We start from the raw sequence: 55,930 nt of genomic DNA on the forward strand, positions 1-55,930 counted from the left end.
CAGTGCGGCTTCACCCACGATACCGTTCAAGACGCCAATCGACGTGATGCCGATCTGGATCGTAGAGAGAAAACGCGTGGGGTCTTCGCCCAGCTTCACGGCAGCGGCGGCACCGCTATCGCCCTCATCAATCAGCTTTTGCAGCCGCACCTTGCGGGCCGTGACCAGAGCGATTTCTGACATGGCAAACAGGCCGTTGAGACAGATGAGAGCGAACAGTATTGCTATTTCCATACAAAGGGCGCCTTGCACGCCCTTGGGTGTTGAGTTGCAAGGGATTGTACGGAAGGGGCGGTGTGCCCTGGTTCCCCTTGAAATTTGGGGGGGTCAGCCGCCTTCGGTGGGCAGTCCTGTGGCATCCCACTCGGGCAGGCCCCCGCGCAGCCAGTACACCGACTTGAAGCCTTTGGCGGCCGCCACCTTGGCGGCCTTGTAGGACTTCCAGCATTCGGCGCCGTTGCAGGCAAAAATCACGGGCTTGGTCTTGTCGAGGTTCTGGAGTTTGTCGAGAGCCTGGAAGTCATCCTGTGCGGCATTGAAGGCCACGTCCTTGAGGCTCTTTTCCACGTAGGCGGCGAACACGGCGCCCCGAATGCGTTTGGTCTTGAACTCCTTCTCGGTGCGGGTGTCCACCAGCGTGGCGCCCTGTGCCTGCAGGGTCTGCGCTTCGCGCGCGGTGATGCGGTTCACCCCGGGCAGGCTGGTGGGGGTAAAGAGGCCCAGTTCCGCCACCCGGCGGTACTCGATGGTCTCTGGCCGCACGATGGCGGGCGGCAGGCCACTGGCATACGACGAAACGCTGAACCACTGCGACAGTCGGCTGCGGACATCGGCAGGTAGATCCTTCTTCACCACGATAGAAAACCCGCCGGGGACGGGCAGCGAGGTGGCCAGCACACGTGCGGCGTTGGGATGCGCGGCAGACCATTCCGCCCAGTCTTCCTCACGCACCACGGTGGCGTCGGCCGTGCCCAGGGTCAGCGCCGTGAGGCCAGCCTGGGGAAACTTCTCGTATTGCACGGCGCGCAGGTCCTGGAACGACAGCCCGGCTTCGTTGAGCAGGCCGCGTGCCATGTAGGTGTAGATCGAATCCTGCTGGGGCAGATAGAGCCTGCGCCCCTTCATGGCGGGTACTGCGTCGATCTGCGCCAGCCCTACCAGCAGGTATTTCTCGGATTTTTGTGTGGCGCCCACCAGCTCGTAGCCACGCTGCAGGGCCGAGGCTGCCACCTGGGCCGGGCCTATGAAGATGTCGTGGCCCGCGCTGCGCGTTGCTCGCATCACATCGGCCATGTCGTCGCTGGTGGTCAGTGCCACTGTCTGGCCTGAGGCCTTGGACAGACCCGTTTCAGCGGTGGTGCGCAAGATGGAATGGGCGGCTTTGCGCGCCGTGGGCTCCACAGCGACCATGGCGGTGAGTTGGGCCAGCACTGTGCCGCAGGCCATGCACCCGCCAAGCAACACCCACAGCATGCGGCCCAGGGATCTTGTGCATGTGTTCATCGCTTCTCCCTTTCACTCCAAGAATGGCCGAATATGCCCACGCCTCCCGACATGCGTTCAGATGTTTCTGATGTTTTGTATTTGTTACTTCTGTTAACGCAATGTTGCGAACGATGTGAAAGGGCTGCCGCACAGAATGCGGGCTGGCCTCGGCTGCCTGCCCATTCCCATCCATCCCTACTTTCGGAGACGTTCCCATGAAAGATTCATCGACCTTGCCGCGCCGTCACATGCTGGCCGGAAGTGCTGCTGCCTTGAGCGCGCTGGGCCTGGCCGGATGGGGGGGGGGTGCCCGCGCGCAACCGGTGGCCACCGTTGCCAAACCGTTGCCTGCCTATGCGGGTTGGAAGTCCCCCGATGCACTGATCGTGCACAGCAGCAGCACGCTGGAAACCCGGCGCTCCGCGTTTGGCACCAGCGTCATCACGCCTTCCAACCAACTGTATGTGCGCAACAACCTGCCCGCGCCCGATGTGGCTATCTTGGACAACCGCGATGCCTGGATGGTTTCCATCGAAGGGGTGAAAAGCCCGCGCAGCCTCACGCTGGCCGAGCTCAAGACCCTGGGTGTAGAAACCGTCGCCACCGTGCTGCAGTGCTCGGGCAACGGGCGCGGATTTTTCCCCAGCAAACCCAGCGGCACGCCGTGGTCAGTGGGCGCTGCGGGCTGTGTGGTCTGGAGCGGCGTGCCGTTGCGCAATGTGGTGGCGGCGCTGGGCGGCTTGGTCGACGGCGCGGCCTACCTCACCGGCACAGGCGGCGAGAAGTTGCCCGAGGGCGTGGACCCGCTCACCGTGTTGGTGGAGCGCTCTGTGCCCGTGAAGGCGCTGGATGATGCGTTGCTGGCCTGGGAGATGAATGGCGAGCCGCTGTCGCTGGCCCATGGCGGGCCGCTGCGGCTGGTGGTGCCGGGCTACCAGGGCGTGAACAATATCAAGTACGTCAAGCGCGTGGCCTTTGGTGGCGCACAGTCACAGGCACGCATCATGTCGCACGGCTACCGTATGTCGCCCCCCGGCTCCAAGGCCAGCCCCGACCAGCCTTCGGTGTGGGAGATGGGCGTCAAATCGTGGATCAATGGCCCGCTGCCCGACAAGGGCGCACCCAAGCCCGGTCAGGTGCAGGTGCATGGCGTGGCCTTTGGCGGTACGCGTGGCGTCAAGGGTGTCGAGGTCTCGGTCGATGGCGGCAAGACCTGGCAGACGGCCAAACTCATCGGCCCGGACCTGGGCCCCTTCGCGTGGCGGCAGTTTGCGTTGCCGGTGCGCCTGGAAGCGGGCACGCATGTGCTGGCCAGCCGCGCTACCGACACGGCGGGCAATGTGCAGGCCGAACAGCGCGAAGAAAACCTGGGCGGCTACAACAACGTGAGCTGGCGCGACCACGCCGTCACGCTGACCGTGGCATGACCTTGCTCCCCCCTGGGGCGCATTGCGCCCTCCCCTCCGATGGGGGACGCCACGCGTGGCCTTGGACCGCCAGTTCCACGGTGGCACTGGCGCGGGAGCGTGCCGGTATCGGGCGGCTGCGGATCTGTGGTGCACTGCAGGCCCGCGGGCTGCTTCGCACCATGAGCCGTGGCCTCGCGCTGGCGTTGCTGTTGTGGACGGGGGCCTGCTGGGCTGCGGATACCGCCGAGCTGGCGCGCGGCAAGGAGCTGTTCACCAAGATCCAGCCGGCGTGCGCGGTGTGCCACACGCTACAGGCGGCGGGCGCCGAGGGGCAGGTGGGCCCGGTACTGGATGAACTCAAGCCCGATGCCGACCGGGTGCTGCGTGCGCTGAAGACGGGCATTGGCGTCATGCCGTCGTATGCCGAGCGCCTGAGCGAGAAGGACATGCTGGCCGTGGCGCGTTTTGTGGCACATGCCACGGGCGCAGCCAAGTAACGCCGAGCGCTGCGCGCCGGTCCTATCCACGGGTGTTCCTTCGACAAGAACCGTTCGTGCTGTGCGTGAACGATTCTCTTCGTTGGGAAGTGTTTTTCTCGTATCAGGCAGCGGTGCGCGATGGCACCAGCGCAGCGCTTGGCGCGCGCCCCCGCAAACCCTGGAAGGCAAAGTCCACCTCGGGGATCCGGCCGCTCACGATGTCGGCCAGCGCCTTGCCCGAGCCGCAGGCGTGTGTCCAGCCCAGCGTGCCGTGGCCGGTGTTGAGGAACAGGTTGGCCACCTTGGTGTTGCCGATCAGCGGCAGATTGCTGGGTGTGGCGGGGCGCAGGCCGGTCCAGAACTGCGCCTGGCTGGCGTCCCCCGCACCCGGGAAGAGCTGCTCCACGCGCCGCACGATGGCGTCGCAGCGCATCGGGTTCAGGTCGCGGTTGTAGCCGTTCAGCTCGGCCGTGCCGGCAATGCGCAAACGATCACCGCCGCGTTCGCTGGTGTAGCGCGAGAAAACGAGCTTGAACTCATCGTCCGTCAGGCTCACCTGGTGCGCCTTGGTGGCATCCTTGACCGGCATGGTCACTGAATAGCCCTTGGCCGGGTAGATCGGCAGGTGGATGCCCAGCGGCTGCGCCAGCAGCGGGCTGAACGAGCCCATGGCCAGCACGAAGGCGTCGCCGTGCACACGCTCGAAGCGGCCTTCGGCATTGGTCACTTCCGCATGGCCAATGCGCCCGCGCGCCTCGCGCAGCGCCGTGATGTGGTGGCCCATGCGGAACTGCACGCCCGCTGCCTCGCAGAGCTTGGCCAGTTCACGCGTGAACTGGTTCGCGTCGCCCGATTCATCCTCGGCCGTGAACGTGGCGCCCGCCAGTTGTGGGCGGATGTGGGCCAGTGCGGGTTCGATGCGCACGGCCTCGTCGGCGCTGATGACCTGGCGCTCGCAGCCCAAGGCCCGCATCTGCTCGGCCGGTGCCAGGGCGCCGTCGAATTCCTTTTGGTTGGTATAGAAATGCAAGATGCCCTGCGTGCGTTGGTCGTACTGGATGCCGGTGGTCGCGCGCAGCTGCTGCAGTGTGTCGCGGCTGTAGGTGCCCAGGCGCACGATCTGCTCGATGTTGTGGCGCGTGCGCGCCGGCGTGCAGTTGCGCAAAAAGGACAGTCCCCACAGCCATTGGCGCATGTCAGCGCGCAGGCGAAAGAGCAAGGGGGCGTCTTCTTTGCCCAGCCACTGCAGCACCTTCAGCGGCGCGCTGGGGTTGGCCCAGGGTTCGGCGTGGCTCACCGAGATCTGCCCGCCGTTGGCAAAACTGGTCTCGGCACCGGGCGCGCCCTGGCGGTCGATGACGGTCACTTCGTGGCCAAGTTGTTGCAGAAAATAAGCCGAAGTCACGCCGAGCAAGCCGGCGCCCAAAACGATCACGCGCATTTTGAAGCCTTTTAAGGGTTCAGCGCTTGATGGACGTGCGTTAGCAGCTATTGATTAAATAGCAAGCAGCTGGCGCGCGTCCGCCAAGCTGCCGCTCCCCCTGTCCTTGGTACCTGAGAGATTCACCGCACGGCCCACATGGCGCGCGGTTTGCTCCTTCGGTGCGCCACGGTGTGTGGTGGCGGCTCTCCAGACGGCTTTGATAAAAGATGCAGTACGGGACCTGAGCGTGTATGGGAGTTTGCGCCTTCGGTGCAGTGGGCATTGCCGCTGACTCTCCTGCGAGGCCGATTCTAGGCGGCACTGCGGCGCGAAAACCGGCGCCTGCGCGCTAATGCATGGCAATCGTTGCTGATGTTGGCGGCGGCTGCGGGTCGCCATAATCCGCCGATAGAACCGATCCCAGAACCACCCCAGGATGTTTCCCCATGCCCGACACCGCTTTTGATCCCCAGGCCTGCGCAGCCGTGCTCACCATGGCGCGCCAGGGGCGCACGCCCCGGCCACTGGATTTGCCTGCGGGGCTGCGCCCTAGCGATGCAGCCGAGGCCTACGCGGTGCAGGACATCGTGGTGCGCGAGCGGGGCACGATGGCAGGCTGGAAGGTGGGCGCTGCGTCGCCCCACGCCCTGCCTGCGCGTGCTGCGCTCACCCGCGATTCCGTGTTTGTGGCGCAAGAAGGTGTGGCGGTGCACTTGCCCGCAGCCGGTTTTGCCGTGATGGGTGTGGAGGCAGAGCTGGTGTACGAACTGGGCGCCGACCTGCCTTCGCGCGCCACGCCCTACAGCGCGGCCGAGGTGCTGGCGGCCGTGGTGTCGGTGCGTGCCGCCATTGAGGTGTGCGACACCCGGTTTGCAGCATGGGCCCAGCAGGGCGAGTGGAGTCGCTTGGCCGACCAGGCTTGCCATGGCGCCTTGATTGTCGGCGCTGGCACTGAGGATGTGGCGGCAGTGCGGCCCCTGGCGCAAGGGGTCCGGCTGTTGATCAATGGGTCTGTGGCTGTGCAGCACGCAGCCTGGGGGAACTCTGCGGGCGACCCGTTGCCGCTGCTGCAGTGGCTGGCCAACGACGGTGCGCGCAGCCTGGGCGGGCTGCGCGCGGGGCAGTGGGTCACCACGGGCTCATGCACCGGTACTGTGCTGGTGGCGCCCGGCACCGTGGTGGTGGCGGACTTCCCGAGCCTGGGGCGGGCTGAGCTGCACATCGCCTGAACCCGGCGCGGCCTGCGGGTGCATGCCGTTGGCCGGTTGCCGCACGGGATCAGTAGCGGCGCGGGTTGTCGGGCTGGTTGTCACGGCGGTTGGGCACGCCATCGCCGTCGCGGTCCCGGTCATTGCGGTTGGCGATGCCATCACCGTCACGGTCCCAGCCGCCGCGCCGCATTTCCCAGCGGCCTTCGCGCTCTACCCACTGTGGCTGGCGGTACTGGTAGCCATTGCGCGCCTGAACCCAATGGCCCTGGACCCAGCGATGGCGGTTGCCACGCCACTCCCAGTGGCCTTCTTCCCACACCTGGCCACGGCGAGGACGGGGCACGGCTTCATGGCGCGGAGGTGGCGGCGCCGGGATCACCTGGTAGGCGGGCGCTGCCTGGTAGGTGCGCTCGGGCTGGCCAGACTGGATGATGACAGTGCCCTGGGTTGCGGCCTGCGCCGACGCCTGGGTGAACAATGCCAACAGGGCGATGGCGGCAGCGGCAGATGTTGTGCGAATCATGGTCGTCTCCTGATTGTTCCTTGCGGAAGGGGTTACTGCATGGTGGTGGCCGGGGGCGCTGCGCCACGTAGGCGCAGGGCGGGGGTGCGCGTAGGCGAAACCGGTCACCGGCGGCACCAGCTCCCGTTTTGTCAACGGCGGTAAGGGTTGTCGGGGTTTCGGTCATGGCGATTGGGCACGCCGTCGCCGTCACGGTCGCGGTCATGCCGGTTGGCAATGCCGTCGCCATCGCGGTCCCAGCCGCCGCCCTGCATGTTCCAGCGGCCACCGTGTTCAACCCAGCGGGGTTCGCGATAGTGGTAGCCGGGGCGGGCCTTCACCCAGTACCCCTGCATCCAGACATGGCGGTGGCCCCGCCATTCCCAGTGTCCAGGCACCCAGGCCATGCCCCGGCGAGGGTGGGGCGCTGCTTCATGGCGGGGTGGCGGTGGCGCTTGGTACTGCACCCTCACGGGCGCAGGGCCTTGGTAGTGGGGTGAGCCTGTCTGGACGACAACAGTGGCATGGGTCTGTGCCTTCGCCAGCGTAGCGGCGCCCAGCGACAGCAGTGCGAGGGAAACGGCGGCGAGTGCATTGCGGGCCATGGTGATCTCCTCAGAAATGATTCCTTGCGGAACCGGAGACTTCATGGTGCGAGCACTGCGTCAAGCCGGTGTAGGCGAATTGCGAAGTCTTGTGAAGTTGTGTTTCCTGTCGCTGTGAGTCGCAGGTTCTCGTGATTTATTTCACGCTGTGTGCTGGGATGTCTTGCGGTGGATGTGTCAGCGCCACCACACCAAAGCCGCCACCACCCACAGGGCCGCCCATGCGGGGTGCCGGCCGTCGGTGGCATAAAACACCAGCAGCCCGCTGGCCAGCGTGGCGACCCCTGCCACATCGGCCACCCAGCCTCCCAGGTGGGTGTCCACAGGCACCGTCCCCAGGCGCCACAGCAGGGCGCTCAGGGCCCAGCCCAGCACGCTGGCCAGGTGCCAGGTTCCCCACAGGATGCGCACCTGTTGCTCGCGCAGCACGGGCCGTCCGCCGGTGGGCACGATGCCCTGCGTGCGCAAGGTGCGAAACACCAGGACTTCACCCAGCACCGAGTGCGCAACACCCACCAGGGCCAGGCCCCCGGCTGCCAGTACCAGCGCAGTATTCATGGACAGTTTTCCAGTCAATCAGGATGGCTGTGGACGGCGCAGACGCGGCGCATTGGCCCGTCTTTGGCGCCTTTAGCGCTTGGGGGTCCAGCACAGGGCCAGCGCGGGCGGCAGCACCAGCCAGAAGCCCGAGGTGGGCATGAGCACAATGCCCAGCAGCGTGAGTGCCAGCAACCCGGCACCCAGCCCGCGCAAGGGGACGGGTGCCAGGGCTGCGTGGCGTTCGGCCAGCAGGATGGCCCAGCCCAGCAACGCGAAGAGTCCGCCGAACAGCACAAACCAGACCACAGCGCCCACCACAGGATCTTTGTGCACGCTGTTGAAAACGCCGCGCCGTACGATCTCGTGCAACTGGGGTTGGAATACGGCGGCCGCAAAAAGGGTGTGCACCGCCGCCACGACCAGCAGCCACAGGCCCTTCCAGGTGGTGCGAAGCGGCGTGAATGTGCGGCGAAGGGATGGGGTGGTCAGGGTGGTCATGTTGGGAGGTCCCGGGGAGTGCTGCCGTGAAGAGAAAGTGCGGGACAGTGCGTGCGCACGCGCGCGCCCAGCCCTGTGAGCAGGTGCATGAGGCCCATCCACATGCGCTCGAACGCGGGCATTTCGCCGGGCACCTGCACCAACTGGTCGCCCAGCACACGCTGGTGGCGTCCTGCGGTGATGGGGGGCGGCGTCTTGGCGCCAAAGTCGAAAACCGGCTGCGTGAAAGGTTCGATCTGCCAGGCCTGCATGTCGGCCAGCGCGGGGGCCAGTTCGGCGGTGTAGGCCTCGGCGGCGAGGTCAGGCCGCAGAAGCCCCAACGCCTGGTAGGCCCTCAGCACCAGCACATCGCGCTGGGGGTCGGCAGTGGGGCGCAGCAGGGCGGACCACGCCTGCGCCACGTGCGACCGAAAATCGCCCGACAGACTGCGCGTACAGCCAAAGTCCAGCACACCGACGCGGCCGTCCGCAGCAAAGAGGAAGTTTCCCGGGTGCGGATCGGCATGCACCCGGCCCAGCACAAAGATGCAGTGCATGAACCAGTCCCACAGGTGCTGTCCGGCCCGATCGCGTTGTGCCTGCGTGGGCTGGGTGGCCAGCCAGGCCTGCAGGTGCTGGCCCGGCAAAAACTGCTGTGTAAGCACCTGGGCCCGCGTGTGCGATGCGATGGGCTGCGCCATTGCCACCCCGGGCATGGCCGCGTGCTGCGCAAACCACTGCAGTTGCTCGGCCTCCTGCAGGTAGTCCACCTCGCGCAGCAGCGTGGCCTCGATCTCGGCCATCACGCTGTCCACCACCGTGTGGGCGGGCAGGGGCATATCAGTGTGGGCCAGCGCGCGCAGTGCGGTGCGCATCAGCTGCATGTCGCTGGCAATGGTGGCGGCAATGCCGGGGTACTGCACCTTGACGGCCACCGTGCCGTGGCCTGCCAGCTGTGCGCGGTGCACCTGGCCCAGGCTGGCGGCGGCAAAGGCAGCGGGCTCGAAATGCTCGAAGATCGATTCGGGCTCCTGGCCGAACGCCTGGCGGAACACGCGGCCCACCAGCGCGCGGTTGAGCGGTGGCGCCTGGTGGTGGGCGCGCGCCAGCTCTTGTCGTACGCCATCGGGCAGCAGGCCGGGGTGCATGCTGAGCAGTTGCGACACCTTGAGCGCCGAGCCCCTCAACTGCCCCAAAGCGCCAAACAGAATGCGGCCCAGCGCGGCTTCGTGATCGGCCTGTGCCTGGGCTGACGGTGCACGCACGCGGTGCCCCAGCTGGGCCATGCCAATGCGCGCCGCCGCCAGGCCGGTGATGGTGCCGCGCGCCAGGCGGCCTGTGCGGGGGGCGTCGCCCTTAGCCATGGTTTGACGTGACCAGTCGCTTCAACATCACCTGCACGATGCGGCGATGAAACGGCGCGATGATGGCCATGTAGACATGGCCCAGCGTGTTGTGGATGTGCACCACGGTGCTGACCACGACAGTGGCAGGGCCGTTGGCCTGGGGGTGTTTGGTCAGCGACACCTGGACATCCAGGTGCTTGTCGTCCTGACCCATCACCACTTCGGTGTCGCTCAAATGGCGGATCAGGAAGATGCCCACCGGGTCTCCGACACGGTAGCTGCTTGGATCGCTCGCAGATCCACCGCTGGCGAGCGGATGCACGTCGCCCAATTGCCCTACGCCTTTGAGCCCCACCAGCTGCACCAACGTGTTGCGTACCGCCAGGAGCTGCTGCGTCCAGCGCGGCGTGCGGGCCACCACGTTGAGCCAGGTCTGCAGCGCGCTGGTGCCTGGCTGCGGATCGGCCACGGTGTAGGCATCAAAGAAGTGAGCGCCATGCAACGTCGCGTGGATCGCCGTGCCCGCAGGCACCGTGGTTTCGCGCACGGCTGCTTGTGCTGCGGGGCTCATGGCGCTTTCCTCTTGCTGGGGGCCTTGGTGGAGGCGGTAGTTGCCGGGCTGGGGGCGCGGGGTTTGCGCGGCGCGCGCGGCGGTTTTGGGGGCTGGGGGGGCACAGGCGACGCGGGCGCGGCGTTTGCTGAAGGCGCCGGTGCGCTGCCCATCGCTTGTTTGGCCAGGTGCAGCATGCCCAGCAGGCCGCTGCTGTGCTGGGCCATGCGGGCCATCTGGCTGCGCAGCACAAAGCCGCCCAGTTGCAGCACGCGGTTGACCAGCCCGCCGCGCAGGGCCTGCACCAGCACCCCGAGCGACAGGTCCACCAGCTGGGTGGTGTCGGCAAACTCGTCCGACGTGTCGGCCAGCCAATACGTGACCACACCGGCCAGGTAGTCGGTGTAGAACCCGCCCGCCATGCCCTTGAAGTCGCAGGGCTCGATCTCGCCACTGGCTTCGGCTGCTTCCAGAAAACTGCTGACCGCCTCGCGCAGGCTTTGCCGCGCCGCCAGGGGCTCGGCCAGCATCGACAGTGGCGAGCGCCGCGCCAGGCTGCGCACCTGGGCCACAAACTCGCGGTCGGCCAGCAGGCGTTCCACCACGGCGTCGGTCAGGCGCTGCAGTTTTTCCTGCAGGTTGTAGCCGGTGAAGCCAGGTGTCTGCAGCGTGTCCGCCAGCGCCTGGTGGGCCACATCGTCCAGATAGCCCAGCACGATGCGGTCCTTGGTGGGGAAGTATTTGTAGATCGTCGCATCGCCAATGCCCGCAGCGCGGGCGATGTCCTTCATCGTCGTGCCATCAAAGCCGTGGCGGGTCATGAGGTCCACCGCGCTGGCCACGATCTGGCGGCGCGTGGCGTCTTGCTGTTGGCGGGTGGTTTTCATTTAACTATCTTTAAATTAACAAAATTTTTTATTTAAAGAATAGTGTTTTCTGATTGTGGCGTCAAGCGGTCGCAGCCACGGACACCGAGTTTGAGCCGGTGGTACTGGTGTTTTTATGGCCTTTTTAGCCTCTAGCGCTTGATGGTAAAGCGCTGGAAGCTATCAAAAATGTAGTATGGGCGCCCCTCCCGCTTTGGGAGGGCCATCTGCCACCCGGACGGCCCGCAGGGGCCGCCCCGCCGCGAAGGCCGCCGTTCCCCTGGGGGAGGGCGCCGCAGGCGGCTCAGGGGCTACTTCCTCATCGCCGCAAACGCCTCAAACTCCCAGCTGCGCATCGCCAGCAGCAGCGTGTAGCCCTCGCGCTCGCGGTCGGGCAGCTTCTGGTCGGCCAGGTGTTGTTGTGCAAAGTCTTGCGCCACGCGCTGCATGCGCTCCATGAAGGCGGGCGCCAGGCTGCGGCTGATGGCGCCGTGCACCAGCAGCACGCCTTCGCCGGGGCCATCAAAGCCGCCGGAAAAGTAGTCGAGGAGTGCGTGATCGCGAAAGTAGTTCATCACCGGGCCATGGGGGCGCCAGCGGAATGTTTTGGCGAGTTTGAGCCGGTAGCGGTTCAGCGGCCGCAGCTCGATGATGCCGATGCGATCGAGCTGCGCGAGGTACTTGATGCCCTCGGCCTCAGTCAGCCGGTAGTTGGTGGTGACCTGCTCCAGCGTCCACTGGCTGAGCACGCAAATCGCCATGAGCAGCAGTTTCTTGTCGCCCACCACGGCTTTTTCCTGCTCCTGCGTCAGCTCTTTCAGCAGGGGCTGTTCGTCGGCCACGCGCCGCGCTAGGTCGGCAAAGTCCAGCGCCAGCGCACGGCAGATGGCGTCGATGCGCGACAGCGGCATGTCGCCCTTGGCCAGCATGCGTTTGACGCTGGACTCGGCCATGCCCAGCGCCTGTGCCAGGTCGGCGTAGGTCATCTGCGCAGTCTTGAGTTCCTTTTTGAGGGCGAGAACGAGGTCGGCAGTGGTGCTCATGGGTATCGATTATCAATACCTGTGGTGTCTTGGGTAGCCCTCTGAGCGACTTTTTGGGCGATGAATGTGCCCGCACTCCCCACACTGCGCGGCATCGATCACTTTCGGATGCGACGACCATGACCTTTGCTGTATTTCCTTGCCCCCCACGCCACAAGGTGTTGTCCCGCGCTGAAGCCGGCTTGTTGCTGGCGGTGGCCGCGCTGCTGGCGTTGGCCTTGTTCGGGCCAGTGCTGCCTGCCAGCGAGCACCAGCATGCGTTTGCCGATCAACGGGCGCTGTGGGGCGTTCCCTGTGCACTCGATGTGTGGAGCAACCTGCCCTTTGCCATCGCGGGCCTGTGGGGCCTGGTGGTGCTGCGGCGCCTGGACCTGGGAGGGCTGGACGCTACGTCCCGCGCCCTGGCCAGCCTCTTTTTTGTGGGCCTGCTGTGCACGGCCGCAGGCTCCGCGCTCTATCACTGGCAGCCCAACAACGGTGGCCTGATGTGGGACCGCCTGGGCATGGTGTTGCCCTTCGCGGGACTGTTGGGGCTGTCGGCTGCCAGCCGCGTGAGCGACCGTGCGGGTGCAGCGGCCGCAGCTGCGGTATTGCTGGCCGGGTCACTGGCCGTGGTGTGGTGGTCGCACAGTGGGAATCTGCTGCCCTGGGCTGTGGTGCAGCTGGGCGGCATGTTGGTGGTGCTGGCCCTGGCCTGTCTGCCCCGCCGTCAGGAGGCGCTGGCATTGCATCTGGGTGCCGTGATCGCTTGGTACGCACTGGCCAAGCTCTTTGAGGCGGCAGACCACCCGGTGTTCGAGGCCACCGCGCAGTGGGTGTCTGGCCACACCCTCAAGCATGTGCTGGCGGCAGGTGCCGCCTGGCCGGTGCTGTCAGCCTTGGCGGCATTGCGCCACAGCGTCGCGCAGGGCGCGCCACATGTCACGCCATCCGGGCAGAATGGCGCCCACACCGTGGGTGGCGCCCGCAGGTCCCGCGCTGGATGCGTGGGAGCCGCAAAGACCAACAGTAACTAAAGCCAACCCATTGGAAACGAGGAGAAACGCATGCACACCCCAGCCCCCTCTGCCAGCGTGGCGCCCACGCACGAGGACCCGAACCAGTTTGCCCTGCTGCGCCAGCGGCGGTTTGCGCCGTTTTTCTGGACGCAGTTTTCGGGCGCGGCCAACGACAACCTGTTCAAGTTCGCGTTCACCGTGATGGTGACTTACCAGCTCAGCGTGTCGTGGCTGCCACCGGCCATGGCGGGGCTGGTGATTGGGGCGCTGTTCATCCTGCCGTTTTTGCTGTTCTCGGCCACGTCTGGCCAACTGACCGACAAGTACGACAAGACGAAGATGATCCGCTTCGTTAAGAACCTGGAGATCGCCATCATGCTGGTGGCGGCGGGCGGGTTCATTGCGGGCAATGTGCCGACCCTGCTGCTGTGCACCTTTTTGATGGGCGTGCACTCCACGTTGTTTGGCCCCGTCAAGTTTGCCTACATGCCCCAGGTGCTCAGCGAGCGCGAGCTTACCGGCGGCAACGGCATGGTCGAGATGGGCACCTTTGTGGCCATTTTGCTGGGCAACGTGGCGGGGGGGCTGTTGGTGGCACTGCCTGGCATCGGTCACACCACGGTGGCGGTGGCCTGTGTGGTGGCGGCATTGATCGGGCGTGCCGTGGCGCAGTTCATCCCTTCGGTGCCCGCCACCGACCCGGGGCTCACCATCAACTGGAACCCCTTCACGGAAACCTGGCGCAATCTCAAGCTCGCGCACGGCAACGTGGTGGTGTTCCGCTCGCTCTTGGGTATCAGCTGGATGTGGTTCTTCGGCGCGGTATTCCTGTCGCAGTTCCCCAGCCTGGCCAAGGAAGTGCTGCACGGCAACGAGCAGGTCGCCTCGTTGCTGCTGGTGGTGTTCTCCATCGGCATCGGTATCGGCTCGCTGCTGTGCGAGGTGCTCTCGCGCCGCCATGTCGAGATCGGTCTGGTGCCACTGGGTGCCATTGGCATGAGCGTGTTTGCCATCGATCTGTACTTTGCCTCGCGCAGCCTGCCGCCGGCAGATATCATGGGGCTGGCCGCCTTCATGGCCCAGGGCGCGCACTGGCGCGTGATGCTGGACCTGGCGCTGCTCAGCCTGTTTGCCGGCCTGTACAGCGTGCCCATGTACGCGCTGATCCAGATGCGCAGCCAGCCCACGCACCGCGCGCGCATCATCGCGGCCAACAACATCCTGAACGCGCTGTTCATGATTGCGAGTTCTTTGATGGCGGGCGCACTGCTGGGCGCGGGGTTCACGGTGCCGCAGATCTTCTTGTTCACCGGCATCGCCAACGCCGTGGTGGCGTTTTACATCTTCATGCTGGTGCCCGAATACATGCTGCGTTTTGTGGCTTGGGTTTCCTCGCGTTTTGTCTACCGCTTCAAGGTGCAGGGCGACGAGAACCTGCCGTCCACCGGCGCGGCCATCCTGGCATGCAACCACGTGAGCTTTGTGGATGCCGTGCTGCTCATGGCCGCCAGCCCGCGCCCCATCTACTTCGTGATGGACCACCGCATCTTCCGCGTGCCGGTGCTGGGCTGGTTGTTTCGCCTGGCCAAGGCGATTCCCATTGCACCGTACAAGGAAGACCCCAAGACCTACGAGGCCGCCTTCGATCGCGCCGCGCAGGTGCTGCGCGAAGGTGACTTGCTGGCCATCTTCCCCGAAGGCGGCATCACCAAGGATGGCCAATTGCAGGAGTTCAAGGGCGGCATCATGAAGATCATCGAGCGCGCGCGCGACGAGGGCATCGAGGCGCCTGTGATTCCCATGGCGCTGACCAACCTGTGGGGCTCGTACTTCAGCCGCATCGAGCAGGGAGGCGCCATGGTGCGGCCGTTCCGCAGAGGGTTTTACAGCCGGGTGGGACTCAATGTGGGCCAGCCGCTGTCAGCGCGCGAGGTGCAGCCAGCGGCGCTGCGCGAGCGGGTGGCGCGGTTGCTGGCCTGACGTTCCGGTGTGGCCTGCGTTACAGCCGCCTTGGGGCGGTGTGCAACGCTCACTCTGCCCGGATGTTTGCGCGCTGCGCAATGGCCCGCATGCGCGGAAGTTCGTCTTCGATCTGCGCGAGCACGGCACCCGCAGGCTGGTAGGCCGGTTCCAGGCCGCTGGCGATGAGCTTGCTGCGTATCTCGGTATCCGCCATGGTGTCCGCCAGCGCCTTGTGCAGCTTGGCCCTGGCATCGGCAGGCAAGCCGCGTGGGGCCACGACCGCCAGCCACGAATCGGCGGCAAAACCTGCAAAGCCGCTCTCGGCCACCGTGGGCACATCCGGCAACTGTGTGGCACGCGTGGCACCCGTGACTGCAATGGCCTTGATCTTGCCCGCCTTGAGCTGCGGCAGCGCTGCTGCCACCGTGTCGATGGTGAAGGGGATCTGCCCGCCCATGAGGTCGCTCATGGCGGGCGCGCTCCCCCGGTAAGGCACGTGCATCAGCTTGATGCCGGTGGCAGACCAGGTCAGCTCGGCCGCAAAGTGGCCCGTCGTGCCACTGCCGAAAGAACCGTAAGAAAATTTGTCGGGAGCACGGCTCACTGCCGTGATCAACTGCTTCAGATTGCTGACCGGAACATCGCGATGGGCTAGCAAGATCAGCGGCACGCGCGCCACCATGCCAACGGGCTCGTAGCTCTTGACCGGGTCGTACGGCAGCTTGTTGTTGAGCGCCGGGTTCACGGTGAAGGTGGAGCCTGAGCTGATCAAGAGCGTGTAGCCGTCGGCCGGTGCGTTGGCCACATACGAGGCGCCCACGATGGTGCCAGCCCCGGCCTTGTTATCGATCACCACGGGCTGGCCCAGATGGTCGCCCAGCTTCTTGCTGATCAGTCGCCCCACGATGTCGACCGCCCCGCCCGGGGGGAACGGAACAACGAGCTGGATCGGTTTGGCGGGATAGCCATCGGCGTGTGCCAGGGCTCCCCAACCCAACCCCCCTCCAGCCATGGCGACGAGGAGCGTGGCGACACCTGCGCGTCTTGTAGGCTGTATGCACTTCATGTGGCGATCCTTCGGTGAAGGGCTGGTCACCCAGCGTGGCAACGGCGAACAGGGGGCGCCAGTCTTCGTCTCGCTCTGGCCTGGCCTGTCGCTACTGCGGAAGTTTGCTCAGTCGCCACGGCTGGGAGGCACAGCCTTGGCAGAGAGAACCCAGACCCGACAGCTTGGACCGGGCTGGTGGGGCAGGGCGGGTGTATGTTCACCCTTCTCAGATCAGGGAAAGCCCGGCCAGCCGGCACAGCTGTTGTTGCTCGGTTTCGCCGGGCGGCGCGTCAGCCGTTGCGAAAAAGAAAGCTGTAGGCGTTGAGCGCCGGCACCCCTCCCAGGTGCGCGTACAGCACGCGGGAGCCTTCTGGGAATTCGCCCTTGCGCACCATGTCGATCATTCCGTGCATGGATTTGCCTTCGTACACGGGATCGGTCAGCATGCCCTCCTGGCGCGCGCACAGGCGGATGGCCTCCAGCGTGCCCTCGTTGGGCAGGCCGTACTCGGGGCCACCGTAGCGGGTGTCCAAAATGACGTCCTCGGCCGCGATCTCCTGCCCCAGTTCCACGAGTTGGGCGGTGTTCTGGGCGATGCGCAGAATTTGGGCATGCGTCTGCTCGGGTTTGGCCGACGCGTCGATACCAATCACCTTGCGCGCCCGGCCGTCCGCAGCGAAGCCCACGACCATGCCTGCCTGTGTGCTGCCCGTGACCGAGCAGACGACGATGTAGTCGAACTGGAAGCCCAGCTCTTTTTCTTGCTGGCGCACTTCATCGGCAAAACCCACAAAGCCCAGGCCGCCGTAGGGGTGCTCGGAGCAGCCCGCCGGGATGGGGAAGGGCTTGCCACCGGCCTTCTTCACGTCGTCCATCGCCTGCTCCCAGCTGGGGCGAATTCCGATGTCAAAGCCCGCCGCGTCCAGGCGCACATCGGCGCCCATGATGCGGCTCATCTCGATGTTGCCCACGCGGTCGTACACCGCGTCGGAGTAGTTGACCCAGTTCTCCTGCACCAGCACGCACTTCATGCCCAGGTGTGCAGCCACGGCGGCCACCTGGCGCGTCTGGTTGGACTGGATGCCGCCGATGGACACCAGCGTGTCGTAGCCGCCCGCGATCGCCTCGGGGATGAGGTATTCGAGTTTGCGGGTCTTGTTGCCGCCGAAGGCGAGGCCCGAGTTGCAGTCCTCGCGCTTGGCATACAGGTGCACCTTGCCGCCCAAGTGGGCCGAGAGGCGCGGCAGGGGGGTGATGGGCGAGGGGCCAAAGGTGAGCGCGTGGCGAGGGAATTTCTGCAGGTTCATGGCGGTTTCCGGTCGATCAAAGGAGGGGTGCAAGGGAGGGGCTTGCAGTGCCTTCATCGTAGAAAAACACGCGCGTCAAGTGGTTGCGAATATTGGATGAATTTCAGAGTTTTTCTTTTGTGAATAAGAATATCAATGCTAAATATTTCCCGAATGCCAATATGTGTGCAACAAAAGTTCGTTCCAAGAATGTACTAACTGCTGATGTCTCGGCCGAGCTGGATCGCACCGACAAAGCCATCCTGCGCCAGCTGCAGCGAGATGCCTCGTTGTCGAATGTGGCGCTGGCCGAGAAGGTGCACATGAGCGCTCCCGCCTGTCTGCGCCGGGTGGAGCGGCTCAAGCGTCTGGGCCTCATCGACAGGGTGGTCGCGCTGCTCAACCCTCAGGCCGTGGGCGCAGGCATGCTGGTGATGATCGGCGTGGTGCTGGACCGCTCCACACCCGACTCGTTTGCCGAGTTTGAAAAGGCGGCGGCCAAGGTGTCGGGCTGCATGGAATGCCATGTGGTCACGGGCGAGTTTGACTATTTCATGCTGGTGCGCACGCGCGACAGCGAGAGCTTCAACCGCTTGCATGCGGAGCAGTTGCTTTATCTGCCGGGTGTGCGTCAGGTGCGCTCGTTCATGGTGTTGCGCAACGTGCTCTCGACCACTGAGTTGCCGCTCGCGGTGTAGTGGCCAACTACACGCTCACTGAGCCCCGCGCAGCCGACCCATCACCGCCGCCCAGGCCGGGCCCCCGAACAGGTTGACCACGAGGCCTGCCATCAACAGCCCTGCACCTGCAAAGTGCACGGGCAACAACTGTTCGCCAAACACCCACCAGCCTGTGGTCAGGCCCACTACCGGCACCAGCAGCGTGAACGGCGCCACACGGTTCACGGGGTAGCGCGACATGAGATACGTCCATAGGCCAAATCCCAGCAGCGTTGAGATCCAGGCGATATAGGCCACGGCGGCCATGGATTTGAACGATAGTTGCTGTACGGCTGCCAGCACGGCGGCGGGGCCGTCCATCACCAGCGCCAGGGCCACAAACGGCAGCGGTGCCACCACGCTGGACCAGACGATGAAGGCGAACTGGTTCATCGGTCCATACCGTCCTACGGCGCGCGTGACGATGTTGCCGCAGCCCCACAGGGCCGCAGCCGCCACGGTGAGCGCAAAGCCCGCCAGCGGCATCGAGGCGCCGTGCGCGCTGCCAATCAGCACCAGCCCTCCTCCGGCCAGCGCCAGGCCAGCGACCTGATTGCCCTGCCATTTTTCACGCAGCCACCAGGCCGCCAGCAGCAGCGTGAAAAACGATTGCGCTTGCAGCACCAGCGAGGCCAGGCCCGACGGCATGCCGATGTGGATGGCGGTGAACAGCAGCGCAAACTGGCCCACGGCCATGGTCATGCCATACAGCAGGTACAGCCTGAGCGGCACTTTGGGCGGCTTGACGAACAGCAGGGCTGGGAAGGCCGCCAGCAGGTAGCGCAGCGCGCCGAGCAGCATGGGCGGCACATCGGCCACGCCCACCTTGATGACGGCAAAGTTGAGCCCCCAGACCACGATGACGAGCAGGACCAGGGCCAGGTCGCGGGGGCGCAGGGCAGTGTTCATGCCTGGCATTGTCGGTGAGCCGATGGCCTTGCAGCCGTGCGTTTCAGGACCAGACTGCAGCAAAAGCCGACAGGCCCGTGGAGCAGTCCTGGGGTGTTATGCCGACTCCACCAAAAAGCTCAGTCCCGCATTCGCCCGCAGCCGCGCAATCAGCTTGTCGCCCAGCGCGGGGGCGGTGGTCCAGATGCCGCCAGCGGTGTCGGGGGCATCCCGCAGCAGGCACACCGCTGCCTCGGTGATCATCTTGGAAGTTGAGCCATAACCTGGGTCACGGTCGCCCTTGACGCCCACACGCAGGATATTGCCAGCGTCGTCGGTGCCGAGAAACAGAACGTCGTAAAACCCGTTGTCGCGTTCTTCGCGCGAAGGGCCTTCGCCCGGCTTGGGGCCTTGGTCCGACCCCAGAGACTTATCGCCAGCGACCGCATTGGCAATGGCCTCGCCTTTTTCACCGGGGCCGGTGATCAGCATTTCGTCATAGACAAAATCGGTGCCGTAGGCGTGCTGCAGCAAGAAGTTGGAGCGGTGCACATTGCGCGTGTTGATGGCCGCCATCACGAACGGAGCCACCCACACGCCCTCACCCAGAGCATCGTCCACCATGGGCTTGTTGCCCGAGGGCTGGCGTGGCCCTTCGAACCCGGGTGTGAGCGAGAACGGGTTCTTGAGCAGGTCCAGCACCGCTGGGTGGGTGGCCGCAGCCGCCATGGTGGCCTTCAGGCTGGCGGCGGTGCCGCCCGAGAAGGTGCCCTTCATCTTGCGCACCCGGCCGCGCACGCGGGGGGCTGCGTGGCCGAAGCGCTGGGCAAATTCCTTTTGCAGCAGGAACACGCCCAGGTCGAACGGGATCGAATCGAACCCGCACGAGAACACGATGCGCGCGCCGCTGGCCTTGGCCGCAGCTTCGTGCGCGTCGATCATCTGGCGCATCCAGGCGGGCTCGCCGCACAGGTCGACATAGTCCACACCAGACTTGGCGCAGGCGGCCACCAGTTCGTTGCCATACAACTGGTAGGGGCCTACGGTGGTCAGCACCAGGCGCGTGGCGTCCATCAGCGCCTGCAGGCTGGCGGGGCTGTTGGTGTCGGTCACGACCAGCGGGGTGTCGGCCGGGGCTCCCACCTCGTCCCGCACGGCGGCCAGCTTGTCGGCGTTGCGCCCGCCCATGGCCCAGCGCAGGCCGCTACCGGCGGGGTAGCGCTGGAGCAGGTATTCGACCACCAGGCGGCCCGTGAAGCCGGTGGCGCCGTGGACGACGAGGTCAAAGGGTTTTGGAGGCATGGTTGTGGGGTGATACGGAGGGTGTTGGGCACGCATTGTGATGGCGGGTCGCAGGGAGCGGTGTCGCGCATGTGCATCTGGAGTGGCAGAGGCATGGCTCAAAGTACCGCAATTCGATACCGAAAAGCCTTTTTGACAGGTCTCTTGGGTTTTGCCGTGGTGCATGGGGCTCCGCGCGTGATCATTTACGTGCATCCCTCCTGCCCAAGCGAGGCAAACTACCATCAACAACGCGAGCAGTGCCCTGCAACTCTGGCGCCCCTTGTGCTGCAGTAAATTGAATAGACTGGCTCACCTTGATAGGTCGCTTAATGAGAAAGCTTTGCATGATCCTGCATCCGAAACGTATGCTCACCAGCGCCTTGCTGGTGATTGCGGCCAGCAGCTTGCTGCAACCGGTGGCCGCGCAGACCGTGTCGCCTGTGACGCCGTTGATGTTGCAGCAATGGCGTTTGGGGCAGGAGTTGGGCAGCTATGGCCTTGCGCAGAATGATCCCCAGGCCTTGCTTGCAGCTGTGAAACTGCAGCGTGCCTCTGGCTTGCAGCCATCGCAAGCGCGCGTGGACGGAGACCGCAAGGGGGTGGTAGACCAGATGGATGTCGCCAGTCTTTTGGCCGCGGCAAGGTCGTTGGCGAAGAGCCAACCGTCGCTCCTGGCCTTGATCGACGAGGCCTCTGCGGTGCTGCGTCGCCGTGGGACGCTGATCGGGCCGCAAGTGCAACCCATTTTGATGGGTGCACGCGATATCAAGCCCATCCTGCTGTCGTACAAACCCGGACAGAAGGCTTTTTTCGGCATTGCCAGCGATCGGATGCAGGACATCGCTTTCTCAGTCAAGGGTCCCAGGAACGAACCGCTGTGTGAGCCCGCTCAAGCAGGAGGCGAGCTGCTGTGCGAATGGATATCCGGCGAAGCTCCTGATGTGCGCGTGGTGGTGACCAACCTCAGTACCAATGCGGTGATGCTGACGTTCTTCCATGATTGAGCGCGCGGAGACTCAGGGACGTCTCGCTGTCTGGTGCGTCTTGCTTGCCGTCGCGTGCCTTGCTGGTTGTACGGTGGTGGGAAGTCGTCCTGGACTGAGCTATCGCAATGAGCCGGACCTGGGACGCTCGTTTGTGCGTCCCCAGGTACCCGTCCCGCGCGCGGCGACGGAATGGGTTGCCGACCGATCGCAGTTCGTTGGGCTGGCCTTGAGTGGCGGCGGCAGTCGATCTGCCAACTTTGGCATGGCAGCTCTGGAGGAATTGGACAAGCTAGGCATCCTGGAGCAGGTGGATGCGATTTCTGCTGTCAGTGGTGGGTCGATTCCCGCCGCGTACTTTTCTATCCATGGCGAGCGTCGGCAGTGGGCTGAGCAAGGTCGACAGATGGCGGCCACCGATTTTGCGATGCCTCTCATCGGCAAGTTGCTCAACCCCCTGAATCTATTGGCCACCACTTTTTCCGACCTGGATCGCAGCGACCATCTGGCCGAGTTGTTCGAGGAAAAACTCTTCGATGGCAAGCGCGTGACCTTTGCTGATCTGGGCCTGCGGGGAGCGCGCCGGCCAGCGGTCTATTTTAATGCCACAGACACCACCAATGGAGGCGTGCGCTTTGTCTTCAGTGATCGGCAGTTTCTCCGCTCCACAGGGTCCGATCTCAGCAAGTTTCCCATCGCCTGGGCCATGGCGTCCTCGGGCGCATTTCCTGGTGTGTTCAATTCGGTAACCCTGCGCCGCTACAGCCTGGATCCGACAAAACGCCGCGAGGACATAGACAGTCCCGATGACATTCGCTATTTGCACCTGATCGATGGTGGACCGAGCGATAACCTCGGCGTTGAAACCCTGATCCGTTTGGCCCGAGAGCATCACGTCAATCGATTGAATGCGGGGCAACCGTCACAGGGCTGCATGATCATGGTGGTGGATTCGCATGTTCCCAATGCGGGTGTGACCGAGATGCGGCAGTCAGACAGACGGAATTTCGGCTCGGTGTTGATTGATCTGAATTTCCTGGACGCCATCGACGCGATGTTGTCCAACCGTCGGGATCAAACCCTGTCGCAGATGGGCATTCGGCGGGATGCGCCGCAAGGGCAGTTCAACGTTGAACTGGCACCTGGACTGTGGGAGTACAAGATTCGGCCTTATCGCCGGATCAGCCAGTTTTCCATCGAGTACTACTACCTTGAAGGCCAGGCGTTCACTGAGTCGCGGTATTTCACGCTAGCCAACTCCCTTGATCCGTCCTCCGAGAAGGTGCCCGAGCGGCGCCAGTTCGAGTGTCAGGCTTGGCACATCGCACTCGATGATGTCCAGGCCATCGTGCCTTGGCGAGTCTTGGCAGGCCAGGAAAAGCCACTCGATCTGACTGTGGAGTCGGATAAAGCGGTGTTCGCCTACCGCGCTCGCTTGGGGCGTTTGATCAGCCAGGTTGCCACCAGCTATCGTTTGAGCGGTGTGCCAAATTGCAGTCAGGCCCAACTGCAGGATTTTCTTTATGACGCAGCGCACATCGCAGTGCGCCAAGACAAGATGTCGCTTACCGAGGTGTGCCGATGGTTCGGGCAGCGGAGCTTGGTCAGCGCAGACCAGTGCCGGTTGGAATCTGAGCCTCTGTTCCGTCCCGAATTGGCAGTCAGTCCCATACGTCAGCCTTTGAATTTGACCGAGTCCGAACAGAATACGGACCGCTTTGTGAAGTGCGCGTCTGGTGGAGGAAGCGGGCGTTTGCCGGTCGTGCTGCCAGAACCCTTGTTGCTGCGTTGACCGCCGAACCTGCACCGGACATCGGTCGATGAATTTTTGCGGGCAGTGACCCCTGTGAAGTATCTTTATTTGATACTTCACAGGAGAAAATTGAGTACTTGGACGGTATTTTGGAGCTTTGGGCGCGTCAGCCTGCATCATCAGCGCCATGTTTAACAACGCCTTCGGGTGTGACCACCATGCAAGCTTCTCCTTTCACCGTTCAACGCGACACCAAGGCCTGGCAACTGCAGGTGTGGGTCTCGTTTGGTATCGCGGTTTTTCTGTGTGCCGTCGGCCTGGCATGGCTGCCTGGTGAGCAACTGGAGCAGGCCTTCATGGTGATGGGCTATGTGTTCTGCCTCTCGGCCGCCTTCGTGCTGGCCAAGTTTGTGCGGGACAACGAAAGCGCTGCGCGCCGGGGCGGTGGTGACACCCCCATGTGGAAGCTGGTGGTGTGGGGTGGTTTTGCCGTGGCGATGGGCCTGACAGGCTGGGGCCTGATGAGCATGGGCATCAATGTGACTTACAAGGCTTTCCTGGGCGTGAGCTGGCTGTACCTGATCACCACCGCCTTCACGCTGGCCAAGATGCTGCGCGACCGCCATGAGGCCGATCTGATGGACGCCCGTCTGCAAGGCCGCCGCGAAGCCGCCCAGGCGGCCGCCAACGGCAACAGCGCGAACTAACTGATCGTCTCTGTTGTGCGCAGGCGGCAACCCGCCGCTCGTGTCAGCGATTTTTCTTTCTGGTCTTTCGACCCGGCCTGTCCCGGCGCCCTGGTGCACGGTGGGGTTGCACCTTGAGGAGTGAATGATGATGAATGCTGCGTTTTCTTCGTGGGGCCGTGCCCGCCTGTCTCGCGCTTTGCTGGCGGCTGGTGTGGTGTGTGCCGCTCTGGTGGCAGCGCCCGCCCGCGCCCAGAGCGAGGCTTCCGCCGCGCTGTCGCTGTTGCCGGTGGCCTCGGTGGTGGGCACGGCGTCTGTGGCATCGGCCGCTGCGGGCGCGGTGGTGGCGGTGCCGGCCGCGTTGTCGGTGGGTGGCGCGGTGCTGTCCGTGAAGGCGGTGGAGGCCTCGGCCGTGGGTACGGTGTACCTGCTGGAGCGCGCCTCTGACGGCGCGCAGGTCAGCGTAGAGGTGGTGGGGCGCGGTGTGGCGGGCTCTGTCTACGCCGTGGGTACGTTGGTGACTTGCAGCGTGATCAGCACGGGCGTGGTCTTGTCGGCTGCGGGTGAGGCCATCGCCTTTGTGCCCAATGCCATCGGCCGTGCCTTGCTGCACAACGAGCGCCTGTGAATATGCAGTACGCCCCTCTGAGCCGCTATATCGCGCGGTGCTTGCCGCTGCAGGCGGCAGCTCTTCAGGCCGTCCAAGCCTGCGCAGTCAGGCTTGGAGTCGCGGCCCTCAGCCCCTTCTCTCTGCGCGCTGCGCGCTGCGGGAAGGGGGGCGATGCCCTCACTGCGGGGCGGAACGTGGCTTGCATCCTTCGCCGTGGTCACGCGAGTTTCATGTGCCATGGGCTCGCGGTACTGGCAGCTGTTGTAGCGATGGCGGGAACGGTTCCTGCCCATGCTGGCCGCTCCTGCGAGTCGCGCAAACCCGTGCCCCCGCAGGTGATCGAACGCGGCATGAAGCTGGCCGAGCAGACCTCGGCCGCGCTGGATGCCGAACACGCACGATCAGGTGCGCAGGTGGTGGCTCTGGCCCGCGCGGGGCAAGACCTGAGCAAATACAGCCTGCGCTACTCGCACTTCGGCTGGGCCTACAAGACCTCCGAGGGGCCGTGGCGCGTGGCGCACAAGCTCAACGAATGTGGGACGGCCGTGGGGTACCTATACCGGCAGGGGCTGGGCGAGTTTTTTCTGGACGACCTGTGGCGCTACGAAGCCGTCTATGCTGTGCCCACGCCCGAGGTGCAACAGCGCCTGATCGCCGTGCTGCAGGACAAGGGCCGTATCAAAGCGCTGCAGCACCCGCCCTACAGCATGGTCAGCTACGTGTGGGGCCGCAAGTACCAGCAGTCCAACCAGTGGGCGCTGGAGACGCTGGCACTGTCGATGGAGCCCACCACCGTGCGCACGCGTGAACAGGCCCATGCCTGGTTGCAGTTCAAGGGCTACGAGCCCACCACGCTCAAGATCGGCCCACTGACCCGCATGGGCGGGCGTGTGGGTTCGGCCAACATTGCGTTTGACGACCATCCGGGCGACAAGCGGTTTTCAGACCGTATCGAGACCGTCACCGTCGATTCTGTTTTGGCCTGGATGCAGAGGGCGCAACTGGCGGGTGCACCGGCGGTGTTGACGCTAAAAAATTGAGTAAAAATGCCAGCCAGCGCACTATTGATATGCGCTGAGTGCTATAAAAAACAGAGTGTGCAAACAGGGCATGCCAACTGCGGTGCGGTGTGCCCTCGAGGAGAAGACCATGAGTAAATCGTTGCGACTGTCCGAAAAGTGGTTCCGCCGTGGCCTGTGGCTGGTGGCGCTGGTGTTTGCCGGATTCCTGATTGGGCTGGGTGGCACCATCGTGGGCGATCTGCCCAAGGTCGAGACTCCGTTGCGTGTGGATGACTTTCTGGACAAGCCGATGGCCCAGGCGCTGCGTGGTCAGGTGCGCGATGCCCGCCAGGCCGAGCAGGACGCGCAGACGGCCCTGGAGCAGGCCCAGCTGCAGCGCAGCAAGGCCCGCAGCGAGAGCCAGGCGGAGCGCGAGACCTTCAACAATTGGCTGGCTACGCGCAGTGTGACGCAACGCGCCGACCAGGACCCGGAGGTCATTGCCCGTACCCAGGCGTTGGATGCCCTCAAGCTGGTGGAGCGCAAGACACAGCAGGCCGTGGAGCAGCAACAACAGGCCGCGCTGGACGCGCGCCAGGGTGCAGCGGCAGCGCAGGAGCGCCTGAGCAAATTGGAGGCCGACGGCTATGAAAGGCTGGCCGCCGAGCGCCGCAAGGTTGAGCTGCGCGTGTTCCTTTACCGCCTGGCCCTCACGCTGCCATTGCTCGCTATCGCCGGCTGGCTGTTCGTCAAGAAGCGCAAGGGGACTTACTGGCCCTTCGTGTGGGGCTTCATCTTCTTCGCACTGTTTGCCTTCTTCGTCGAGCTGGTGCCTTACCTGCCCAGCTATGGCGGTTATGTGCGTTACGTGGTGGGCATTGGCGTTACGGCCGTGGTGGGACGCTATGCCATCCAGGCGCTCAACCGCTATCTGGAGCGCCAGAAGCAGGCCGAGTCATTGCCCGACCAGGAGCGGCGCAATGAGTTGAGCTATGACGTGGCGTTGGCCAGGCTCGCCAAAAGTGTGTGCCCTGGCTGCGAGCGCCCAGTAGATTTGAAGAACGAGAAGATCGATTTCTGTCCGCATTGCGGCATCGGCTTGTTTGACCACTGCGGTGCCTGCACGACGCGCAAGAGTGCGTTTGCCAAGTTCTGTCATTCCTGCGGCACGGGGGCCCATGCCAAGCCTGCGTCCACCCCAGCTGCCACATCGGCGTGATACAACGTCAGGCGGCGTTCGGGCTTTTCCCGGGTGCTGCTGTTCCAGCTGTGTTCAACGTCATTTCCGGGAGTGTTTATGGGCTTTTTTTCTAAGATTTTTTCGAAAATTTTCCCGTCTGCCAATGCAGCTGAAGTGGTGCCGGTGCCATCTGCAGAGGCGTCTGCGAGTGCTCCGGCGGCGCCTGCGGCTCCACCCTCCATCCCTCTGGGTGATGTGGCACCCATCCTGGATGCCATGCCGGGTGCCAGCGCGCTGAACTGGCGAACCTCTATCGTCGATTTGCTCAAGCTGCTGGGTCTGGACAGCAGCTTGGCCGCGCGCAAGGAGCTGGCGGGTGAGCTTTTCTACAGTGGCAGCGACGAACCAGGATCGGCCGCCTGGAACATCTGGTTGCACAAGCAGGTCATGCGAAGCATCGCAGCCAACGGGGGCTCATTGCCTCCCGAGTTGCGCGACTGACCGGCGCCGCGGGGCGCTCGTCCACGCAAAACCTGCCGTACCGTGTGCGGCAGGTTTTTTTGTTTCACCGGCGCCAGCATGTTTCGTTTTTAGGCGGCGGCGTGCGTTGTGCACCAGAAGCGGTCTGCGTCTCCACCCGGCCACAGGCAAACGCAAGGCGTCGATCTGATCGGGGCTCTGGAAGGCAGGGGAAGAGCCCCCGGCGCGCCCTCCAAGGGGTCACCTGCATCGGGTGGGCATTGTCTTGGCGTCGCCAGTGGCTTTGTGGCTGTAGCTTTGTGGCTTTATCCGCTATGCCGCAGCGACACGGCTGCGCCCCTCGGCCTTTGCCCGGTACAGCGCCGCGTTGGCGGTCAGCAGCATCAGGTCCATGTCCGCCTGGCCGCTCATGGTGGCGCTGTGCGCCACGCCAATGCTGAGAGTGGCGTGCAGTGGCGTGCCTTCGGCAGGCGTTGCAAACGCCTGCTGCTCAACCGTTTCGCACAGGCGCTTTGCCATGGCCAAGGCTTGTGCACGCGACACCGCTGGCAAAACGGCCGCAAACTCCTCGCCACCCAAGCGGCCCAGCAGGTCTTGCGGGCGCAGCGTGGCGCCCAGGGCCTGGGCAATACCTACCAGCAACCGATCCCCGAAGGCATGGCCATGCTGGTCATTGACCTGCTTGAAATGGTCTACGTCCAGCACAAGCACGGCCACGCCCAGGGTCTCGCGCTGGTATTGGTCGAGCAGTTTTTCACCGCGCTGCAGAAACACACGGCGCGCAAACACGCCGGTCAGCTCATCGTGGCGCATGGCTTGGTCCAGGCGGCGCAAAGCTTCTACACGCGCCGCGCTGGCACAAGCCACGGCCAGCGGCCCCAATGCCAGCAGCGTGACGCCTACGCGCAGCGACAGCACGTCGCTGGCATGGGCCGGTGTGAAGTTGAGCACTCCGGTCGCCACACCGGCCATGGTCCACAGGCACACCACCAGCGACAGTAGGCTGGTCGTAAACAGGCTGTAGCTCAGCGCGCACCACAGCAGGCCCGGCACCACAAATGCCAGCACACCCGGCCCGCCCACCACGGTGCGGATGCCCTCGGCCAGCAGCAGCGAACTGACCGGCGCAGCCCGCCAGAACAGCGACACGTTGGGCGTGGCCGATGGCGGGTCATTGGCATGGGGCGCCGCCAGTACCACGGGCACGATCAGCAGGTAGTTCATCAGCTCGGTGCTGAACCACAGGGACAGGAGGTCGGTCCATGGGGTGTCAAAGTACATCGGCCCAGCACCGCAACCCGCCAGGGCCCCCACCGTGCTGGCGACCAGGGCGGCCAGCAGCAGGAACAGCGCAGACGCGGTGCGCTGCAGGCGCAGGGTGCGTTCATCCAGCCGCCGCAGCACCAGCCACCCGGCGGTGGCGCCGAGCAGGTTGGCTGCGTTGAGCCACAGGGCCAGGCTCCATGAGCTGCCCGTGACCATGTCGGCTGCCACATAGCCGATGGCCGCCGCCGCCCAGGCGGGCGGGCGCGCCAGGTGGGGGTAGCGCACCAGCAGCCCCAGCAGCAGGGCATTGGCTGGCCAGAACGCCGATAAAAATCCGATGGGCCGCGCGAAGATGCCCACCAGGCACGCGGCGAAGATCAGCAGCGTCAGCCCCAGCCAGGCTCCTGGGGGAGAAAATGGTCGCACAAGCGCGAAAGGGCGGTACATGGGCTGCTGGGATGGCGTTGCCCCGATTGTCTCCGGGCCAAGCCTGCCGCGCCGCTTTGGCGGGCTTCGGGCTTGGGGGGCGTGTGGAAAAGGCCCACGCAGGGGCGTTGGTGTGGGGCGGGCCTGGTGAAACGCCAGCGTCAGTGGGTACCGCCCAGCAGCAGTGCCACCAATTCGCCCGTGCTGGTGGCGCCCAGCTTGCGCATGAGCCGCCCCCGGTGCGCTTCCACGGTGCGGTGGCTGATGTCGAGGTGCCGTGCGATCTGCTTGCTGGTGGCGCCGGTCACGATGTGCTGCGCTATTTCGCGCTCGCGCACCGTGAGGGGCGTGCTGACCACCCGGCGGTGCGAAATGTCTTCAAACATCCAGACGGCCCGTGCAAACGGGTCGGCACGGTCGAGTGCACGGCCCACCACATGGCACCAGAACAGTGAGCCGTCCCGGCGCCGCATGATGCGCTCGTCGCTGTAGCTGCCCGATTCCATCATCGCGGGCAGCCCCAGGTTGCCGGTGTGTGTGAACTCATCCAGCGAGGGATACAGGGGCGCCAGGGGTTGGCCGATGAGTTCTGCCTGTTCGTAGCCGAACATGCGGGCGAAGGCGTCATTGCAGATTTCGATGCAGCGCTCGCGCGTGACACACATGCCCACGGGGGCAAGGTTGAAGGCCAGTTCCAGCGCTTCATGAAGAGGGGTGGACGGGGCTGCAGGCATGGGGCTGATTTTGCAGCAGTCTCTGTAGGCAACCGGTGCCTGACGACGCGCCGGGACAGGCGCGTGAACGCTGGGGGGTGAACGGCCTTATCGCCTGCGCCAGCGCTGCTTCCATTGGCGCTTTATCACGCGCGCCACGCGCCAGGCCCATGAGGCGCGGGCGCGCTCCAGCACGGCATGTTTGATGCGGATCCAGTGCGCATGGGTCCAGGCAAACCAGCGCAGCTGCATGAGCGCGGGCTGCGTGAGCGTGAACAGCCGCGCCACCACGGCCGTGCCCACCACCTTGGCCAGCACGATCACCAGCATGCCCAGCACCACATGCCCGCGCCCCATGGTCCACAGTGCCAGCAGCTTGATGGGCAAGAGCAGGGCTGTGGGCAGTGCAAACACGGCCACGGCGGCCCAGGGCGGCAAGGAGTGCACCCAGCCTTCGATCCAGCGCAGACCAGGCCAGCGGCCGATGCGTGCCAGCAAGCGCTGCAACGGCTCCCACCCCCATTCCTCGAACAGGATGAGCAGCGCCAGCAAGCCGCTGCCCAGGCCGGTCAGCACCCGGACGGGCCAGCGCAGCAGTTGTTGCAGCATTTTTTGGGTGATATTGGCCTCTTCTGCTTGTGGATTAAGCGCTGACAGCTATCTATTTAATAGTGAGGCGTTGCCCGGGCAAGCTCACACGCCTCGCGCCCGCTCGGCCTTGAAGCGTGCGCGGAACTGGGCAAACTGCCCGGCGTCCAGTGATTCGCGCACCTCGCGCATCAGGTTCAGGTAGTAGTGCAGGTTGTGCACGGTGGTGAGCATGGGGCCCAGCATTTCACCGCAGCGGTCGAGGTGGTGCAGGTAGGCGCGGCTGAAACCCTCGCGCCCGCCGGCGTCCCACGACACGCCCGAGTTCCCCGCGCACGCGTAGCAGGTGCAACTGGTATCGAGCGGCTGGTGGTCGGCCTTGTGGCGGGCATTGCGGATCTTCAGGTCGCCAAAGCGTGTGAACAAGGTGCCGTTGCGCGCGTTGCGCGTGGGCATCACGCAGTCAAACATGTCCACGCCGTCGGCCACGCCCTGCACCAGGTCTTCGGGCGTGCCCACGCCCATCAGGTAGCGCGGCTTGTGCGCAGGTAGGCGGTGGGGCGTGTGGGCCATGATGTCCAGCATCTCGTCCTTGGGTTCGCCCACGCTGACACCACCCACGGCGTAGCCAGGGAAGTCCATCTCCACCAGGGCTTCGAGGGATTCCTGGCGCAGGTTCTTGAACATGCCGCCCTGCACGATGCCGAACAGCGCGTTGGGGTTCTCCAGGCGCGCAAACTCGTCCTTGCTGCGCTGGGCCCAGCGGCGGCTCATCTCCATGGACTTGCGTGCCTCGGCCTCGGTGGTCAGGTGGCCCTTGGTTTCATACGGCGTGCACTCGTCGAGTTGCATCACGATGTCGGAGTTGAGCGTGGTCTGGATCTGCATGCTCACCTCGGGCGACATGAAGAGCTTGTCGCCGTTGACGGGGCTGGCAAAGGTCACGCCCTCTTCGGTGATCTTGCGCATGGCGCCCAGGCTCCAGACCTGAAAACCACCGGAGTCGGTCAGGATGGGCTTGTCCCACTTTTCAAAGCCGTGCAGTCCGCCAAAGCTCTGCATCACGTCGAGGCCCGGGCGCATCCACAGGTGGAAGGTGTTGCCCAGGATGATCTGCGCGCCCATGTCGTGCAGGCTGCGCGGCATCACACCTTTGACGGTGCCATAGGTGCCCACGGGCATGAAGATGGGGGTTTGCACCACGCCATGGTTGAGCGTGAGCGTGCCACGGCGTGCGTGGCTGGTGGGGTCGGTTTTGAGAAGGTCAAACTGCAGCATGATGGGGCGCATTGTCCCAGACGGGCTGCCCTGACCTGGCTCAAGGGAATGTGCTGGCGCTGGCACATGCCGTCGCTACACTGGACTCACCGTATCGCAAGGAGAACAACATGCTCAAGATCCTCATCGCCGTGGATGGCTCCGAACTCTCTCTGGATGGCGTTCACCACGCGTTGGCGCTGGTGCGCCAGGGGCTCAAGGCGTCGATCGTTCTGGCCAACGTGCAGGAGCCCGCCACACTCTATGAACTGGTAACGACACGCGACCCGGACCTCATCGCCGCCGCCAGTCTGGAGGCGGGCGATCACCTCATGGCATCTGCGCGTGCGCTGCTCGATGCAGCCGGTGTGGCTTACGAAACCGACGTGGGTGTGGGCGATGTGGCGCACACGCTGGTGGACATGATCGAACGCTCGGGCAGCGACATGATCGTCATTGGCGCCAAGGGCCAAGGGGCCATCAGCAGTGCGCTACTGGGGTCTGTGTCCCAGGAGGTAGCGCATGCCAGCCCGGTGCCTGTGACCATCGTCAAGCACGCCGATCCACGTGATGCCAGCGACGGCGATATGGCGGAGGATGTGCCGGACTGAATCCGGTACCCACAGACAAAAAAGCCACCCCGAATGGGGTGGCTGGGCAGGGTGGGGTGTGGTGGGTCAGTCCAGCGAGATTTTTTGCTCGCGGATCAGTTTGTGCCAGCGCTGCACCTCGGTACGGATCAGGTCGCTGTACTGCTGCGGGGTGCTGGCCACGGGCTCGATGCCAAAGTCCACCAGCTTTTGACGGATGGCGGGTTGGCTGATCGCCGCCGCCACCTGCTTTTGCAGCGCTGCTACCACCTCGGGGGGCGTACCTGCGGGGGCCACCACGCCCACTTGGGCGGAGGCTTCGACCCCCTTGAAACCCAGTTCTGCAAAAGTAGGCACGTCGGGCAGCTGGGGCAAGCGGGTGGGGTGGGCCACGGCCAGGGGGCGCACCTTGCCGCCCTTGATGAAGCCAGCGCCGGCCGCCAGGTCCACCATCATGGCGTTCACCTGGCCGCCAGCCAGATCGGTCAGCGCGGGCGCGGCACCGCGATAGGGAATGTGCACCAGGTGCACGCCGCTGTTGACCTTGAGCAGTTCCATCGCCAGGTGATGCGGGCTGCCCGCACCGGCTGACCCATAGCTGAGCTTGCCCGGTGATGCCTTGGCCTTGGCCACGAAGTCCTTGGCGTCGCGGATGTCCGAGTTGGGGCCCACCACCAGGATCATGGGGAAACGCCCCATGAGCGTGACGGGTACCAGGTCCTTGTCGGGGTTGTACGAGAGCTTGCTGTACAGCGCCGAGTTGAACACCATGGTGCCGTTGTCGGCCGAGAGAACGGTGTAGCCATCGGGTGCAGACCGAGCCACTTCAGACGCTGCAATCGCGGTGTTGGCGCCAGGCTTGTTGTCCACGGTCACCGGGTGGCCGATCTGGGTGGACAACTGCTGACCGATGGTGCGCGCCAGGAAATCCGAACCGCCCCCTGCGGGATAGGGGACGACCCACCGAATGGGCTTGGCGGGGTAACTTTGGGCGAACGCCACAGTGGGGGCAGCAAGCACAGCGAGCGCCGCAAGAAGTCCCGTGGCATAACGTCGATTCAGCATGGTGTCTCCTGAAATAGATCAAATAATTTATATTCCGCAATGATATTACGCAATGCGTAATCATTGCGTCGTGATTACCCTACACCGGCAGTCGTCTATCCTCGTCCATGCACACACCCTCCCTCGATACCAGCACCAAGCGGCGCCAGCGCGTGCAGTCTGCAGAAACCGGCATGACCATCCTCAAGGCCCTGGCACGCCTGGGCGGGGCTGCCAGCCTGACTGCCATCGCGGCTGAGTCCGCCGAGAGTGCCGCCAAGGTGCACCGCTATCTGTCCAGCCTCACCTCCGAGGGGCTGGTGGCGCAGCACCCCACGACCCAGCATTACCACCTGGGGCCAGAGGCGGTGCGTATTGGCCTGGCTGCGCTGCGCCAGTGTGACCCGGTCCGCATGGGCGAAGCGGCGCTGCTGCGCCTGCGCGAGTCGCTGCAAGTGACCTGCTTTATTGCGGTGATGGGCAACATGGGCCCGACCGTCATGCGCATGGAAGAGCCTTCCCTTCCCGTCACGGTCAACATTCGCCCAGGCTCGGTGCTGCCGATGATCTGGTCGGCCAGCGGGCAGGCCTTTCTGGCGTTTTCGGACGATGCCGAATTGCGGGCCAAAGCCCAGGCGGAATACGCGGGCGCCTCTGCCGAACAGCGCTCGGTCATCGGGGGGCCCGACCCTGTCGGCATGTTGTGCCAACAGGTGCGCACCCAGGGTTGCGCCATCGTGCGCGACACGCTGCTGGCAGGCATCAGCGCGATTGCCGCGCCGATCTACGATGCCCGGGGCCATGTCAGTGCGGTGCTCACATCCCTGGGGGCGAGCACCGGGTTTGACACAAGGCCCGGCGGCAAAGTCTGCCCCAGCGTCATGCAGGAGGCCAGCGCCATCAGCGCCGCCATGGGCTTTTCCACCCCTTCACCTGGCACCGCAAGCTAGGGGCCTTTGCGCCAAAGGGCGGGCGAGGGGTGGGGCTTGCAGGGTTGTGATTTTACGCATTGCGTAATAGCATTGCGCAAATTTCATTCCCTTCGCCATGAACCCCTCCATTGCTCCATCCTCTGGGCGCTGCCCCATCGATCATGCAGGCGCCACCATGGCTGCTGCGCCCACCGGCTGCCCTGTCAGTGCCCGAGCGGCTGCGTTCAATCCCTTCGACCCGGACTACATGCAGGCGCCGGGTGACTACCTGCGCTGGTCGCGGGAGGACGAGCCCGTGTTCTGGAGCCCGCAACTCGGTTATTGGGTGGTGACACGCTACGAGGATGTGAAAGCGGTCTTCCGTGACAACCTGCTTTTTTCGCCGTCGAACGCACTCGAAAAAATCACGCCCGCCTCGCCCGAGGTGATGCAGATCCTGCAGCGCTACGGTTTTGCGATGAACCGCACCATGGTCAATGAAGACGAGCCAGACCACATGGCACGCCGCCGTTTGCTGATGGACGCCTTTTTGCCCGAGCGCCTGGTGACGCTGGAACCCATGGTGCGCGCGCTCGCGCGCCAGACCATGGACCGCTTCGTCGATCAGGGCCGTGCGGATCTGGTTGCCGAAATGTTCTACGAGATCCCCTTGAGCATTGCGCTCAAGTTCCTGGGCGTGCCTGATGAGGGGGCTGAGCAATTGCGCCAGTTCGCGGTGGCGCACACCCTGAACACCTGGGGCCGGCCCACGCCGCAGGAGCAACTGGAAATTGCCGAAAACGTGGGCCGGTTCTGGCAGACCGCGCAAAATATTCTGGACACCATGCGAGCCAAGCCCGACGGGGAAGGCTGGATGTACGAAACCATCCGCCAGCACCTCGCGCACCCCGATGTGGTGCCCGAGTCCTACCTGCGCTCGATGATGATGGCCATCCTGGCTGCCGCGCATGAGACCACGTCCAACGCCACGGCCAATGCGTTTCTTACGCTGCTCACGCACCGCCAGGCATGGGAAGACATCTGCGCCAACCCGGCGCTCATTCCCAATGCGGTGGAGGAGTGCCTGCGCGTAGCGGGATCCATCATTGCCTGGCGCCGCGTGGCCACGGCCGATGCCGTTGTGGGCGGGGTCTCGATTCCCCAGGGGGGAAAGCTGCTCCTGGTGCAGGCCTCCGCAAATTTTGATCCCCGTCACTTCGAGAACCCCGACGAAGTGGATGTCTTTCGCGAAAGTGCCGTGGAGCACCTGACCTTTGGTTATGGCGCTCACCAGTGCATGGGCAAGAACATCGGGCGTCTGCAGATGCGGGTGTTTCTGGAAGAGTTTGTGCGCCGTCTGCCCCACATGCATCTGGTGCCGGGGCAGAAGGTGGAATACCTCTCCAACACATCGTTCCGGGGGCCGTCCGAACTGTGGGTGGAGTGGAACCCTGCGCTCAACCCAGAGCGCCTGGGGGCTGCACCCGTGGCGGCGGCCAATGCTTTCTATATCGGTCCTCCAGCCAAGGACTCCATCACGCGCACCGTGGTGCTTCAGGAGAAACAGTCTGAAGGCGAGGGCCAGTGGCGCCTGGTATTTGCCGATCCGCAGGGCCGCGCGCTCCCTGCCTGGTCGGCAGGGGCACATGTCGATCTGGTGGCCGGAGGTTTTCGGCGCAAGTATTCGCTGTGTGGCCACCCGGACAATTGCGGCACCCTGCAGGTGGTAGTGCAGCGCGAAGCGCAGGGGCGCGGTGGTTCGCGCCACTTTTGCGACATCTTGCAGCCCGGCGACACCCTGCAGTTGGCCGGGCCCAAGAACCTGTTCCGCCTCGACGAAACGGCCGAGCGTTACGTGCTGATTGCTGCAGGCATTGGCATCACCCCCATGCTGGCCATGGCTGATCGCCTGCAGCGCCTGGGCAAGCCCTACACGCTGCACTACGCTGGGCGCTCACGCGCACAGATGGCGCTGTTGCCACGGCTGGAGCGCGACCATGGCGCCCAGTTGCGGCTGTACGTCAAAGACCAGGGGCAGCGCATGGACCTGCCGGAGCTTCTGGCCTCCATCAGCAGCCGCGACCGCGTTTATGCCTGTGGTCCTGATCGCTTGATCGACCCGCTCGAAGCGCTGGGCGCGGGCTGGCCTGCCGGGGTGCTGCACTATGAGTATTTCAGCGGCGAAGGCTCGGGGCTGCAGCCCGAGAAAGAACATGCTTTTGTGGTCGAGTTGCAGGACTCCAAGGTCCAGCTCACCGTGCCTCGCGACCGCACTTTGCTGCAGGCACTGCAGGCGGCGGGTTTTGACGTGCCGTGCGATTGCGGTGAAGGCCTGTGTGGCACCTGCGAGGTGGCTGTGGTGGATGGAGAGATCGACCACCGCGACAAGGTGCTGACCAAAAGTGAGCGGGCAACCCATCGGCGGATGCTGGCCTGTTGTTCGCGCGCCGTGGGTGACAAGATCGTGCTCGCGCTTTGACGCCACAGGCCCTGGAGGGAAAGGGCTGAGGACCCCTTACAAAAGAAAAATCCCCCGTGACGGCGGCCGCAACGGGGGAGGCAGGGGCGTGAGCGTCAGGCGGCCTTGCGAAACGGCTGTGCCGCAGGCCGCTGGAGCTTGCCGTGCGGCAAGGTGGCCAGGCGCGAGAACATGCGACGCACATAGCCACTGACCCACAGGCACTTGTTGAGTTCGTCCACAGGCAATGGGCCCGACACCACCACAATGTCATTGGCCACATCCTGCGCCCCGGCAGCGCGCAAGCGCCTGCGTGTGTTGTTCGCCCAGGACTGGATGCGCGTGGGGCTGCCATGTTGGTGCACCTGGCCCGTGTGCACGTCAAACGCAATGGCCACCGTGTCCGTCTTGAGCTTGAAGCGGCGTTCACCCGTGACGGCGCTGGGCGCATCGCGCATGTCATACAGGTAGTAGCTGCCTGCCTTGAGCTGGTATTGCATGTCCATGGGTGTGTTCCTCCTCTTTGTCGGCATTGTCGAGGGCGCACGGTGCGGGCAATGGCAAGTAAAACGGTGGGAAAGGGGCTCTTATTGAGCGCGGTTCACAGAGCCTTTGTCGAATTCTGTGCGCGTGCCATTGTGGCGGCGCTTCGGCGCCACACGGAGAAACTTGAGGGCGATGTCGTAACGAGTTGTGAGTGGGCGCGGCGCGGCGCTGACCTGGGCATTTCATGGCGCGAACTGTGCGCGCCCCGCAGGTGCTGGCGCGGCCCACGCCAGGGTGGGCCGTCGCGCCGCGCCTCAGAGGGCGTCTTTGCTAGAAATCCACCAAGCTCAGGCCCACGCTGAACACGGTGCGTTTGCGGTTGTAGTCGATCATGCTGTCGCCATAGCCGCTGAACAGCGCAGTGTGCAGGCGCAGATTGCTCTTGCTGCCGAACAGGCCCGTGCCCAGGGCCTGCAGCCACTCAAGACGCACCGAGCCCCGATCGCTGCTGGCCAGCGAGTGGCGCACCGTGGCGCCGAGGGTGTTGTCCTTGTTGATGTTCCAGAACAGCGACAACTCGCCCCGGCCGATGTAGTCGCTGATACCGGGGTTGTCGTCGCTGCCCGCGCTTTCAGGGATGCGTTTCCAGATGCGGGCGTTCACACTGAAACGGTTGTCCAGCTCCATGCCGGTCATCAGGTAGGCACGGTTCCAGCTGCGCGACAGGGGTTTGCTCTGGCCGTTGGACTGGTGTACCAGTCCAATGCCGCTGTAGCGCCACTTCCAGCCCAGCGGCAGTTGCGCCGTGGTGGGGTAGACGTACATGAGTTCGGGTTCGTGGTCGGTGGCGCGGAAGGGGCGCGAAATTTCGGGCGTGAACAGTTGCCAGTACGACTGCTGCGTGTAGCCAAACCACAGTGAATCCTTGAGCGTGGGGTGGCCCTGCGTGAGCAGGCCCTGGGCCACCTTGGTGCGGACCGACAACTGGATACGGTTTTCGGTGCGGCGGTAGGGGGTGGATTCAGCGGCTGAGTTGCCATCGGTATCGGACGTAGGCTGGCGGTTGACGTTGCTGCCAGCCACGACCGACACCGTGATGGGCCGGTAGCCTCGGAAGCTGAAGGTGCCGCAGTCGCTGCCCGACTCCAACTCCCAGAAGCGGGAGAGATCACTGTACTGGGGATCGCGGCAGCCCTCCGTGCGCGCCACGTCGATGACGCGGGTGGCGGGCAGCGTGGTGTCCACGGGCACAGGCATGGCAGAGGACGAAGTGCTGGCTGCACTGCCGGCGCTGGCCGACGCGCCGGGTGCTTGCCAGCCCTTGGCGGACTGCTGTGCCGCCCACTCATCAAAACAGGCCAGGCGCGCCTGGTTGTCGCTGGACAGGGCGGTGCATCGGCGCAGGGCGCTGTCGGCGCCGCCGGTGGGCGTTGCTGGCGCGGACTGGGCCAAAGCCGCACCTGCGGGTGCCAGTGCCGCGAGCACCAGGGCCGCTGCGCGTGGCAGGCGGGGAGATGTCGTCCGTGCCAGGGGCCTCATTGCCATGCCGCCTGTTTGCGCAGCACAAAGGGTGCTGACGGGGTGGTGGGGGTGGGGTTGGCGTTGTTCCATGTGCCTCGTATTTCCTTGCCGCAACTGCCATCCACCACCCGGCCTGTCCAGGTGGCGCTGATGTTTGTTCCGTTGATTGATTCTTCCAGAGTCAGATCGCCCTCGTCGATATCGCCACTGACCTGCGCCGTGACGCCCTGGTGCTGGGCCGTGCCCCGCACGCTTTGTGCCAGTTCTGGGTGGGGCCCCAGCCGCAAGGTGGCTGCAATGGGTTTGGCATCCGGCGCTGCACCTTGCAGCTCTGCGTGCCACAGCCCCTGCAGGTGCTGGTGGTTCATATCGGCGGGCGCGGGGCACACCGTGCCAGATTTTGAGGGGTTTTGACTGCTTGCGCTTGTAGGATAAGCGCTGATAGCTATCAAAAACACAGCGTTTACCAGCGGCGAAGCCAGGGGGTGTATAGCGCGGTCCATGGATCTGGGGGCATCAGGCCGTGGGGGAGGGATTGCCGCTGGCAGCCCCATTGGCAGCCCCATTTGCGGCCGTCGTGGCCAGGGCCTTGGCGGCAAACTCTGCGCGCAAGGCCTTGAGCTTTTCGCGCGGGTCTTCGCGGGCCGTGGTTTTGTCCAGCCCCATCTCGGCGATGAAACGGCTCGGCTGTGCCGCCACCATCTCGCGGCCTTTCTTGCGCCGCTTGGTCCAGCTCACGGCCAAGGTGCGCTGGGCACGCGTGATGCCCACGTACATCAGGCGGCGCTCTTCCTGCAGGCGCTGCAGGGTGTCGTCGCTCACCTTGTGCTGGCGGCCTTCGTCGTCGTCGAGCTTGAAAGGCAGCATGCCTTCGGTCACACCCACCAGAATCACGTGCGGCCACTCCAGCCCCTTGCTCGCGTGCAAGGTCGACAGTGTCACCATGTCCTGGTCTTTCTCGCGCTCGCTGATGGTGGACAGCAGCGCGATCGTCTGTGACACCTCCAGCAGGCTCTTGGTCTCCTTGGCCACCACCGCGCCCGAGGTGTCGTCGATCTGCCCGCCCGCGCGCTGGGCCATCCAGTCGCAGAACTCCATCACGTTGCTCCAGCGGGCGGCGGCCACTTTCTCGCTGTCTTCGTTGTCGTACAGGTGCTGCTCGTAGCCAATCTCTTTGAGCCAGTCGTTCAAGAAGGTGCGCGCATCTTCTGCACCGTGGGTGCGGCGCGCGCTGTATTCCAGGTAGTTGATGTAGCGGCCAAATTCATGCAGCCCGTCCATGGCGCGCTTGGGTACCGCAGCGGGCAGCATGCCGTTGAACAGCGCGCCAAACATGCTTTGCTTGTGCTGCGTGGCAAACGCGCCCAGCGATGCCAGCGTGGTGTGGCCGATGCCGCGCTTGGGCGTGGTGATGGCGCGCAAAAATGCCGGGTCGTCATCGTTGTTGATCCACAGGCGAAACCAGGCGCACAGGTCCTTGATTTCGGCGCGGTCAAAAAAGCTGGTGCCGCCCGACACCTTGTAGGGGATGTTGACTTTGCGCAGCGCCTTCTCGAACGGCTTGGCCTGGTGGTTGGCGCGGTACAGGATGGCAAAGCTCTTCCAGTCCGGCGGTGGGTTGCTGGCCGCGCGCAGGCTCTGGATGCGGGCCACTGCACGCTCGGCCTCGTGCTCTTCGCTGTCGGCATCGACCACGCGCACGGGCTCGCCTTCGCCCAGTTCGCTGAACAGCGTTTTGGGAAACAGCTTTGGGTTGGGCCCGATCACGTTGTTGGCTGCACGCAGGATTGCGCTGGTAGAGCGGTAGTTTTGCTCCAGCTTGATGACCTTGAGCGCCGGAAAGTCGATGGGCAGTTTCTTGAGGTTGTCCAGCGTCGCGCCGCGCCAGCCGTAAATCGACTGGTCGTCGTCGCCCACTGCGGTGAAGTGCCCCCGTTCGCCCACCAGCAGCTTGAGCAGTTCGTACTGCGTGGCGTTGGTGTCCTGGTACTCGTCCACCAGCACATGGCTGAGCAGTGCCTGCCACTTTGCGCGCACTTCCGGAAAGTCGCGCAGCAGGCGCAGCGGCATGCCGATCAGGTCGTCAAAGTCCACGCTCTGGTAGGCCGCCAGGCGCTCTTCGTAGCGCGCCATCAGCGTGGCAATGATGCGTTCGTTATCGTCGGCCGCCTGGGCCAGCGCCTGCTCTGAGGTCAGGCCCATGTTCTTCCATTTGCTGATGACCCACTGCCACTGGCGGGCCGTGGCCATGTCGGTGGTGCCGCCCGAGGCTTCTTTCAGGATGCCCGTTACGTCGTCGGCATCGAGGATGCTGAACTGCGGTTTGAGGCCCAGCACCGAACCGTCTTCGCGCACCATGCGCACGCCCAGGGCGTGGAAGGTGCACACCAGCACTTCTTTGGCACGGCGGCCAATGAGGTGCTGCGCACGCTCGCGCATTTCGGAAGCGGCCTTGTTCGTGAAGGTGATGGCCGCAATGCGCTTGGGCTCCATCCCTTTTTCGATCATGTGGGCGATCTTTTGTGTGATCACCCGCGTCTTGCCCGAGCCCGCGCCGGCCAGCACCAGGCAGGCCCCGTCGGTGTAGTGAACAGCCTGGAGCTGGGCGAGATTGAGACCGGCAGACATGGGGGGAGGGAAAAAGCGGAGAAGTCAGGGGAGGGGCACAAGGCCGCCACGGGGAGGCTGGGCGTCTGGCAAGGCGGTTGCCAGGTGCGCAATGATACCGGCGGGCCATTGGGGTGGGAGGGCGACGGTGCGGCTGACGCTGCCCTGACGGGTGTGCCCGCCAGGGCCGGGTAACGCGCCCGGCTGCGGGAAACCCCGCTAGGGGCCGTGTGGACACACTTTGATACTGGTGCGGCAGCTTCCACCCCACTGGTGGAGCGCCCTGCACCGACACAACTGCTCCCACCATGACCCATTTTGATTTTGTATTGGCCCCCGTGTCTTGTTTCCTGAGGGCGCACCGCAGCGCCAGGCGCTTGGTGGCCGCCGGTGGCCTGCTGATGGGTGCGGTGCTGGCGCCACCCGTTCATGCCCAGATCGGCAGCACCACCCCCGTGCGCATTGGCGTGGTGGGGCCATTTACCGGGCCGTCGGCCGACTTTGGCGTGCCCATGCTCAATGGCATCAAGCTGGCCGTGGACGAGATCAATGCCGTGGGCGGTTATCTGGGGCGGCCGCTGGAGCTGGTGGTCAAGGACGACACGGCCGACCCGGAACAGGGCCGCAAGGTGTCGCAAGAGCTGCTCAATGACAAGGTGGTTGCCACCATCGGGTTTTGCAACACGGGCGTGGCGCTCAAGTCCATCGACCTGTTCCAGGAGGCCAAGAGCCCGCTCATCGTGCCCTGCTCCACTGGCACGGCGGTCACGGCTAAATACCCTTCGCCGCAAAGCTATATCTTTCGGGTGCAGGGGCGTGATGCGCTGCAGGCGCCCTTCATGGTGGAGGACATCGTCAAGCGGGGCTGGGACAAGGTGGCCATCTTTGCCGACACCACGGGCTACGGCGAGGGCGGCTACGCCGACGTGGTGGCCGCCCTGGCTGCCAAGAACCTCAAGCCCGTGTATGTGTCGCGGTTTGCGTTGGGCGTGAAAGACCTCTCGGCCGAACTCACGGCCGCCCGCAGCGCGGGTGCCAATGTGATCTTCAGCTACACCGTGGGCCAGGAAAACGCCGTGATTGCCAATGGCAAGAAGGCCTTGAACTGGAAGGTGCCCCAGGTGGGGCCGTGGACACTGTCGTTCCCCTTTTTCCTGGAGGGCGCGAAGGACGCGGCCGAAGGGGCGCTCATGGTGCAGACCTTTGTCGCCGAGCCCAGCAACGAGCGCCGCGCGTCTTTCCTGTCGAGCTACACCCGCAAATACCAGCGCAAGGTGGCCGTGCCCATGGCCGCAGCCAACGCGTACGACGCCACTTACCTGCTGATGTACTCGTTCCTGGGTATCCGCGACGGCAATCTGAACGGCAAGGCCATCAAGGAAGCGCTCGAAGGCAAGATGAAGACTTACTACGGCGTGGTGTCTACCTACGAAAAGCCGTTCAGCGTGGAGGACAAGGACGCGATCACCCGCAACATGCTCGTGATCGGCATGGTCAAGAACGGAGCCATCACCTTTGCCTACCCCGAAGACGCCAAACGCAATCTCATCATCCAGCGCAAGCAGTAGCTCCGTGTGGGTGGTGCGCTGCTCGCCGTTGGCGAGGGCGCCCCACTGACTTTGCGCTGACCATCCCCGCAGGCCGCGCACCGGTCTGCCAAGCGCAGCACAGACAATAGCGCCCGTGCTCTCCGTCCTTCTTATCACCTTCCCCTTCTTCGCCCTGGTGCTCTGCGGCTATCTGGCTGCCAGGCGCGGGGTGCTGCCCCAGCCCGCCATCCCGGGGCTGAATGCCTTCGTGCTGTACTTTGCGCTGCCGTGCATGCTGTACCGGTTTGGCGCCAGTACGCCCATTGGGCAACTGCTGGACCCGGCCGTGGCGGGCGTGTATGGACTGTGCGCGCTGGTCATGGTGGGCGCCACGGTGGCGCTCACGCGCAAGGCGCATATCGGCTGGAACGACGCGGCCTTTGGCGCGCTGGTAGCGGCCTTTCCCAACACCGGCTTCATGGGGGTGCCGCTGCTGGTGGCGCTGCTGGGCGCGCAAAGCGCGGGCCCGGCCATCGTCACCATTGTGGTGGACATGGTCATCACCAGCTCGCTGTGTATTGCGCTGTCGCGCCTGGATGGCGCGGGTACCCACGGCGTGGGTGTGGCATTGAAGAGCGCCTTCAAGGGCATGGCGACCAACCCCATGCCCTGGTCGATCGCGCTGGGCGCGCTGGCATCGGCCCTGCAGTCCAAGCTGCCCGTCCCGGTGGACAAGACCATCGCCATGCTGGCTGACGCGGCCTCTCCCGTGGCGCTGTTCACCATCGGCGCAGTGCTGGCCCGCTCGCAGATGAACCAGCACGAACAGGTGCCTGCACGCGACTACGTGCCGGTGGCTCTGGCCAAGTTGCTGGTCCACCCGCTGCTGGTGTGGAGCGTGGGCACTGCCGCCATGGCGCTGGGCGTGCCGCTCACGCCGTTTGCGCTCACCGTGCTGGTGCTGCTGTCAGCGCTGCCCAGCGCCAGCAATGTGTCGCTGCTGGCGGAAAAATTTGGTGCCAACAACGGGCGCGTGGCGCGCATCATTCTGGTGTCTACCGCACTGGCGTTTCTGAGCTTTTCGGGGGCCGTGGCTCTGTTGACCTGAATGCTCTGTTTTTGATAGCTTTCTGCGCTTTGTTCATAAGCGGCTGAGGCTGCAAATGCCACCCAGAGCCCTTTGGGGCCTCAAATCGTCAACGGGTCCACGTCCACCAGCCAGCGCACCACGCCCTTGTGCTCGGGCTGGCTGCGTGTGGTTTGCAGCACGGGCTGCCATGCCACCAAAAAACGCTGCAGTGCGGCGCGGCTGCCGCTTTCCATCAGCATCTGCGCGCGTTCCACATTGGCCACGCGCTGGATGGTGAGTGGCACGGGCGGGAACAAGGTCACCACCTCCAGCCCCGGCAGGTCCGCCGCATGGGCGGCAGCGGTGGCGGCCCTCAGAAAACCCTGGGCGACCTCCTGCGTGCGCGCATCGGCCCGCACCAGGGCCTGGTAGGCGAAGGGTGGCATGGCGGCCTCTTCGCGCTCCTTCAATTGCTGGGCGGCAAAAGCCTCGTAGTCGTGCTTGCGCAGCGCCTCGTACACGGCATGTTGGGGGTGAAAGCTCTGCACCCACATCTCGCACGGCGTGCCCTGCGCGGCCATATACGCCGCGTCGCGCCCGGCCCGGCCAGCGGCCTGCATCAACAGCGCAAACAGCCGTTCGGGTGCGCGAAAGTCGCTGCTGAACAGCGCGCCATCGGGCTGCACGGCGGCCACCAGCGTGATGCGGCGGAAGTCATGGCCTTTGGCGATCATCTGCGTGCCCACCAGCACATCCACTTCGCCGGAATGCACCTGCGCCAGTTGCGCCTCCAGCGCGCCCTTGGCTTTGGTGGTGTCTGCGTCGATGCGGGCGATGCGGGCAGGGTTGCGGTCGGGGCGCTGCACATTGCGCAGCAGGGCGGCCAGTTCTTCTTCCAGTTGTTCGGTGCCCCGGCCCATGGGATGAATGTCGGGGCTGCCGCAGGTGGGGCAGTGAAACGGCACACGCACGGTGTAGCCGCAGTGGTGGCAGCGCAGGGTGCGATCGGTTTTGTGAAAGACCTGGTGTGCGCTGCAGTGCGGGCAGTCGCTTTTCCAGCCGCAATCCACGCAGTGCAGCACGGGCGCGTAGCCCCGGCGGTTGAGCAACACCATGCTTTGCTCGCCGCGCGCCACGCGCTCGGTGATGGCCTGCAGCAGCGGGGCGCTGAACACCGCGCGCCGGGGCTGCTGGTTCATGTCCACCCGCCGCACACGGGCCAGGGCGCCTGCGCCGATGCGGCTGGGCATGTGCAGCCGCACATAGCGCCCGCCTTCGGGGTCTTCGGGTGTGGGCGGGCGGCTGGCGTGCCAGCTCTCCAGTGAGGGCGTGGCCGAACCCAGGAGGACTTTGGCACCCTGCTCGCGCCCCCGCCAGATGGCCAGGTCGCGCGCCGAGTAGCGGGCGCCTTCTTGCTGCTTGTAGCTGGGGTCGTGCTCCTCATCGACCACGATGAGCTTGAGCCCCGGCAGGCTGGCAAACACGGCCATGCGTGTACCGAGCACGATGCGCGCCGTTCCGTTGTGCGCGGCCAGCCAGCTCTTGAGGCGCTGGGGGTTGGTCATGCCGCTGTGCAGCGACACCACGGCGCCCGGGCCAAAGCGCGGTGCAAAGCGGCTGACAAAACGCTCTTCGAGCTGGGGCGTGAGGTTGATCTCGGGCACCATCACCAGCGCCTGGGTAGGGAAAGCGCCCTCGGGGTCGGCCTCCAGCACTTCCTGCACGCAGCGCAGATACACCTCGGTCTTGCCGCTGCCGGTGCTGCCAAACAGCAGGAAGGGACCATTTTCCGAAGAAATTCGGGCTCTAGCGCTTTCCTGTTCTGCGGTAAGTGCTATGTTTTGAATAGCATCTTGCGAGTCCCCTGCCGCGAGCGCCGGGCGGCGCAGGCGCCGCGCCAGTTGCTCAGGCTGCAGGTCGCGCAGTTGGGGAGGCAGGGCGGCCAAAGCGACCTCGCCCAGCGCACGCTGGTAATAGCGTGCTGCAAACGCCACCAGGCGGCGCCAGGGCATGTCCAGCGGCGCCACGCCTTCCAGCACCCCGGCAATGGCGCGCAGGGTGGCGCCATCGGGCAGCTCGCCCGTCGCTTCGTCGGCATCCCACACCACGCCCAGCACTTCGCGTTTACCCAGTGGCACACGCACCAGCGTGCCGGGAGCAAGCGGGCGCTCACTGGCGTAACTCAGCAGGTCGCCCACACCGCTGTGCGCCGGGGTGTGCAAGGCAACGTGGACGATGGCAGTGTGGATAGGCACGGGCTATGAGGGCAGAGGGGCGCTTGGGTGGTGTTGTGGATGTTACGTAGAGGTTTGGCTGCTAAGTGCTTGATTTGAATCGGGAGTGGGAGTAATCCCGAATTTCTGTGGATAACTTTGTTGACATCCTTGCTCAACGGCCGCCCAAGCCGCATGAAACCTGGGTGCTGACAGATTGCCCACAAAACCGGCATGCCAAAAAAATCCTTATGAATCAATCATCTGAAGAATTTTGGCTGCAAATTTTGTGCTATGGGCCGGTGAGCCAGTCATGTTGCGCTGCATCACGGTTTGTGTGCATAAGTCGGACATCAGCGTTTCGTCAAGCGGCTGGAGATCCCCAAATTTGTGCTAGCGGGCCTGCTCCATGTTCACTGATTTCTCCGGTTTAGGCTGCAAGTGCTTGATTTGACTGGATATTTGCAAACAATCCAGAAATTCTGTGGATAACTTTGTTGATATCTCGTGGGTTTGCTTCGCAAGCCCTTGAAAAACCGTGCTTTCGCTGGATTGCCTGTCAAAAAAGCAGAGGGCTAAATACGTTTGAATTCAATGACTTAGCGTAGTGCACTGGTTTTTTTGGAAACCAGTGCGCCGTCGGCCATTTACCCGATCAGCGCTCCAGTTTTGTGCATAAGTAAGCCGGCAAGGCTGTGCCGGGAGGCTTTAAGCCTGCCGTTGCGCGCGCGAATGGCTGTGCACGGCCTCCACGAGCGCCGACACATGCTCGGGTGGCGTGAACTGGCTGATGCCGTGGCCCAGATTGAAGATGTGGGTGGGGCCGGTGGTGGTGCGGTCGGTGTGGGGGGCACCAAAGCTGTCGAGCACCTTGTGGACCTGCTGCACGATCTGCGCGGGCGGCGCAAACAGCACGTTGGGGTCGATGTTGCCCTGCAGCGCCTTGCCAGGGCCGCCCACGGCACCACCCACCAGGGCCCGTGCCTTGGCCAGGTTGGCCGTCCAGTCCAGGCCCAACACCTCGCAGTCGAGCGGCTTCATGTCTTCGAGCCACAGGGCGCCGCCCTTGGTGAAAACGATACGCGGCACATCGGTGCCATCCACGCCGGTGCGCTTGAGCTGCGCCAGCACGCGCTTGGTGTAAGCCAGGCTGAACTCCTGAAACGCACCATCGGCCAGCACGCCGCCCCAGCTGTCAAAAATCATCACGGCCTGGGCGCCCGCGTCGATCTGGGCGTTCAGGTACGCGGCCACGCTGTCGGCGTTGATGGCCAGGATGCGGTGCATCAGATCGGGGCGGCTGTACATCAGGCTTTTGACCAGTCGATAGTCGTCGCTGCCCTTGCCTTCGACCATGTAGCAGGCCAGCGTCCAGGGGCTGCCCGAAAACCCGATCAACGGCACGCGGCCATTCAGTGCCTTGCGGATGCTGGTGACGGCGTCAAACACGTAGCGCAGCTTGTCCATGTCGGGCACGGCCAGCTGCTCCACAGCGGCTTCGTCGCGCACCACCTTGGCAAACCGTGGGCCTTCGCCTTCGGCAAAGGTCAGGCCCAGGCCCATGGCGTCGGGCACGGTCAGGATGTCTGAAAACAGGATGGCGGCATCGAGCGGAAAACGCTCGAGCGGCTGCAACGTGACTTCGGTGGCGTAGTCCACATGGGTGGCCAGGCCCATGAAGCTGCCTGCCTGGGCGCGGGTCGCCTTGTATTCAGGCAGGTAGCGGCCCGCCTGGCGCATGAGCCACAGGGGCGTGTAATCGGTAGCCTGGCGGCGGCACGCGCGCAGGAAGGTGTCGTTGGAGAGGGGTGCAAAGCTCATCGCCTTATTGTCGCAGGCCGGACGGCAAGGCCTGGCGCAGCGCGCTGCGGCTGAAGCGGGTGCGGCAGAGGCCAGCGCCACGGTGGCTCCGGCTTTGCGGGTCTGCAGGGGGCATCCCCTGTGGGGTAAGCCGCGAAGCGGCTCAGGGGGCGCTACCGCTCGGCAATGTAGTGCGACATGGTGGTGACCTCGCCCGGTGCGAGAAATGCCCTCACTTCGGTCTCCAGAGCCTGGTCGGCCATGGTGGCGCGTGCACGTTGGTGCAGGTAGTCGGCCCAGGACTCGACGATGAAGCGCTCCACATAGCGCGAGGGCTCGCCGAGGTCCTTGTAGATGCGCCAGAACGTAGCGCCGTCGCGGCGGCGCGGCGCCTTCATGCGGCTGATGGTGTCCAGAAACGCGGCATCGGTGCCAGGGGCGATGCGGTAGCCCACCTCCACGGCCACAGGGCCAGCCTCCGGCAGGGGCTCTGCCTCGATAAAGAGTTCATCCCAGGGCGTGGCCTGGGTGACCTCATGCAGAGCACCCATGCGCAGTGGCATGGGGCGTGCCAGCAGCAGGCCCGCGCCCATCAGTGCGGCCGCTACGCACAGCGTAGGGGTGAGTCCGATGAGGTCAGACGATGCCCCCCAGAACGCCGAGCCCATGGCGAACGCGCCCAGCGCGGCCACCATGTGCATGGCCACGGCGCGGGAGCGCACCCACTGCGGCGCGCTGGCCTGGGTGGCGGTGTTGAAGGTGGACATGGCTGACATCCACGCGGCGCCCGCGAACAGCATGGCGATATACACCACCCACGCCATTTTGGTCAGGGCCGCCACCAGCATGGCGGCGGCAAACACCACACCACCGGTGCCGACGATGACCTCCAGGCCAAAGCGCGCCCGCAGCCGCCCCAGCACCAGGCCCACGCCCACGGCACCGGTGCCCAGGCAACCCATCAGCAGGCCAAAGCCCTGCGCACCCGTGCCCAACTGGCGCTGTGCAATCACCGGCAGCAGTGCCCACAGGGCCGAGCCCGCTGCGCTGAACGCCATCACCCGCACCAATTGCGCGAGGATCATGCGCGAGTGCCAGGCAAACCGCAGGCCGCTCAGGGTGCCGCCCCACAGGCGCTCGGCGGGCAGTTTGGACGGCGGGTGTGCTTTGGGTGGCCAGCGGCGGATGGACTCCCACATCACCAGCGTGGTGGCGACCGTGACGGCAAACACCCAGCCTGCGCCCAATTGCGCAAACACCAGCCCGGCCATCGTGGGGCCCACGGCGCGTGCGGCGTTGTAGGCAATGCTGACCGCCGTGATGGCCTGGGGCCACTCGTCACGCGGCACGGGGTCGATGACCGAGGAGTTCCAGGCCGGCGTGAGCACCGCCGTGCAGCAGCCGCAGATGAACACCAGGAACAGCACCGACGCCGGGCCGCTCCAGCCGCCCAGCGTCAGCAGCGTGAGCAATGCACAGGCCCCGGTTTGCGCCAGCAATGCGCCGGAGATCAGCCTCCGGCGGTCTGTGGTGTCGGCCAGCACACCCGCCGGCAGCGCCAGCAGAAACATGGGCAAAAACACGGCAGTCTGCACCAGCGCCGCCAGGAACGAAGAGCCCGTCAGCTCCACCATGAGCCACGCGGCGGCCATGGTCTGCATGCCGCTGCCGATAAAAAACACCCCGCCACAGATCCACAGGCCGCGAAACGCTGGTTGGCGCAAGGGGCTCCACAAAGAGGTCGATGGCGAGGACATGGGCGTGGAAGGCTGAAGGGTCTTGTTGGGACGGTGTCAAAAAGAGCACACAGGTCGTGCCAGTGCGCCATGCGTCGAGGATATAGCCACCGGGCCGTTTGGGGGTTGCGCTTGCGGGTTGTCCCTTGCAGGCGATGGCCAAGGCATCGTTCGGGGTCGCAGAGCCTGTTCGCGGTTTCTTTGCCATCGCACAGATACCTTGCCCGAGCGGTGGACGTGAGGTGGGGCGATGGCACGCCACGGCAATCTGCAGACCGACAAGGTGCCGGCGCTCAGTCGGTGTGCCGACCGCCCCGTAGGCGATAGGTGCGAGGTACATCGGTGCGCGTGGTGACCAGCGCCTCGGCGCGTTGCTGCATATCGGCGAGCGCCAGGTCCAGCATTTGCACGGACTGCGCGTCCAGGCCGGCCAACAGATCCTGGTTGAGTGCCTTCACCTGAGGGAACAGGCCGTCGTGCACGGCTTGCCCTGCAGGTGTGAGCGACAAAACAGCTTGGCGCCGGTCGCCTGGCATGGCGTCGCGGGTGACCAGCTTCTTGGCCAGCAGTGAGGTGATGGCGCGCGAGGTGCGGGCCCGGTCCAGCCCCAGGCGCTGCGCCAGTTCAGCCGGTGGCATGCCTGGTTGCTGGGTCAGCACCATGAGCAGGCCCCACTCGCGCCGCGTGATGCCATAGCCCCCTTCGCACAGTCGCACCACCAGACTGCCCGCCACGGCCAGAAGGCGGTTCAGGCGGTACATCAGCAGGTCATTGGCGGCCATGGGGTCGGTCAGGCGGTGGCCGGGCGGGGCGGGGGCATGGGGCGCCGGGGCAGGCTCGGGCATCAGGGTATTTCCGGGCAAGAATTGATTAGATCAATTGATTGTGTGGCCAATACAGTGGGTCCATCAACCCGCGCGAGCCGGCGTTGGTTTTCTTTCGTTCATGCCCTGGAGACCCTGACCATGTGGAAACCCCTTGTTTCGGTGCTGGCTGCCACGCTGGCCCTCTCTGCGTCCCTGGTGCAGGCGCAGGAGGCGCCTCTGCGCATCGTGGTCGGCTACGCCCCCGGCGGCGCCACCGATCGCGTGGCCCGCATCGTGGCCGACAAGCTGGGCACCAAGCTAGGCACACCGGTGATCGTGGAGAACAAGACCGGCGCAGGCGGTCGGCTGTCGGCCCAGGCCGTGAAGGCCGCACCGGCCAACCAGCCCACACTGCTCTTGGCCAATCCGGCTGTGATGCTGGTGGCGCCCCTCGTGTTCCCGGATGCGGGCTATGACCCGGAGCGCGACTTCCGCCCTGTGAGCCATGTCAACAGCTACGAATTTGGTGTGGCCGTGGCCAGCGCCGTGCCCGTGAAGGAGCTACCGCACCTGATGGCCTGGCTGCGCGCCAACCCCGACAAGGCCAACTTTGGCGTGCCTGCCACAGGCAGCCTGCCGCATTTCTTTGGGCTGATGGTGGGCGATGCCGCCAAGGTGCGCGCCGAGGTGGTGGGCTACCGGGGCTCGGCACCGCTGCTCAACGACCTGCTGGGCGGCCAGGTGCCGGTGGCGTTCGACACCTTCGACACCCTGCTGCCCCAGCACGAGGCCGGCAAGATCCGCATCCTGGCCGTGTCTAGCGCCAAGCGCAGCCCCCTGGACGCCAAGATCCCCACGTTCAAGGAAGCCAGCATGGACCTGGCCGCCACGGGTTGGAACACCTTCTTTGCCCCCATGAGCATGCCCAAGGCCCAGGCCGAACGCCTGTCCGGGTTGATTGTCGAGGTGATGAAAGACCCCGACACCCAGCGCAAGTTCGAAGCCGCCAAGATGGAGCCCGTGGTGGCCACCATGGCGCAGACCGAGGCGATGCTCAAGGCCTACCGTGCGCAGTGGGCGCCCGTGGTGCAACGCTCTGGCTTTAAACCTTGATGTCCATCTGCTTTCACCCAACACCCAACCGTTCACGCTGAGCCTGCCGAAGCGCCGCGCAGGGCTTCGACAAGCGCAGGCCGAACAGTTGTTATGCACCGAGTGCAACGCCGCCCCGTAAAACGCCCATGTCCCAGCGCCCCAACATCATCTTCATCGTTGCCGACGACCTCGGCTATGCCGACCTGGGCTGCTACGGCGGGCGTGAGGCAGGTTTCGGCCCGGTATCGCCGGTGCTCGATGGCCTGGCCGCCAACGGCCTCCAGCTCACCCAGGGCTATTCCAATTCGCCGGTCTGTTCCCCCACGCGGTTTGCGCTGATGACGGCGCGCTACCAGTACCGCCTGCGCGGCGCGGCCGAGGAACCCATCAACAGCAAGAGCCGGGGCAGTAACACGCTGGGCCTGCCGCCCGAGCACCCCACGTTGCCCTCGCTGCTGCAAGGCGCAGGCTATCGCACGGCGCTGATGGGCAAGTGGCACCTGGGCTACCCACCAGCGTTCGGGCCGCTGCGTTCGGGCTACGAAGAGTTCTTCGGGCCCATGTCGGGCGGGGTGGATTACTTCACGCACTGCAGCTCGGGCGGCCAGCACGACCTGTATCTGGGCGAGGCGGAAAAGCAGCAGGACGGTTACCTCACCGACCTCATCACTGACCATGCGCTCGACTACGTGGAGCGCATGGCGCCGGGTGCACAGGCAGGCAACCCCTTCTTCCTGAGTCTGCACTACACGGCCCCCCACTGGCCGTGGGAGACGCGCGACGACGAAGCGCTGGCGCAGGAGGTCAAGGGCAATCTGTTCCACCTGCACGGCGGCAACATCGAGACCTACCGCCGCATGATCCACCACATGGACGAGGGCATCGGCCGCCTGATGGCGTTGTTGGAAAGGCAAGGTTTGGCGCACAACACGCTGGTCGTCTTCACCAGCGACAACGGCGGCGAGCGCTTTTCGGACAGCTGGCCCCTGGTCGGCGGCAAGATGGATTTGACGGAGGGTGGCATCCGCGTGCCCTGGATCGCCCACTGGCCCGCCGTGATCGCCCCCGGCGGCGTGAGCGCGCAGACCTGCATGACCATGGACTGGTCGGCCACGATGCTCGATGCTGCCGGTGTGGCCGCACATGCGGACTACCCGCTCGACGGCCGCTCGCTGATGCCGTTGCTGCGCAATGCATCGGCGCTGAACGAGCCCGCGCTGTTCTGGCGCATGAACCACCGGGGCCAGCGTGCCATGCGCCAGGGCGACTGGAAGTACCTGCGCGTCGATGGCAACGATTACCTGTTTGACCTGTCACAGGACGAGCGCGAGCGTGCCAACCGGGGCCCCGTGGAGCCCCAGCGGCTGCAGGCCATGCGGGCGGCATGGGACGCGTGGAACGCCACCATGCCGGTCATTCCCGGGGATGCCACGGTCAGCCTCGGTTATTCCGTCAAGGACATGCCGCAGCGCTGAAGCAGCAGGAACAACCCCCCTGCGCCGCTTCGCGCAGTCCCCCTTCTCTTAAATGACTGCGCCATTCGGTGAGGGGGACGCAGTCAGTGCGGCGGGGCGGCCCTTGCGCGGCGGCCCTGGCTTTGACCGCGCGCCATCAATGGGTTTGATAGCTTCTTCACGCTGCAGCCGGCGCGGCCACATGCTCGCGCCGCTGCACGATCACAAAGCGGTCGGCCACGAAGGCCAGGTTGGTGTAGCTGGCGTTGGCGGCCGGGTTACCACCCGTGGCGTGGTAGTCCGAGAACGAGGCGGACTGGTTCACGAACACTCCCTGCGTGAGGTTGATGGACAGGGCCACACGCGTGCGCCGGCCCAGGGCCACGGCGGCGTCGATGTAGCCACGGTCCGTGGAGTACACGCCCAGGGTCAGCGCGCCGTGTTCGCGCAGCGTGGCCTCGGCCACCTGCAGGCTGGCGGCACCGGAATCGGTGGCCACCAGATATGACACGGGGCCGAAACATTCCTGGCTGTAGATGGCGCTGTCGGCCTGCTCCAGCGCCACGATCACCGGCGTGTGGATCTGTGCATTCGCGAACTCGGGGTGTGGCAGGGCGCGCGATGCCAGCACCAGGCGACCCTGGCCGCTGGCCTGCTGCATGCGGGCCAGTGTGTCGGGTGAGCCCAAGGCGCCCAGCACCGACGTGGCCACGCGCGGGTTGGACGCCAGCTCCGTCACAGCGGCGGCGAGGTCTGCACCCACCTGCTCGAAGCTCTTGGGGCCCTCGTCGGTTGCAATGCCACCGCGTGGCACCAGGATGTTTTGCGTGGTCGTGCACATCTGGCCGCTGAACAGCGACAGCGCGAACGCCAGGTTGCGCAGCATGGCCGCGTACTGGTCGGTGGATTCGATGATGACCGTGTTCACCCCGGCCATCTCGGCATACACACGGGCCTGGCGGGCATGGTCGATGAGCCAGCGGCCAAACTGGTTGCTGCCCGTGAAGTCGATGCTCGCCACCGCGCTGTGGGTGGCCAGGGCCTGTGTGTCCTCGGCGCGCGGGCTCAGGGCCAGGGTGACCGTATTCGGGTCCAGGCCCTGCTCGGCCAGCACGTCCCGCAGGATGCTGACGGAGATGGCGGCGGGCAACACGGCATTCGGGTGGGGCTTGACGATGACGGGGTTGCCTGTGGCCAGGGCGGCGAACAGACCGGGGTAGGTGTTCCAGGTGGGGAAGGTGGCGCAGCCGACCACCAGCGCCACGCCGCGGCCCACGACCTCGTAGTGTTTTTGCATCACCAGTGGCGGGTTCTTGCCCTGGGGCTTGTCCCACAGCGCTTCACCGGGCACGTCGGCCATGGCCTTCCAGGCATAGGCAATGGCTTCCAGTGCGCGGTCCTGCGCATGGGGGCCGCCGGCCTGGAAGGCCATCATGGGGCCCTGGCCGGTGGTCAGCATCACAGCGTGTGCGATCTCGTGGCTGCGGCGGTGGATGCGCACCAGCGCCTCCAGCAGCACGCCCACGCGGCCCTGCGCGCCCAGCGCCTGCCAGGCGGGCTCGGCGGCCTGGGCCGCAGCTACCAGCGCCTGCACATCGCAGTCGGGGTAGCGCACATCCAGTGCCACGCCGTAGGGCGAGCGCTCGGTGGCCAGGCGGCCCCGTTCGCCGGGCTGCAGCAGCGGGTAGTCCTTGCCCAGCAAGGCGTTGACGGCTGCCTGGCCATCGGCCTGGCCGGTTTCTCCATAGACCTTGGGCGAGGGCGATTCGGGGAAGGGTGTCCAGTGGCCGCGCGTGGCAAGGGCGTTGAGGGCGCCGTCCAGAAGGGCGCGGTGGGTATCGAACAAGGGCATCAATTTGTCTCCGGTGAGGGTTTGCCCTGATCGGTTTGACTTGCGTCAGGGTTGTGGAAAGTTTATTCTCTACCGAACGGTCGGTCAATAATGTTTGCGATCGATCAAAACTAGCTTCTCCCACTTTGGTAGGCAGGAACATCCATGTCCGAACCCCTGGTCCTCGTGACGCAATCGGGCGCCGTGCAAACGCTGGCGCTCAACCGGCCCTCTGCGCTCAACAGCTTCACGGCGGAGTTGCACGCGCAACTGCTGGCCGCGCTGGAGGCGGCAGCGGCCAACGCCGAGGTGCGCTGCGTGGTGCTCACGGGCACGGGCCGTGCCTTCTGCGCGGGGCAGGACCTGGCCGATCCGGCGGTAGCGCCCGACCTCACACCCGGCGCCACGCCCAAGGATCTGGGTGGCGTGATTAGCAAGCTGTATGGCCCGCTGTGCCAGCGCATCCGCAGCATGCCGATTCCGGTGATTGCGGCCGTCAATGGCGTGGCTGCGGGCGCCGGGGCCAACCTGGCGCTGGGCTGCGACCTGGTGTTGGCGGCGCGCTCGGCCAGCTTCATTCAGGCTTTCACCAAGATTGGCCTGGTGCCTGACACCGGCGGCACCTGGTTGCTGCCGCGCCTGGTGGGCCGCGCGCAGGCCCTGGGCCTGGCACTGCTGGGCGACAAGCTGCCTGCGCCCGACGCCGAACGCCTGGGCCTGATCTGGCGCTGCGTGGACGATGCAGCGCTGCAGGACGAAGCGCAGGCCCTGGCCCACCGCCTGGCCGCCATGCCCGTCAAGGCGCTGGTCGCCACGCGCAATGCCATGGACGCCGCCACGCAGATGGACTTCGGCCAGGCCCTGGCACAAGAGGCTGCGGTGCAGCGCACCTTGGGCGCATCCGCCGACTACCGCGAAGGCGTCGAGGCCTTCATCGGCAAGCGCGCACCCACTTTCACTGACCGCTGAACCCGCCCATGGACTCCACCACTTCTTTGACAAGCCCAGAGGCCGTTGCCGAGCATGTGCGCAGCGGCATGTTTGCGAATGACCGCGCCACGCAAGGCCTGGGTATCGCCATCATGTCTATCGGCCCCGGGCGGGCCACGCTGGAGATGACCGTGCGTGTCGACATGCTCAACGGCTTTGACATCTGCCACGGCGGCTTCATCACCACGCTGGCCGATTCGGCGTTTGCCTTTTCGTGCAATGCGCGCAACGAGATGACCGTGGCCTCGGGTCTGTCGATCGACTTTCTGGCGCCAGCGCGCGAGGGTGATCACCTCACGGCTGTGGCCAACGAAGTTTCCCTGGCGGGGCGCACTGGCGTGTACGACGTGAACGTGCACAACCAGCGCGGCGAGACGATTGCCGTGATGCGCGGCCGCTCGTATGCCATGAAGGGCCGGCCCACCGTGCCGCTGGGCACTGCTGCCCGCTGAACGCTCACACCGATAACCACAGGAGACATCCATGGCCGTGCGCCAACCCGCTCCGGGCGACCTGGAGCCCATCGAAACCGCCAGCCGTGACGAGGTCCAGGCACTGCAGCTGCAGCGCCTGCGCTGGACGCTGCAGCACGCCTACGACAATGTGCCGCACTACCGGCGCGCGTTCGATGCCAAGGGGGTTCACCCGTCCGACCTCCAGCAGCTGTCCGACCTGTCGAAATTTCCTTTCACGGTCAAGAAGGACCTGCGCGACAACTACCCCTTT

General features: G+C 65.0%; 52 protein-coding genes and 1 riboswitch (2 of these 53 only partly in view). Of the genes, 23 read left to right on the plus strand and 29 right to left on the minus strand.

Going from position 1 to position 55,930, the window contains the following annotated elements:
* Both CLU85_RS03000 and CLU85_RS03005 read right to left on the minus strand, forming a co-directional pair.
* Positions 1-234, minus strand: the start of a protein-coding gene (locus tag CLU85_RS03000) for a hemolysin family protein (RefSeq protein WP_100408983.1). 1,092 nt of this gene lie to the left of the window's left edge; the window shows 234 of its 1,326 coding nt (coding positions 1-234); the start codon lies at positions 232-234; its stop codon lies off the left edge, out of view.
* A 93-nt stretch (positions 235-327) separates the two neighbouring features.
* The gene (locus tag CLU85_RS03005) at positions 328-1,503 is read right to left on the minus strand and encodes a rhodanese-like domain-containing protein (protein WP_100408984.1); all 1,176 of its coding nucleotides are present in this window, start codon (positions 1,501-1,503) and stop codon (positions 328-330) included.
* Positions 1,504-1,700: 197 nt separating this feature from the next.
* Here CLU85_RS03005 and CLU85_RS03010 point away from each other — a divergent pair, with 197 nt between their 5' ends.
* Both CLU85_RS03010 and CLU85_RS03015 read left to right on the plus strand, forming a co-directional pair.
* Positions 1,701-2,912 carry a sulfite oxidase gene (locus CLU85_RS03010; protein ID WP_100408985.1) on the plus strand — a complete coding sequence of 404 codons (1,212 nt, stop codon included), beginning with the start codon at positions 1,701-1,703 and terminating at the stop codon, positions 2,910-2,912.
* Between the two features lie 161 nt (positions 2,913-3,073).
* Positions 3,074-3,391, plus strand: coding sequence for a cytochrome c (locus tag CLU85_RS03015; protein ID WP_100412342.1), 318 nt, complete (start codon positions 3,074-3,076; stop codon positions 3,389-3,391).
* 103 nt (positions 3,392-3,494) lie between these two features.
* Here the strand turns inward: CLU85_RS03015 and CLU85_RS03020 are convergent, their stop codons facing one another.
* Positions 3,495-4,814: a D-amino acid dehydrogenase gene (locus CLU85_RS03020; RefSeq protein ID WP_100408986.1), complete on the minus strand. Its 1,320-nt coding sequence runs from the start codon at positions 4,812-4,814 to the stop codon at positions 3,495-3,497.
* Positions 4,815-4,904: 90 nt separating this feature from the next.
* A riboswitch (glycine riboswitch) is annotated at positions 4,905-5,017 on the minus strand.
* Positions 5,018-5,242: 225 nt separating this feature from the next.
* Between CLU85_RS03020 and CLU85_RS03025 the strand changes: the two genes are divergently transcribed.
* A complete protein-coding gene (locus CLU85_RS03025; RefSeq protein WP_100408987.1) occupies positions 5,243-6,025 on the plus strand; it encodes a 2-keto-4-pentenoate hydratase in 783 nt (260 codons plus the stop codon).
* Between the two features lie 49 nt (positions 6,026-6,074).
* Here CLU85_RS03025 and CLU85_RS03030 read toward each other — a convergent pair whose 3' ends face one another.
* From CLU85_RS03030 to CLU85_RS03065, 8 genes are all read right to left on the minus strand, one after another.
* On the minus strand, positions 6,075-6,530 hold the full coding sequence (locus CLU85_RS03030; protein WP_100408988.1) for a YXWGXW repeat-containing protein: 456 nt from the start codon (positions 6,528-6,530) through the stop codon (positions 6,075-6,077).
* A 131-nt stretch (positions 6,531-6,661) separates the two neighbouring features.
* Complete coding sequence (locus tag CLU85_RS03035; protein WP_100408989.1) at positions 6,662-7,114, minus strand: YXWGXW repeat-containing protein; 453 nt, start codon at positions 7,112-7,114, stop codon at positions 6,662-6,664.
* 177 nt (positions 7,115-7,291) lie between these two features.
* On the minus strand, positions 7,292-7,672 hold the full coding sequence (locus CLU85_RS03040) for a hypothetical protein (protein WP_100408990.1): 381 nt from the start codon (positions 7,670-7,672) through the stop codon (positions 7,292-7,294).
* Between the two features lie 72 nt (positions 7,673-7,744).
* Positions 7,745-8,152 (minus strand): DUF6463 family protein, encoded by a 408-nt coding sequence (locus CLU85_RS03045; RefSeq protein WP_232727711.1) that lies wholly within the window; start codon positions 8,150-8,152, stop codon positions 7,745-7,747.
* Positions 8,149-9,495, minus strand: coding sequence for an AarF/ABC1/UbiB kinase family protein (locus tag CLU85_RS03050; RefSeq protein WP_100408991.1), 1,347 nt, complete (start codon positions 9,493-9,495; stop codon positions 8,149-8,151). Before CLU85_RS03050 ends, CLU85_RS03045 begins: the two co-directional genes overlap by 4 nt.
* Positions 9,488-10,048 carry a DUF2867 domain-containing protein gene (locus CLU85_RS03055; RefSeq protein WP_100408992.1) on the minus strand — a complete coding sequence of 187 codons (561 nt, stop codon included), beginning with the start codon at positions 10,046-10,048 and terminating at the stop codon, positions 9,488-9,490. Before CLU85_RS03055 ends, CLU85_RS03050 begins: the two co-directional genes overlap by 8 nt.
* Positions 10,045-10,914, minus strand: a complete 870-nt coding sequence (locus CLU85_RS03060) for a TetR/AcrR family transcriptional regulator (protein WP_100408993.1) — start codon at positions 10,912-10,914, stop codon at positions 10,045-10,047. The genes CLU85_RS03055 and CLU85_RS03060 overlap by 4 nt, the downstream gene beginning before the upstream one ends.
* 290 nt (positions 10,915-11,204) lie before the next feature.
* A complete protein-coding gene (locus CLU85_RS03065; protein WP_100408994.1) occupies positions 11,205-11,936 on the minus strand; it encodes a helix-turn-helix transcriptional regulator in 732 nt (243 codons plus the stop codon).
* A 119-nt stretch (positions 11,937-12,055) separates the two neighbouring features.
* On the opposite strand from CLU85_RS03065, the gene CLU85_RS03070 reads away from it, so the two are divergent.
* A complete protein-coding gene (locus tag CLU85_RS03070) occupies positions 12,056-12,952 on the plus strand; it encodes a hypothetical protein (protein WP_100408995.1) in 897 nt (298 codons plus the stop codon).
* Between the two features lie 30 nt (positions 12,953-12,982).
* Entirely contained in the window at positions 12,983-14,914 is a 1,932-nt protein-coding gene (locus CLU85_RS03075) for an MFS transporter (protein ID WP_100408996.1), read from the plus strand.
* A 49-nt stretch (positions 14,915-14,963) separates the two neighbouring features.
* On the opposite strand, the gene CLU85_RS03080 is transcribed toward CLU85_RS03075, so the two are convergent.
* Complete coding sequence (locus CLU85_RS03080; protein WP_100408997.1) at positions 14,964-15,962, minus strand: tripartite tricarboxylate transporter substrate binding protein; 999 nt, start codon at positions 15,960-15,962, stop codon at positions 14,964-14,966.
* 272 nt (positions 15,963-16,234) lie between these two features.
* A complete protein-coding gene (locus tag CLU85_RS03085; protein ID WP_100408998.1) occupies positions 16,235-17,251 on the minus strand; it encodes a 1-aminocyclopropane-1-carboxylate deaminase in 1,017 nt (338 codons plus the stop codon).
* Between the two features lie 161 nt (positions 17,252-17,412).
* Between CLU85_RS03085 and CLU85_RS03090 the strand changes: the two genes are divergently transcribed.
* Positions 17,413-17,928: an Lrp/AsnC family transcriptional regulator gene (locus tag CLU85_RS03090; protein WP_100408999.1), complete on the plus strand. Its 516-nt coding sequence runs from the start codon at positions 17,413-17,415 to the stop codon at positions 17,926-17,928.
* 15 nt (positions 17,929-17,943) lie between these two features.
* On the opposite strand, the gene CLU85_RS03095 is transcribed toward CLU85_RS03090, so the two are convergent.
* Complete coding sequence (locus CLU85_RS03095; RefSeq protein WP_100412344.1) at positions 17,944-18,858, minus strand: EamA family transporter; 915 nt, start codon at positions 18,856-18,858, stop codon at positions 17,944-17,946.
* A 96-nt stretch (positions 18,859-18,954) separates the two neighbouring features.
* The gene (locus CLU85_RS03100) at positions 18,955-20,139 is read right to left on the minus strand and encodes a trans-acting enoyl reductase family protein (RefSeq protein WP_100409000.1); all 1,185 of its coding nucleotides are present in this window, start codon (positions 20,137-20,139) and stop codon (positions 18,955-18,957) included.
* A 398-nt stretch (positions 20,140-20,537) separates the two neighbouring features.
* Here CLU85_RS03100 and CLU85_RS03105 point away from each other — a divergent pair, with 398 nt between their 5' ends.
* From CLU85_RS03105 to CLU85_RS03135, 7 genes are all read left to right on the plus strand, one after another.
* Positions 20,538-21,125: a hypothetical protein gene (locus CLU85_RS03105; RefSeq protein WP_198509129.1), complete on the plus strand. Its 588-nt coding sequence runs from the start codon at positions 20,538-20,540 to the stop codon at positions 21,123-21,125.
* 40 nt (positions 21,126-21,165) lie between these two features.
* The gene (locus CLU85_RS03110) at positions 21,166-22,896 is read left to right on the plus strand and encodes a patatin-like phospholipase family protein (RefSeq protein ID WP_157803911.1); all 1,731 of its coding nucleotides are present in this window, start codon (positions 21,166-21,168) and stop codon (positions 22,894-22,896) included.
* Positions 22,897-23,075: 179 nt separating this feature from the next.
* Complete coding sequence (locus CLU85_RS03115; protein ID WP_100412345.1) at positions 23,076-23,564, plus strand: YiaA/YiaB family inner membrane protein; 489 nt, start codon at positions 23,076-23,078, stop codon at positions 23,562-23,564.
* A 127-nt stretch (positions 23,565-23,691) separates the two neighbouring features.
* Complete coding sequence (locus CLU85_RS03120; RefSeq protein WP_369858145.1) at positions 23,692-24,171, plus strand: hypothetical protein; 480 nt, start codon at positions 23,692-23,694, stop codon at positions 24,169-24,171.
* 251 nt (positions 24,172-24,422) lie between these two features.
* Positions 24,423-25,193 (plus strand): DUF2145 domain-containing protein, encoded by a 771-nt coding sequence (locus CLU85_RS03125; RefSeq protein ID WP_369858146.1) that lies wholly within the window; start codon positions 24,423-24,425, stop codon positions 25,191-25,193.
* Positions 25,194-25,302: 109 nt separating this feature from the next.
* The gene (locus tag CLU85_RS03130) at positions 25,303-26,373 is read left to right on the plus strand and encodes a zinc ribbon domain-containing protein (protein WP_100409005.1); all 1,071 of its coding nucleotides are present in this window, start codon (positions 25,303-25,305) and stop codon (positions 26,371-26,373) included.
* A 78-nt stretch (positions 26,374-26,451) separates the two neighbouring features.
* A complete protein-coding gene (locus CLU85_RS03135; protein WP_100409006.1) occupies positions 26,452-26,835 on the plus strand; it encodes a DUF3597 domain-containing protein in 384 nt (127 codons plus the stop codon).
* Positions 26,836-27,126: 291 nt separating this feature from the next.
* On the opposite strand, the gene CLU85_RS03140 is transcribed toward CLU85_RS03135, so the two are convergent.
* The 4 genes from CLU85_RS03140 to tgt form a co-directional block, all read right to left on the minus strand.
* Positions 27,127-28,527 carry a diguanylate cyclase gene (locus CLU85_RS03140; protein WP_100409007.1) on the minus strand — a complete coding sequence of 467 codons (1,401 nt, stop codon included), beginning with the start codon at positions 28,525-28,527 and terminating at the stop codon, positions 27,127-27,129.
* A 140-nt stretch (positions 28,528-28,667) separates the two neighbouring features.
* Positions 28,668-29,240: a PAS and helix-turn-helix domain-containing protein gene (locus CLU85_RS03145; protein ID WP_100409008.1), complete on the minus strand. Its 573-nt coding sequence runs from the start codon at positions 29,238-29,240 to the stop codon at positions 28,668-28,670.
* An 87-nt stretch (positions 29,241-29,327) separates the two neighbouring features.
* Positions 29,328-29,828 (minus strand): hypothetical protein, encoded by a 501-nt coding sequence (locus CLU85_RS03150; protein ID WP_232727712.1) that lies wholly within the window; start codon positions 29,826-29,828, stop codon positions 29,328-29,330.
* An 84-nt stretch (positions 29,829-29,912) separates the two neighbouring features.
* The gene (gene tgt, locus CLU85_RS03155; RefSeq protein ID WP_100412346.1) at positions 29,913-31,085 is read right to left on the minus strand and encodes a tRNA guanosine(34) transglycosylase Tgt; all 1,173 of its coding nucleotides are present in this window, start codon (positions 31,083-31,085) and stop codon (positions 29,913-29,915) included.
* Between the two features lie 110 nt (positions 31,086-31,195).
* On the opposite strand from tgt, the gene CLU85_RS03160 reads away from it, so the two are divergent.
* Entirely contained in the window at positions 31,196-31,675 is a 480-nt protein-coding gene (locus CLU85_RS03160) for a universal stress protein (protein WP_100412348.1), read from the plus strand.
* A 66-nt stretch (positions 31,676-31,741) separates the two neighbouring features.
* On the opposite strand, the gene CLU85_RS03165 is transcribed toward CLU85_RS03160, so the two are convergent.
* Positions 31,742-32,719: a tripartite tricarboxylate transporter substrate binding protein gene (locus tag CLU85_RS03165; RefSeq protein WP_100409009.1), complete on the minus strand. Its 978-nt coding sequence runs from the start codon at positions 32,717-32,719 to the stop codon at positions 31,742-31,744.
* 107 nt (positions 32,720-32,826) lie between these two features.
* Here CLU85_RS03165 and CLU85_RS03170 point away from each other — a divergent pair, with 107 nt between their 5' ends.
* Complete coding sequence (locus CLU85_RS03170) at positions 32,827-33,648, plus strand: IclR family transcriptional regulator (RefSeq protein ID WP_100409010.1); 822 nt, start codon at positions 32,827-32,829, stop codon at positions 33,646-33,648.
* Positions 33,649-33,745: 97 nt separating this feature from the next.
* The gene (locus CLU85_RS03175) at positions 33,746-36,088 is read left to right on the plus strand and encodes a cytochrome P450/oxidoreductase (protein WP_100409011.1); all 2,343 of its coding nucleotides are present in this window, start codon (positions 33,746-33,748) and stop codon (positions 36,086-36,088) included.
* 95 nt (positions 36,089-36,183) lie between these two features.
* On the opposite strand, the gene CLU85_RS03180 is transcribed toward CLU85_RS03175, so the two are convergent.
* The 4 genes from CLU85_RS03180 to CLU85_RS03195 all read right to left on the minus strand — a co-directional run bounded on the left by CLU85_RS03180 (position 36,184) and on the right by CLU85_RS03195 (position 40,702).
* Complete coding sequence (locus CLU85_RS03180) at positions 36,184-36,573, minus strand: hypothetical protein (RefSeq protein WP_100409012.1); 390 nt, start codon at positions 36,571-36,573, stop codon at positions 36,184-36,186.
* A 310-nt stretch (positions 36,574-36,883) separates the two neighbouring features.
* The gene (locus CLU85_RS03185) at positions 36,884-38,098 is read right to left on the minus strand and encodes a phospholipase A (protein ID WP_100409013.1); all 1,215 of its coding nucleotides are present in this window, start codon (positions 38,096-38,098) and stop codon (positions 36,884-36,886) included.
* Positions 38,089-38,442 carry a hypothetical protein gene (locus tag CLU85_RS03190; RefSeq protein ID WP_232727713.1) on the minus strand — a complete coding sequence of 118 codons (354 nt, stop codon included), beginning with the start codon at positions 38,440-38,442 and terminating at the stop codon, positions 38,089-38,091. The genes CLU85_RS03185 and CLU85_RS03190 overlap by 10 nt, the downstream gene beginning before the upstream one ends.
* A gap of 148 nt (positions 38,443-38,590) precedes the next feature.
* The gene (locus CLU85_RS03195; protein WP_100409015.1) at positions 38,591-40,702 is read right to left on the minus strand and encodes an ATP-dependent helicase; all 2,112 of its coding nucleotides are present in this window, start codon (positions 40,700-40,702) and stop codon (positions 38,591-38,593) included.
* A gap of 380 nt (positions 40,703-41,082) precedes the next feature.
* Here CLU85_RS03195 and CLU85_RS03200 point away from each other — a divergent pair, with 380 nt between their 5' ends.
* Together CLU85_RS03200 and CLU85_RS03205 are read left to right on the plus strand one after the other, a co-directional pair.
* A complete protein-coding gene (locus CLU85_RS03200) occupies positions 41,083-42,249 on the plus strand; it encodes an ABC transporter substrate-binding protein (RefSeq protein WP_100412349.1) in 1,167 nt (388 codons plus the stop codon).
* A 115-nt stretch (positions 42,250-42,364) separates the two neighbouring features.
* Positions 42,365-43,318: an AEC family transporter gene (locus CLU85_RS03205; protein ID WP_100409016.1), complete on the plus strand. Its 954-nt coding sequence runs from the start codon at positions 42,365-42,367 to the stop codon at positions 43,316-43,318.
* Between the two features lie 80 nt (positions 43,319-43,398).
* Here the strand turns inward: CLU85_RS03205 and priA are convergent, their stop codons facing one another.
* The 4 genes from priA to CLU85_RS03225 form a co-directional block, all read right to left on the minus strand.
* Positions 43,399-45,528: a primosomal protein N' gene (gene priA / locus CLU85_RS03210; RefSeq protein ID WP_369858302.1), complete on the minus strand. Its 2,130-nt coding sequence runs from the start codon at positions 45,526-45,528 to the stop codon at positions 43,399-43,401.
* Between the two features lie 672 nt (positions 45,529-46,200).
* Positions 46,201-47,313 carry a uroporphyrinogen decarboxylase gene (hemE, locus tag CLU85_RS03215; protein WP_100409018.1) on the minus strand — a complete coding sequence of 371 codons (1,113 nt, stop codon included), beginning with the start codon at positions 47,311-47,313 and terminating at the stop codon, positions 46,201-46,203.
* 152 nt (positions 47,314-47,465) lie between these two features.
* Positions 47,466-49,049, minus strand: a complete 1,584-nt coding sequence (locus tag CLU85_RS03220; protein WP_100409019.1) for an MFS transporter — start codon at positions 49,047-49,049, stop codon at positions 47,466-47,468.
* 272 nt (positions 49,050-49,321) lie between these two features.
* Positions 49,322-49,873: a MarR family winged helix-turn-helix transcriptional regulator gene (locus CLU85_RS03225; RefSeq protein ID WP_100409020.1), complete on the minus strand. Its 552-nt coding sequence runs from the start codon at positions 49,871-49,873 to the stop codon at positions 49,322-49,324.
* 120 nt (positions 49,874-49,993) lie between these two features.
* Between CLU85_RS03225 and CLU85_RS03230 the strand changes: the two genes are divergently transcribed.
* Entirely contained in the window at positions 49,994-50,947 is a 954-nt protein-coding gene (locus tag CLU85_RS03230) for a tripartite tricarboxylate transporter substrate-binding protein (RefSeq protein WP_100409021.1), read from the plus strand.
* Positions 50,948-51,075: 128 nt separating this feature from the next.
* On the plus strand, positions 51,076-52,404 hold the full coding sequence (locus CLU85_RS03235) for a sulfatase (RefSeq protein ID WP_100409022.1): 1,329 nt from the start codon (positions 51,076-51,078) through the stop codon (positions 52,402-52,404).
* A gap of 157 nt (positions 52,405-52,561) precedes the next feature.
* Here the strand turns inward: CLU85_RS03235 and paaN are convergent, their stop codons facing one another.
* Positions 52,562-54,235, minus strand: a complete 1,674-nt coding sequence (gene paaN / locus CLU85_RS03240) for a phenylacetic acid degradation protein PaaN (RefSeq protein WP_100409023.1) — start codon at positions 54,233-54,235, stop codon at positions 52,562-52,564.
* Positions 54,236-54,379: 144 nt separating this feature from the next.
* Between paaN and CLU85_RS03245 the strand changes: the two genes are divergently transcribed.
* The 3 genes in view from CLU85_RS03245 to paaK are tightly spaced (at most 31 nt apart) and all read left to right on the plus strand, a layout consistent with a single transcriptional unit that may run on beyond the window.
* Complete coding sequence (locus CLU85_RS03245; RefSeq protein WP_100409024.1) at positions 54,380-55,183, plus strand: enoyl-CoA hydratase-related protein; 804 nt, start codon at positions 54,380-54,382, stop codon at positions 55,181-55,183.
* A gap of 8 nt (positions 55,184-55,191) precedes the next feature.
* Positions 55,192-55,656 carry a hydroxyphenylacetyl-CoA thioesterase PaaI gene (gene paaI, locus CLU85_RS03250; RefSeq protein WP_100409025.1) on the plus strand — a complete coding sequence of 155 codons (465 nt, stop codon included), beginning with the start codon at positions 55,192-55,194 and terminating at the stop codon, positions 55,654-55,656.
* A gap of 31 nt (positions 55,657-55,687) precedes the next feature.
* Positions 55,688-55,930, plus strand: partial view of a phenylacetate--CoA ligase PaaK gene (gene paaK / locus CLU85_RS03255; RefSeq protein ID WP_100409026.1) — the 5' end (the start) only. Its footprint extends 1,065 nt past the window's final position; the window shows 243 of its 1,308 coding nt (coding positions 1-243); its start codon is at positions 55,688-55,690; its stop codon lies beyond the right edge, outside the window.

Origin of the sequence: Acidovorax sp. 69 (genome assembly GCF_002797445.1) — a bacterium.
Lineage (GTDB): Bacteria > Pseudomonadota > Gammaproteobacteria > Burkholderiales > Burkholderiaceae_C > Acidovorax.

Coding starts and splice junctions, on each gene's coding strand:
- CLU85_RS03005 (WP_100408984.1), bottom strand. CDS start 1,503: ATGAACACATGCACAAGATCCCTGGGCCGCATGCTGTGGGTGTTGCTT.
- CLU85_RS03010 (WP_100408985.1), top strand. CDS start 1,701: ATGAAAGATTCATCGACCTTGCCGCGCCGTCACATGCTGGCCGGAAGT.
- CLU85_RS03015 (WP_100412342.1), top strand. CDS start 3,074: ATGAGCCGTGGCCTCGCGCTGGCGTTGCTGTTGTGGACGGGGGCCTGC.
- CLU85_RS03020 (WP_100408986.1), bottom strand. CDS start 4,814: ATGCGCGTGATCGTTTTGGGCGCCGGCTTGCTCGGCGTGACTTCGGCT.
- CLU85_RS03025 (WP_100408987.1), top strand. CDS start 5,243: ATGCCCGACACCGCTTTTGATCCCCAGGCCTGCGCAGCCGTGCTCACC.
- CLU85_RS03030 (WP_100408988.1), bottom strand. CDS start 6,530: ATGATTCGCACAACATCTGCCGCTGCCGCCATCGCCCTGTTGGCATTG.
- CLU85_RS03035 (WP_100408989.1), bottom strand. CDS start 7,114: ATGGCCCGCAATGCACTCGCCGCCGTTTCCCTCGCACTGCTGTCGCTG.
- CLU85_RS03040 (WP_100408990.1), bottom strand. CDS start 7,672: ATGAATACTGCGCTGGTACTGGCAGCCGGGGGCCTGGCCCTGGTGGGT.
- CLU85_RS03045 (WP_232727711.1), bottom strand. CDS start 8,152: ATGACCACCCTGACCACCCCATCCCTTCGCCGCACATTCACGCCGCTT.
- CLU85_RS03050 (WP_100408991.1), bottom strand. CDS start 9,495: ATGGCTAAGGGCGACGCCCCCCGCACAGGCCGCCTGGCGCGCGGCACC.
- CLU85_RS03055 (WP_100408992.1), bottom strand. CDS start 10,048: ATGAGCCCCGCAGCACAAGCAGCCGTGCGCGAAACCACGGTGCCTGCG.
- CLU85_RS03060 (WP_100408993.1), bottom strand. CDS start 10,914: ATGAAAACCACCCGCCAACAGCAAGACGCCACGCGCCGCCAGATCGTG.
- CLU85_RS03065 (WP_100408994.1), bottom strand. CDS start 11,936: ATGAGCACCACTGCCGACCTCGTTCTCGCCCTCAAAAAGGAACTCAAG.
- CLU85_RS03070 (WP_100408995.1), top strand. CDS start 12,056: ATGACCTTTGCTGTATTTCCTTGCCCCCCACGCCACAAGGTGTTGTCC.
- CLU85_RS03075 (WP_100408996.1), top strand. CDS start 12,983: ATGCACACCCCAGCCCCCTCTGCCAGCGTGGCGCCCACGCACGAGGAC.
- CLU85_RS03080 (WP_100408997.1), bottom strand. CDS start 15,962: ATGAAGTGCATACAGCCTACAAGACGCGCAGGTGTCGCCACGCTCCTC.
- CLU85_RS03085 (WP_100408998.1), bottom strand. CDS start 17,251: ATGAACCTGCAGAAATTCCCTCGCCACGCGCTCACCTTTGGCCCCTCG.
- CLU85_RS03090 (WP_100408999.1), top strand. CDS start 17,413: ATGTGTGCAACAAAAGTTCGTTCCAAGAATGTACTAACTGCTGATGTC.
- CLU85_RS03095 (WP_100412344.1), bottom strand. CDS start 18,858: ATGAACACTGCCCTGCGCCCCCGCGACCTGGCCCTGGTCCTGCTCGTC.
- CLU85_RS03100 (WP_100409000.1), bottom strand. CDS start 20,139: ATGCCTCCAAAACCCTTTGACCTCGTCGTCCACGGCGCCACCGGCTTC.
- CLU85_RS03115 (WP_100412345.1), top strand. CDS start 23,076: ATGCAAGCTTCTCCTTTCACCGTTCAACGCGACACCAAGGCCTGGCAA.
- CLU85_RS03120 (WP_369858145.1), top strand. CDS start 23,692: ATGATGAATGCTGCGTTTTCTTCGTGGGGCCGTGCCCGCCTGTCTCGC.
- CLU85_RS03125 (WP_369858146.1), top strand. CDS start 24,423: ATGGCGGGAACGGTTCCTGCCCATGCTGGCCGCTCCTGCGAGTCGCGC.
- CLU85_RS03130 (WP_100409005.1), top strand. CDS start 25,303: ATGAGTAAATCGTTGCGACTGTCCGAAAAGTGGTTCCGCCGTGGCCTG.
- CLU85_RS03135 (WP_100409006.1), top strand. CDS start 26,452: ATGGGCTTTTTTTCTAAGATTTTTTCGAAAATTTTCCCGTCTGCCAAT.
- CLU85_RS03140 (WP_100409007.1), bottom strand. CDS start 28,527: ATGTACCGCCCTTTCGCGCTTGTGCGACCATTTTCTCCCCCAGGAGCC.
- CLU85_RS03145 (WP_100409008.1), bottom strand. CDS start 29,240: ATGCCTGCAGCCCCGTCCACCCCTCTTCATGAAGCGCTGGAACTGGCC.
- CLU85_RS03150 (WP_232727712.1), bottom strand. CDS start 29,828: ATGCTGCAACAACTGCTGCGCTGGCCCGTCCGGGTGCTGACCGGCCTG.
- tgt (WP_100412346.1), bottom strand. CDS start 31,085: ATGCTGCAGTTTGACCTTCTCAAAACCGACCCCACCAGCCACGCACGC.
- CLU85_RS03160 (WP_100412348.1), top strand. CDS start 31,196: ATGCTCAAGATCCTCATCGCCGTGGATGGCTCCGAACTCTCTCTGGAT.
- CLU85_RS03165 (WP_100409009.1), bottom strand. CDS start 32,719: ATGCTGAATCGACGTTATGCCACGGGACTTCTTGCGGCGCTCGCTGTG.
- CLU85_RS03170 (WP_100409010.1), top strand. CDS start 32,827: ATGCACACACCCTCCCTCGATACCAGCACCAAGCGGCGCCAGCGCGTG.
- CLU85_RS03175 (WP_100409011.1), top strand. CDS start 33,746: ATGAACCCCTCCATTGCTCCATCCTCTGGGCGCTGCCCCATCGATCAT.
- CLU85_RS03180 (WP_100409012.1), bottom strand. CDS start 36,573: ATGGACATGCAATACCAGCTCAAGGCAGGCAGCTACTACCTGTATGAC.
- CLU85_RS03185 (WP_100409013.1), bottom strand. CDS start 38,098: ATGGCAATGAGGCCCCTGGCACGGACGACATCTCCCCGCCTGCCACGC.
- CLU85_RS03190 (WP_232727713.1), bottom strand. CDS start 38,442: ATGAACCACCAGCACCTGCAGGGGCTGTGGCACGCAGAGCTGCAAGGT.
- CLU85_RS03195 (WP_100409015.1), bottom strand. CDS start 40,702: ATGTCTGCCGGTCTCAATCTCGCCCAGCTCCAGGCTGTTCACTACACC.
- CLU85_RS03200 (WP_100412349.1), top strand. CDS start 41,083: ATGGGTGCGGTGCTGGCGCCACCCGTTCATGCCCAGATCGGCAGCACC.
- hemE (WP_100409018.1), bottom strand. CDS start 47,313: ATGAGCTTTGCACCCCTCTCCAACGACACCTTCCTGCGCGCGTGCCGC.
- CLU85_RS03220 (WP_100409019.1), bottom strand. CDS start 49,049: ATGTCCTCGCCATCGACCTCTTTGTGGAGCCCCTTGCGCCAACCAGCG.
- CLU85_RS03225 (WP_100409020.1), bottom strand. CDS start 49,873: ATGCCCGAGCCTGCCCCGGCGCCCCATGCCCCCGCCCCGCCCGGCCAC.
- CLU85_RS03230 (WP_100409021.1), top strand. CDS start 49,994: ATGTGGAAACCCCTTGTTTCGGTGCTGGCTGCCACGCTGGCCCTCTCT.
- CLU85_RS03235 (WP_100409022.1), top strand. CDS start 51,076: ATGTCCCAGCGCCCCAACATCATCTTCATCGTTGCCGACGACCTCGGC.
- paaN (WP_100409023.1), bottom strand. CDS start 54,235: ATGCCCTTGTTCGATACCCACCGCGCCCTTCTGGACGGCGCCCTCAAC.
- CLU85_RS03245 (WP_100409024.1), top strand. CDS start 54,380: ATGTCCGAACCCCTGGTCCTCGTGACGCAATCGGGCGCCGTGCAAACG.
- paaI (WP_100409025.1), top strand. CDS start 55,192: ATGGACTCCACCACTTCTTTGACAAGCCCAGAGGCCGTTGCCGAGCAT.